At 45.6% G+C, this 57671-nt stretch carries 47 protein-coding genes, 1 tRNA gene and 2 rRNA genes (2 of these 50 cut by a window edge); 15 read left to right on the top strand and 35 right to left on the bottom strand.

All coding sequences use genetic code 11. The features are described 5' to 3' along the window. From lptA to mgtE, 8 genes are all read left to right on the top strand, one after another. A protein-coding gene (gene lptA / locus OCU35_RS01665; RefSeq protein WP_017028825.1) for a lipopolysaccharide transport periplasmic protein LptA crosses the window boundary here: on the top strand, positions 1–419 show its 3' portion. 79 nt of this gene lie to the left of the window's left edge; the window shows 419 of its 498 coding nt (coding positions 80–498); the start codon falls outside the window, past its left edge; it ends in the stop codon at positions 417–419. A 7-nt stretch (positions 420–426) separates the two neighbouring features. Continuing rightward, positions 427–1152 (top strand): LPS export ABC transporter ATP-binding protein, encoded by a 726-nt coding sequence (gene lptB / locus OCU35_RS01660; protein WP_017028826.1) that lies wholly within the window; start codon positions 427–429, stop codon positions 1150–1152. A gap of 27 nt (positions 1153–1179) precedes the next feature. Further along, positions 1180–2631, top strand: a complete 1452-nt coding sequence (locus OCU35_RS01655; protein WP_102322757.1) for an RNA polymerase factor sigma-54 — start codon at positions 1180–1182, stop codon at positions 2629–2631. A 21-nt stretch (positions 2632–2652) separates the two neighbouring features. Then, positions 2653–2940, top strand: a complete 288-nt coding sequence (hpf, locus tag OCU35_RS01650; protein ID WP_017028828.1) for a ribosome hibernation promoting factor — start codon at positions 2653–2655, stop codon at positions 2938–2940. A gap of 2 nt (positions 2941–2942) precedes the next feature. After that, positions 2943–3410 (top strand): PTS IIA-like nitrogen regulatory protein PtsN, encoded by a 468-nt coding sequence (gene ptsN / locus OCU35_RS01645; protein ID WP_017032861.1) that lies wholly within the window; start codon positions 2943–2945, stop codon positions 3408–3410. 4 nt (positions 3411–3414) lie between these two features. Beyond that, positions 3415–4284: an RNase adapter RapZ gene (gene rapZ / locus OCU35_RS01640; RefSeq protein WP_017243816.1), complete on the top strand. Its 870-nt coding sequence runs from the start codon at positions 3415–3417 to the stop codon at positions 4282–4284. Continuing rightward, complete coding sequence (locus OCU35_RS01635; protein WP_017028831.1) at positions 4281–4553, top strand: HPr family phosphocarrier protein; 273 nt, start codon at positions 4281–4283, stop codon at positions 4551–4553. The genes rapZ and OCU35_RS01635 overlap by 4 nt, the downstream gene beginning before the upstream one ends. Before the next feature lie 122 nt (positions 4554–4675). Continuing rightward, on the top strand, positions 4676–6034 hold the full coding sequence (gene mgtE / locus OCU35_RS01630; RefSeq protein ID WP_017032863.1) for a magnesium transporter: 1359 nt from the start codon (positions 4676–4678) through the stop codon (positions 6032–6034). An 83-nt stretch (positions 6035–6117) separates the two neighbouring features. Here mgtE and pmbA read toward each other — a convergent pair whose 3' ends face one another. Continuing rightward, positions 6118–7461: a metalloprotease PmbA gene (gene pmbA, locus OCU35_RS01625; protein WP_026012900.1), complete on the bottom strand. Its 1344-nt coding sequence runs from the start codon at positions 7459–7461 to the stop codon at positions 6118–6120. Between the two features lie 130 nt (positions 7462–7591). Here pmbA and yjgA point away from each other — a divergent pair, with 130 nt between their 5' ends. Further along, positions 7592–8116: a ribosome biogenesis factor YjgA gene (gene yjgA / locus OCU35_RS01620; protein ID WP_017032864.1), complete on the top strand. Its 525-nt coding sequence runs from the start codon at positions 7592–7594 to the stop codon at positions 8114–8116. Positions 8117–8414: 298 nt separating this feature from the next. On the opposite strand, the gene tldD is transcribed toward yjgA, so the two are convergent. From tldD to OCU35_RS01485, 27 genes are all read right to left on the bottom strand, one after another. Beyond that, positions 8415–9860 carry a metalloprotease TldD gene (tldD, locus tag OCU35_RS01615; protein WP_017028835.1) on the bottom strand — a complete coding sequence of 482 codons (1446 nt, stop codon included), beginning with the start codon at positions 9858–9860 and terminating at the stop codon, positions 8415–8417. A 3-nt stretch (positions 9861–9863) separates the two neighbouring features. After that, a complete protein-coding gene (locus OCU35_RS01610) occupies positions 9864–10706 on the bottom strand; it encodes a carbon-nitrogen hydrolase family protein (RefSeq protein ID WP_390209005.1) in 843 nt (280 codons plus the stop codon). 3 nt (positions 10707–10709) lie between these two features. Then, on the bottom strand, positions 10710–14597 hold the full coding sequence (locus OCU35_RS01605; protein ID WP_261825543.1) for a YhdP family protein: 3888 nt from the start codon (positions 14595–14597) through the stop codon (positions 10710–10712). Between the two features lie 12 nt (positions 14598–14609). Beyond that, positions 14610–16079 (bottom strand): ribonuclease G, encoded by a 1470-nt coding sequence (gene rng / locus OCU35_RS01600; protein ID WP_017032867.1) that lies wholly within the window; start codon positions 16077–16079, stop codon positions 14610–14612. 16 nt (positions 16080–16095) lie between these two features. Further along, positions 16096–16671, bottom strand: a complete 576-nt coding sequence (locus OCU35_RS01595; protein ID WP_261825542.1) for a Maf family protein — start codon at positions 16669–16671, stop codon at positions 16096–16098. Between the two features lie 3 nt (positions 16672–16674). Further along, positions 16675–17163, bottom strand: a complete 489-nt coding sequence (mreD, locus tag OCU35_RS01590; RefSeq protein ID WP_017032869.1) for a rod shape-determining protein MreD — start codon at positions 17161–17163, stop codon at positions 16675–16677. Beyond that, positions 17153–18049, bottom strand: a complete 897-nt coding sequence (mreC, locus tag OCU35_RS01585; RefSeq protein WP_017028841.1) for a rod shape-determining protein MreC — start codon at positions 18047–18049, stop codon at positions 17153–17155. The genes mreD and mreC overlap by 11 nt, the downstream gene beginning before the upstream one ends. 48 nt (positions 18050–18097) lie before the next feature. Continuing rightward, positions 18098–19141 carry a rod shape-determining protein gene (locus OCU35_RS01580; RefSeq protein ID WP_017028842.1) on the bottom strand — a complete coding sequence of 348 codons (1044 nt, stop codon included), beginning with the start codon at positions 19139–19141 and terminating at the stop codon, positions 18098–18100. A 150-nt stretch (positions 19142–19291) separates the two neighbouring features. Then, positions 19292–22753 carry a DUF6701 domain-containing protein gene (locus OCU35_RS01575; protein ID WP_261825541.1) on the bottom strand — a complete coding sequence of 1154 codons (3462 nt, stop codon included), beginning with the start codon at positions 22751–22753 and terminating at the stop codon, positions 19292–19294. Continuing rightward, positions 22746–23222, bottom strand: a complete 477-nt coding sequence (locus OCU35_RS01570) for a hypothetical protein (protein ID WP_261825540.1) — start codon at positions 23220–23222, stop codon at positions 22746–22748. Before OCU35_RS01570 ends, OCU35_RS01575 begins: the two co-directional genes overlap by 8 nt. Next, complete coding sequence (locus OCU35_RS01565) at positions 23212–23937, bottom strand: PilW family protein (protein ID WP_261825539.1); 726 nt, start codon at positions 23935–23937, stop codon at positions 23212–23214. Before OCU35_RS01565 ends, OCU35_RS01570 begins: the two co-directional genes overlap by 11 nt. Further along, the gene (locus OCU35_RS01560; protein WP_261825538.1) at positions 23937–24533 is read right to left on the bottom strand and encodes a type IV pilus modification PilV family protein; all 597 of its coding nucleotides are present in this window, start codon (positions 24531–24533) and stop codon (positions 23937–23939) included. The genes OCU35_RS01565 and OCU35_RS01560 overlap by 1 nt, the downstream gene beginning before the upstream one ends. Then, complete coding sequence (locus tag OCU35_RS01555) at positions 24523–25005, bottom strand: prepilin-type N-terminal cleavage/methylation domain-containing protein (RefSeq protein ID WP_261825537.1); 483 nt, start codon at positions 25003–25005, stop codon at positions 24523–24525. Before OCU35_RS01555 ends, OCU35_RS01560 begins: the two co-directional genes overlap by 11 nt. A 137-nt stretch (positions 25006–25142) precedes the next feature. Further along, positions 25143–25637: a type II secretion system protein gene (locus OCU35_RS01550; protein ID WP_261825536.1), complete on the bottom strand. Its 495-nt coding sequence runs from the start codon at positions 25635–25637 to the stop codon at positions 25143–25145. Between the two features lie 123 nt (positions 25638–25760). After that, positions 25761–26225 carry a prepilin-type N-terminal cleavage/methylation domain-containing protein gene (locus OCU35_RS01545; RefSeq protein ID WP_261825535.1) on the bottom strand — a complete coding sequence of 155 codons (465 nt, stop codon included), beginning with the start codon at positions 26223–26225 and terminating at the stop codon, positions 25761–25763. Positions 26226–26252: 27 nt separating this feature from the next. Next, positions 26253–26828, bottom strand: coding sequence for a prepilin-type N-terminal cleavage/methylation domain-containing protein (locus OCU35_RS01540; RefSeq protein ID WP_261825534.1), 576 nt, complete (start codon positions 26826–26828; stop codon positions 26253–26255). Between the two features lie 90 nt (positions 26829–26918). Next, on the bottom strand, positions 26919–27377 hold the full coding sequence (locus tag OCU35_RS01535; protein WP_102472222.1) for a hypothetical protein: 459 nt from the start codon (positions 27375–27377) through the stop codon (positions 26919–26921). A 2-nt stretch (positions 27378–27379) separates the two neighbouring features. Further along, the gene (locus OCU35_RS01530; protein WP_017028852.1) at positions 27380–28600 is read right to left on the bottom strand and encodes a type II secretion system F family protein; all 1221 of its coding nucleotides are present in this window, start codon (positions 28598–28600) and stop codon (positions 27380–27382) included. A gap of 6 nt (positions 28601–28606) precedes the next feature. After that, complete coding sequence (locus OCU35_RS01525; protein ID WP_017028853.1) at positions 28607–30334, bottom strand: GspE/PulE family protein; 1728 nt, start codon at positions 30332–30334, stop codon at positions 28607–28609. Further along, entirely contained in the window at positions 30324–31544 is a 1221-nt protein-coding gene (locus OCU35_RS01520) for a tetratricopeptide repeat protein (protein WP_102478082.1), read from the bottom strand. Before OCU35_RS01520 ends, OCU35_RS01525 begins: the two co-directional genes overlap by 11 nt. After that, entirely contained in the window at positions 31541–32386 is an 846-nt protein-coding gene (locus OCU35_RS01515; RefSeq protein WP_026026443.1) for an ExeA family protein, read from the bottom strand. The genes OCU35_RS01520 and OCU35_RS01515 overlap by 4 nt, the downstream gene beginning before the upstream one ends. Next, complete coding sequence (mshL, locus tag OCU35_RS01510; RefSeq protein WP_026012898.1) at positions 32386–34020, bottom strand: pilus (MSHA type) biogenesis protein MshL; 1635 nt, start codon at positions 34018–34020, stop codon at positions 32386–32388. The genes OCU35_RS01515 and mshL overlap by 1 nt, the downstream gene beginning before the upstream one ends. Positions 34021–34035: 15 nt before the next feature. Then, positions 34036–34344 (bottom strand): MSHA biogenesis protein MshK, encoded by a 309-nt coding sequence (locus OCU35_RS01505; protein WP_261825533.1) that lies wholly within the window; start codon positions 34342–34344, stop codon positions 34036–34038. Positions 34345–34354: 10 nt separating this feature from the next. Further along, positions 34355–34996 carry a type 4a pilus biogenesis protein PilO gene (gene pilO, locus OCU35_RS01500; protein ID WP_065210260.1) on the bottom strand — a complete coding sequence of 214 codons (642 nt, stop codon included), beginning with the start codon at positions 34994–34996 and terminating at the stop codon, positions 34355–34357. Continuing rightward, a complete protein-coding gene (locus OCU35_RS01495) occupies positions 34996–36435 on the bottom strand; it encodes a hypothetical protein (protein WP_261825532.1) in 1440 nt (479 codons plus the stop codon). Before OCU35_RS01495 ends, pilO begins: the two co-directional genes overlap by 1 nt. Positions 36436–36484: 49 nt before the next feature. Beyond that, positions 36485–38494 carry an RNase E specificity factor CsrD gene (gene csrD, locus OCU35_RS01490; RefSeq protein WP_261825531.1) on the bottom strand — a complete coding sequence of 670 codons (2010 nt, stop codon included), beginning with the start codon at positions 38492–38494 and terminating at the stop codon, positions 36485–36487. Between the two features lie 159 nt (positions 38495–38653). Next, positions 38654–39214 carry a single-stranded DNA-binding protein gene (locus tag OCU35_RS01485; protein WP_102484991.1) on the bottom strand — a complete coding sequence of 187 codons (561 nt, stop codon included), beginning with the start codon at positions 39212–39214 and terminating at the stop codon, positions 38654–38656. Positions 39215–39500: 286 nt separating this feature from the next. Here OCU35_RS01485 and OCU35_RS01480 point away from each other — a divergent pair, with 286 nt between their 5' ends. From OCU35_RS01480 to OCU35_RS01465, 4 genes are all read left to right on the top strand, one after another. Beyond that, the gene (locus tag OCU35_RS01480; RefSeq protein WP_065210264.1) at positions 39501–40136 is read left to right on the top strand and encodes a response regulator transcription factor; all 636 of its coding nucleotides are present in this window, start codon (positions 39501–39503) and stop codon (positions 40134–40136) included. A gap of 107 nt (positions 40137–40243) precedes the next feature. Continuing rightward, on the top strand, positions 40244–41122 hold the full coding sequence (gene galU, locus OCU35_RS01475; protein WP_017028864.1) for a UTP--glucose-1-phosphate uridylyltransferase GalU: 879 nt from the start codon (positions 40244–40246) through the stop codon (positions 41120–41122). 127 nt (positions 41123–41249) lie between these two features. Continuing rightward, positions 41250–44075 carry an excinuclease ABC subunit UvrA gene (gene uvrA, locus OCU35_RS01470; RefSeq protein WP_261825530.1) on the top strand — a complete coding sequence of 942 codons (2826 nt, stop codon included), beginning with the start codon at positions 41250–41252 and terminating at the stop codon, positions 44073–44075. 17 nt (positions 44076–44092) lie between these two features. Beyond that, positions 44093–45862 (top strand): PglL family O-oligosaccharyltransferase, encoded by a 1770-nt coding sequence (locus tag OCU35_RS01465; protein WP_290242190.1) that lies wholly within the window; start codon positions 44093–44095, stop codon positions 45860–45862. Positions 45863–45868: 6 nt separating this feature from the next. On the opposite strand, the gene OCU35_RS01460 is transcribed toward OCU35_RS01465, so the two are convergent. Then, positions 45869–46981: a pyridoxal-phosphate-dependent aminotransferase family protein gene (locus OCU35_RS01460; protein ID WP_102490014.1), complete on the bottom strand. Its 1113-nt coding sequence runs from the start codon at positions 46979–46981 to the stop codon at positions 45869–45871. Positions 46982–47270: 289 nt separating this feature from the next. Here OCU35_RS01460 and lysC point away from each other — a divergent pair, with 289 nt between their 5' ends. After that, entirely contained in the window at positions 47271–48623 is a 1353-nt protein-coding gene (gene lysC, locus OCU35_RS01455) for a lysine-sensitive aspartokinase 3 (RefSeq protein ID WP_261825529.1), read from the top strand. A gap of 62 nt (positions 48624–48685) precedes the next feature. Here the strand turns inward: lysC and metH are convergent, their stop codons facing one another. Beyond that, entirely contained in the window at positions 48686–52354 is a 3669-nt protein-coding gene (gene metH, locus OCU35_RS01450) for a methionine synthase (protein ID WP_065210268.1), read from the bottom strand. Positions 52355–52538: 184 nt separating this feature from the next. Here metH and OCU35_RS01445 point away from each other — a divergent pair, with 184 nt between their 5' ends. Further along, complete coding sequence (locus OCU35_RS01445) at positions 52539–53831, top strand: cation:proton antiporter (RefSeq protein WP_065210269.1); 1293 nt, start codon at positions 52539–52541, stop codon at positions 53829–53831. 62 nt (positions 53832–53893) lie between these two features. Here OCU35_RS01445 and metA read toward each other — a convergent pair whose 3' ends face one another. The 5 genes from metA to OCU35_RS01420 all read right to left on the bottom strand — a co-directional run. Beyond that, a complete protein-coding gene (gene metA / locus OCU35_RS01440) occupies positions 53894–54835 on the bottom strand; it encodes a homoserine O-acetyltransferase MetA (protein ID WP_017243803.1) in 942 nt (313 codons plus the stop codon). 97 nt (positions 54836–54932) lie between these two features. Continuing rightward, positions 54933–55427: a hypothetical protein gene (locus OCU35_RS01435; protein WP_065210270.1), complete on the bottom strand. Its 495-nt coding sequence runs from the start codon at positions 55425–55427 to the stop codon at positions 54933–54935. Between the two features lie 472 nt (positions 55428–55899). After that, positions 55900–55976 (bottom strand) — tRNA-Asp (locus tag OCU35_RS01430). Positions 55977–56035: 59 nt separating this feature from the next. Next, positions 56036–56151, bottom strand: a 5S ribosomal RNA gene (gene rrf / locus OCU35_RS01425). A gap of 90 nt (positions 56152–56241) precedes the next feature. Beyond that, positions 56242–57671: ribosomal RNA gene (locus OCU35_RS01420) — 23S ribosomal RNA — on the bottom strand (it continues 1460 nt past the right edge of the window).

The raw sequence follows: 57671 nt of genomic DNA, 5'->3' as shown, positions 1-57671 counted from the left end.
AACCGGTTTACATCGACTCAGACAGTCAGCACCTCGACATGAAGAGCAACAAAGTGACCTTTATTGGCGATGTAAAAATGCGCCAAGGAAGCATCAATGTTGAGGGCGATAAAGTCATTGTTTTCCGTAATCCAGAAGATGGCTCAATCAAAGAAATCGAAGCCTATGGAGAGCTAGCTAAGTTCTCTCAACTTACTGATGACGGTAAAACCATTCGCGGTCACGCAGAAGAGCTCTACTACAACATGTCTGAAGACCAGTTAACCATGGTCAAGCAGGCGATGCTGGCTCAGGATGACAGTACAATTAATGGTCAGCGCATCGTATACCATATTACTACCGAGAAAATGATCGCCGAAAGTGGCGAGGGCTCTCGAGTTTCAACGGTATTACAGCCACAGCCAAAAGAGAAGAAATAGTCAACCTATGGCAATACTCAAAGCTGAACACCTAGCGAAAAGCTACAAGAACCGCAAAGTGGTTGCTGACGTGAGTCTGCAAGTAGAATCAGGACAAATCGTGGGTCTATTAGGGCCTAACGGTGCGGGTAAAACGACATCGTTCTACATGATTGTAGGCCTAGTGGCTCGCGATGAAGGTCAGATCCTCATTGACGATCAGGACATTAGTATTCTTCCTATGCATAGCCGCTCAAGAATGGGTATCGGCTATTTGCCTCAAGAAGCTTCCATATTCAGAAAGCTTTCTGTTGAAGATAACATCTATGCCGTATTGCAAACTCGCAACGAGATATCCAAGCAAGAGCGAGACGAGAAGCTAGAAGAGTTGCTCGACGAGTTTAATATTCAGCACATTCGCAAGAGTAACGGTATGGCACTTTCTGGTGGCGAACGTCGCCGTGTAGAAATCGCTCGAGCGCTAGCTGCAAATCCACAGTTTATCTTGCTAGATGAACCCTTTGCTGGTGTTGATCCAATCTCCGTTATCGATATCAAAAAGATCATTGAACATTTACGAGACCGTGGCCTAGGTGTACTCATCACTGACCACAACGTTCGTGAAACATTAGACGTATGTGAACGCGCCTACATTGTTAGCCAAGGACACCTAATAGCAGAAGGAACCCCTGAGCAAGTCCTAAGCAACGACCAGGTTAAGAAAGTTTACCTTGGTGAACAGTTCCGTCTGTAGACGGTTCGTTTCGGGCGACTCATTATCATGAAAGCGGCATTACAACTCAAATTTGGTCAGCAGCTCGCTATGACCCCTCAGTTGCAGCAAGCGATTAGGCTGTTGCAATTGTCGAGCCTTGAGCTTCAGCAAGAGATTCAGGAAGCCCTAGATTCCAATCCACTTCTTCAAGTTGTAGAAGACAACAATCAAACCGAAGAAAAAACAGATTCCTCACAAGATACACCGGCAGAAAACGTCACTGAAGCGAGCGCTCAAGATAGTGCAGAACTGATGGCATCTAATTCCATTGGTGAAGACTTGGCGATGGACACTTCATGGGAAGATGTTTACAGCTCTAATTCAGGTAATACGGGTATCGCAGCGGATGATGAATTACCCATTTATCAAGGCGAGACCCAAACCAGCCTGTATGACCATCTGTTATGGCAATTGGAGCTCACTCCCTTTACCGAAACAGACCATGCCATTGCAATAGCCATCATCGACGCTATCGATGACAGAGGCTTTCTGACCCTCACTACAGCGGATATTACTGCGAGCTTGTCTCTTCCTGACGTCGAAGAAGATGAAACCGTCGCAGTACTTAAACGCGTTCAACAATTTGAACCTTTAGGGGTGGGATCGCGTAACCTACAAGAGTGTTTATTACTGCAACTTAATGCTCTTCCTGACGATACTCCGCGTAAGCAACAGGCTTGCGAGATCTTAGAAAACTATATCGAACATTTAGCCAATCGCGACTACAAAATGATCGTTAAAGAAACTAAGCTCAAAGAGAGTGATTTGATCGCGGTTTTACAGCTAATTCAACAACTCGATCCGCGACCAGGAAGCCAAATTGGTGAGAACGACATCGAGTACGTGATACCTGATGTTAATGTGATAAAAGTGAATGGTAAGTGGACGGTATTTCTCAATAACACGAGTACACCTAAACTAGAAGTTAATCAGCATTACGCGACCATTACCGGTGCAAATAGCGATGACAATCAATACATCAAAGACCAGCTTCAAGAAGCAAAGTGGCTCATTAAGAGTTTAGAGAGTCGTAATGATACTCTGCTCAAAGTGGCTAGATGTATAGTCGAGACTCAACAAGAGTTTTTCGATAAGGGCGAAGAAGCCATGCAACCGATGATATTGAACGACGTTGCGCAAGCTATTGATATGCACGAGTCGACTATTTCACGTGTCACAACTCAGAAATATATGCACACACCGCGCGGTATTTTTGAGCTAAAATACTTCTTCTCAAGTCACGTCAGCAATGATGAAGGTGAGGACAAATCCTCAACAGCTATCAGAGCATTAATCAAAAAATTGGTAGCCGAAGAGAACAGTGCTAAACCATTGAGCGATAACAAAATTGCCACCCTACTCGCTGAACAAGGGGTGAAGGTAGCGAGACGCACCGTGGCAAAATACCGTGAATCACTGGGTATTGCCCCGTCGAGTCAGCGAAAACGCCTAGTTTAGGCATCACTAGAAGGAACGCTTATGCAAATCAATATCAAAGGCCATCATGTAGAGCTTACAGAGTCACTTCAAGAGTACGTTGATACCAAGTTTCAAAAATTAGAGCGTTTCTTCGAGCACATCACCAATGTGCACGTGATCTTAAAACTCGAGAAAGTTAATCATATCGCAGAAGCCACATTACACGTTAGCCAAGGCGATATTCATGCAGCAGCAGAAGAAGACAACATGTACGCTGCTATCGATGCACTAGTTGATAAGCTAGTACGCCAGCTGACCAAGCATAAAGAAAAGTTAAGTAATCACTAACCATGCAAATTAATGAAGTATTGTCGTTGGACTGCACTAAAAGTGCAGTCCATTGTACGAGTAAGAAGCGCGCACTAGAACTCATCAGTCAAATCGCAGCCACACACACAGGTCATGATTCAACGGACCTGTTTGAATGCATGCTGGGCAGAGAAAAGCTAGGTAGTACCGGTATTGGCAATGGCATTGCTATCCCTCACGCACGTATGAGTAATTCAGACAAGGCGATTGCTGTGCTCCTGCAGTGTGATGAGGCCATTGAATTTGATGCCATCGATAATCGTCCGGTTGATCTGTTGTTTGCGCTACTTGTTCCTGAAGACCAGTGCAAAGAACACCTTAAAACCCTTTCTTGTATGGCTGAACGCCTTAACGACAAGAAAGTACTCAAACAGCTTCGTCATGCCAAGTCCGACGAAGAGCTATTCGAGATCATGATCTCTGAATCGATTGAGTGTCCAAAGGGATAAATAGATGTCCGAACCACGCCAGCTAGTTGTAGTCAGCGGTAACTCCGGTGGCGGCAAGAGTGTTGCCTTACGTGCTCTAGAAGATATTGGCTACTACTGTGTTGATAACCTTCCGGTAACGCTGCTTAGCGCTTTTGTTGATGGTCTGAGCCCACAGCAAAGAAAGGTTGCAGTCAGTATTGATATTCGCAACCTACCGACAAATCCAAGTCAAGTTGCTGCCGTACTGACAACCCTTGATGATTCGGTTCAGGTAACCGTCTTGTATCTCGAAGCCAATGAAGAAACGCTGGTTAAACGATACAGCGAAACTCGAAGGATTCACCCGCTCTCTCTCGTTGAAGATTCACGCTCATTGCAGCAAGCCATAGTAGAAGAGAAGCGACTGCTCTCCGCACTTAAAGAGCAAGCTGACCTGGTCATCGATAGCAGTAAGCTTTCTATTCATGAGCTGAGCGAGATGGTGCGTAAACGCATTCTAGGTCGCGATGGCCAAGAGTTGGTCATGGTGTTCCAATCCTTTGGTTTCAAGCACGGCCTGCCCTCAGATGTCGATTATGTGTTTGATGTACGATTCCTACCGAACCCTCACTGGAAACCAGAACTTCGCCCTCTTACGGGTTTAGATAAGCCCATTCAAGACTACTTGTTTGGCTTTGAGGATGTGGTTGAACTCAAGGGTCAGATACAGGCCTTCATCGAGCGTTGGCTACCCTCTTTAGAAAAGAATAATCGTAGTTATCTTACTGTGGCTATAGGCTGTACTGGCGGTAAACATCGTTCCGTTTTTCTAACTCAGCAAATCGGTGAATACTTCCTAAAACAAGGCCAACACGTACTGATTCGTCACAACGAATTGGAGAAAGGCCAATGACAGAATCTCGCACCCTGCTTATCGTCAATAAGCTAGGCTTGCATGCGCGCGCTGCCGTTAAACTGGTTGAATTGGCACAAAGTTTCGATGCTAAGGTCAGCGTTCATAACGAAGAAAGCAGCGCCGAAGCAGACAGTGTGATGGCCTTATTGATGCTTGAGTCTGCTCAAGGTGAGCACGTAACAGTCACGGCCGATGGTGCTGAGGCATCGCAAGCTCTGAACGCCATCTGCTCGCTTATCGAAGGAAAGTTTGAGGAAGACGAATAGTTTTCGCCCACTCAAGTTAATTTTCTCTTTTAGCCCTAATAACTTATTAACCCCTTGAATAAAATAAGCTAATATCCTTCTATTAAACTATTCAGTGAACAAAAATCTAACGGAGGCAAATAATGGCGGAACAGATCGAGTTTGATCAAGCCCACCAAACGCTCCAAGAAGTTAGTGATGCACTGGATAATGGTCGATTTGTCTTCGTACGACGCCAACTGCAAAGTATGGAGCCGGAGGATATTGCTCACCTCCTCGAAGCCTCTCCAAGAAAAAGTCGTGAAGTCTTATGGCAACTCACCGATCCTGAAGATTACGGTGAAATCCTTGATGAGCTAAGCGAAGATGTAAAAGATAACCTCGTCTCTAAAATGGCCCCTGGTAAGCTTGCAGAAGCAACCGAGGGTATGGATACCGATGATGTTGCCTACGTACTTCGAAGCCTACCTGATGACGTCTCACAGCAAGTTCTAGGTCAAATGGATGCGGCAGATCGACTTCGTGTCGAGAAAGCCCTCTCTTACCCAGAAGATACTGCTGGCGGTATCATGAATACCGACGTAACCACTATTCGTGATGATGTCGATATTGACGTAGTTCTTCGCTACATGAGAATGAAGGGCGAACTGCCAGAGGCAACAGATACCTTATATGTTATTGATAGTGATGACCGACTCATCGGTAACTTATCTCTAACAACACTACTGACCACTCAACCCGACATTCCTGTCATTGATGTAATGGAAGATGCCGATGAGGCTATCTCCGTAGACCTCAGTGATACCGATGTCGCTAGCCTGTTTGAACGTCGAAACTGGGTATCAGCCCCTGTTGTCGATGAGAATCAACATCTGGTCGGTCGTATCACCATCGATGACGTAGTTGATATCATTCGTGAAGATGCCGAGCACTCGATGATGAGTTTGGCGGGTCTCGATGACGACGAAGATACCTTTGCCCCGGTAGTAAAATCAGCGCGCCGTCGAAGCGTATGGCTAGGGGCGAATGTTCTAGCCGCATTGGCAGCAGCTTCTGTTTCGAACATGTTTGAGGCAACCCTCGAACAAATGGCCGCGATTGCTATCTTAATGACTATCGTGCCATCAATGGGCGGTGTTGCGGGCAACCAAACCGTGGCATTGGTTATTCGTGGCTTGGCATTGGGTCATATTGGTGACAGTAACCGAAAAGAACTATTGATGAAAGAGGCTGCCATAGGCTTCTTGAACGGCATTCTATGGGCGCTGATCATCGGTGCGATTGTGGTATTCTGGAAGGGTGATTGGGTGCTAGGCATGATCATCTCCGCCGCTATGCTAACCAACCTATTTATCGCTGGCGTCGCCGGTGTAACTGTACCTATTGTGCTGAAGAAGATGAATATCGACCCTGCGCTCGCGGGTGGTATGGCTTTGACTACCATTACGGATGTTATTGGACTATCGGTGTTTCTTGGATTGGCGACGGTGTTTTTGCTTTAGCAGAATTAAAGCTGACAGCTTTAAGCTATCAGCAATAAAAAAACGAGCCAAACGGCTCGTTTTTTTGTTTCTAATTAGCGGGTTTAAGCGCCTGCCACCTTCATCGATTCAATGAGCATCGAACCGGTTTGGATTTGAGAGCGGGTCTCCACATCGTTACCTACAGCAACAATTTTCTGGAACATATCTTTTAGGTTACCGGCGATAGTGACCTCGGATACAGGGTATTGAATCACGCCATTTTCTACCCAGAAGCCAGCTGCACCGCGAGAGTAGTCACCCGTTACGCCGTTAACACCTTGACCCATCAATTCAGTGACCAAGAAACCTGTGCCTAGCTCTTTAAGCATGGCTTGATAATCTTGACCTGTAGATTGAACAAACCAGTTGTGAATACCACCAGCATGTCCTGTGGTAGTCATGCCCAGTTTACGAGCGGAATAGCTGGTGAGTAGATAGGTCGCAAGCTTACCATCTGTGATGATATCGTAGTCTTTAGTCTGAACACCTTCGCTATCAAACGGCGTTGATGCCAATCCACGCAGCAGGTGTGGCTTCTCGTTAACATTGAACCATTCTGGCAATATTTGCTTGCCGAGGTGATCAAGTAGGAATGACGACTTACGATATAGACTACCACCGCTGATCGCACTGACTAGGTGGCCCATCAATCCAGTTGCTACTTCTGCAGCAAACATAATTGGGTATTCACCAGTTTCAATCTGGCGAGCATCGAGACGGTCTACGGTTCTTTGCGCGGCCTTCAAGCCCACTTCTTTCGCTGACCAAAGGTCTTCAGCACGACGAGCCACACTGTAGCTATAGTCACGCTCCATATCGCCCGTAGCACCCGCGCCAATCACACAGCAGCTCACACTATGACGACTCGATGGGTAGCTTGCTAATACGCCATGAGAGTTACCGTACACTCGAATACCATAGTGGGTATCGTAGCTTGCACCGTCACTTTGCTTGATCTTATCGCTGTAGCTAAGAGCAGCTTCTTCAGCCTCAATAGCGATTTGTGCAATTTGATCAGGGTTAGGTTCATAAGGATGGAAAAGATCTAGGTCTTGTACCTCTTTGACCATAAGCTCTGCAGGAGCGGGTCCTGCACACGGATCTTCAGAGGTATACTTGGCAATATCTAGGGCTGCAGCCACGGTTTGAGCGATGGCTTTCTCACTCAAATCAGAGGTAGAGGCACTTCCCTTCTTTTGACCTCGGTAAACTGTGATACCCAGAGCACCGTCGCTGTTAAACTCGACGTTCTCCACTTCACACATACGAGTGGATACACTGAGACCGGTAGATTTGTTGATCGCAACCTCAGCACCATCGGCTTGAGCAGAGGCTAAACTCAATGCTTTTGAGACAGCTTCTTCTAATTCTACTTTTTGTTGGGCAATTTGTTGTCTAGCGTCCATAGTTAAATCAAATATTTGCAGGCAATAAAGGTTAGAATAACAAGCTTTTCGCATTCTCCCCACTTTGTTTGGTAAAATAAACGACATAAAGCGAAATACGCATTAAGAATTGAGTAACTAAGAGCAGATTATGGCCAGAAAAAATCAGAAAGCCCCTTGGGAAGAAGAAGAGGAAATCATTTGGGTAAGTAAAACCGAAATGAAAGAGGACATGGAAGCCTTGCAGAAACTCGGTGAAGAACTAGTAGAATTGAAACCTTCTGTACTAGAGAAGTTTCCACTACCTGATTCCCTTGCCGACGCAATTAAAGATGCTCAACGCTTCAATAAAGAAGCAAAGCGTCGCCAATTGCAGTTCATTGGTAAGCTAATGAGACAAATTGACGTCGAGCCAATTCAAGCTGCGCTCGATAAGCACCACAACAAACACTCACAAGCATCAGCAGAGCTACACAAGCTAGAAGCGTTGCGTGACCGCGTTGTAGAAAATGGCGACTCAGCCATTGAAGAAGTGCTGAATCAGTTCCCATCAGCAGACAGACAGCGCCTGCGCCAGTTATCACGCCAAGCGAACAAAGAGAAAAAAGCGAGCAAGCCACCTAAGGCTTATCGTGAGATCTTTCAGTTGCTGAAAGAGTTGAACGAAGAAGCTTAATACGCCAACTGGCGCCCTGAACTTGATTCAGGATCTTCGGTATAACCTTGGGTAATGCTTATAAAGAAATGGTAAAGTTCTGCACTGCCCAAGATTCTGGATAGTCGCTAGGCGACTTCCAGAATGACGTGATTGTAGCTACAAAATGCCATTAAACGTCGTCATCCTAGAAAGTTCGGAGAACTTATCTAGGATCTTAGAGAGTGCCTAACCCAACCATGTGCACTCTAAGGTTCTGGATGAATGCTTTGCATTCTCCAGAATGACGTAATTTGGTTTATTAAGAGTATATACAACTCTACTCAGTACCACCCACAGTAATACTGTCTAGCTTCAATGTAGGCTGGCCAACACCAACAGGGACACTTTGTCCTGCCTTGCCGCACACTCCAACACCTTTATCGATCTGCAGGTCATTGCCGACCATAGAGACTTGTTGCATCGCTTCAATACCAGAGCCAACCAAAGTTGCACCTTTCACTGGTCGAGTGATTTTGCCATCTTCAATCAAATAGGCTTCCGAGGTTGAGAATACGAATTTACCCGACGTAATATCAACCTGGCCACCGGCAAAGCTTGGGGCATAAATCCCCTTCTTCACGGTAGAGATGATCTCTTCCGGAGTATGTTGACCCGGCAGCATGTAGGTATTGGTCATGCGAGGCATTGGAAGATGAGCAAACGACTCACGACGGCCGTTACCCGTAGGTGCTACTCCCATCAAACGAGCGTTAAGCTTATCTTGCATGTAGCCCTTCAGAACGCCGTTCTCAATCAAGGTATTGTATTGTCCTGCAACGCCTTCATCATCAATATTCAATGAGCCGCGGCGATCTGTCATGGTGCCATCATCAACGATAGTACAAAGATCTGAGGTTACCTTCTCTCCCACTTTTCCAGAGAAAACAGATGACTGCTTGCGGTTAAAGTCACCCTCTAGACCATGCCCAACCGCTTCGTGCAGTAGCACTCCTGGCCAGCCCGCACCCAGTACTACGGGCATAGCACCTGCAGGTGCCGCATCTGACTCTAGATTCACAAGAGCAAGACGGATTGCTTCATCAGCCATGTGTGTCGCTACTGTCTTGTCACCGTCCATGTCTAGGAATCGCTGATAATCGTAACGACCACCACCACCTGATGAGCCGCGCTCACGACGCTCTCCCCGCTGAGCAAGCACACTGATAGAGAGACGTACTAGTGGACGAATATCGGTGGCATACGTGCCATCAGTTGCTGCGACTAGCACCTGCTCGTATACACCACTAATGCTGATATTCACCTCAGAAACCAACGGCTCCTTAGTGCGGATATAAACGTCTAGCTCTTTGAGCAGATCGATCTTTTGTTGTTTCTCAAGACTTTGAAGCGGGTTTACTCCAGAGTAATGCTGGTTAGAGTGATGACGAGAAAATGCCTGCACTTTCGCTGTTTGGCCTTGCTTTGCAATACCACGAGCGGCAATTGCACTTTGTTTTAAGCTATCAGCCTGAATTTGGTCAGAATAAGCAAATCCAGTTTTCTCACCGCTCACTGCTCTAACGCCAACACCCCTATCAATATTAAACGAGCCGTCTTTGATAATGCTGTCTTCTAAGACAAGAGTTTCATGCCAACTGGATTGGAAATAGACATCCGCGTAATCGATATCTCGAGTAGCGATCATAGAAAGCGTATTGTTGACGTCCTGCTCAGTAAGGCCTGTAGGGGCCAGCAGTTCTTGTTCTACTTGTTCAATAGTCATAATCTACTCTTTATCCTCATTGTTTATGAGGTTAGAAATTTTCTGATGTGAAGCAACAGGCATCGCCTTGCGAACCTTCTCCACTTGATGTAATTCGATTTCGGCTACTAGGTTGCATGGGGTCGTAGCCCCTTGAGTGACGACTTTACCCCACGGGTCAATTACCATAGAGTGCCCCCACGTTTGTCTGTTGGCTGAGTGATAGCCACACTGCCCAACGCCAATGACCCAAGCTTGATTTTCTATGGCTCTAGCGCGAAGTAATATTTCCCAATGCGCCTCTCCAGTGACTGCTGTAAAAGCAGCAGGTACCAGAATAATATCGGCACCTTGCTCACGCAAAAGGTTGTAGAGATGAGGAAATCTTAGGTCATAACAAATAGAAAGCCCTAACCTTCCTACGGGAGTATCTATCACTTGGGGCTGTGTACCATGAGAAAAACAATCAGATTCTCTATAGCTACCATGCTCATCTTCAACTTCAACATCAAATAAATGCATCTTGTTGTAATGAGCCACTAGCGCTCCATTGTCATCAAACACTAAGCACGCAGAATAAAGATGAGTCGCGTTGCTTCGTATAGGAAAAGAACCAATCACCAGCCATGTTTGCAACTCTTTTGCTAGTTGCGCCAATTTGGATTGAATTGGGCCAGAGTTCAGCTCTTCTGCGACCACTTGATACGCTAGTGCATTATCAAACAGCAAACTATTCTCTGGTGTTACCACCAACTGACAGCCTTGTTTGGCTAAGTTTCTCAACTGTTGCTCAATGAATTGCAAATTCTCAGTGACATCGTTACCCGATGTCATCTGGATCAAACCTATCCTTGGTGCATCCATCATGGATTATTTCCCCTGTGATTCTGAGCGAAGCTGTTTGGGAATCTCGTAGTCAGCCTTACGTCGAGATTTCTCATTAACTTGCGGCGAGTTCATTGGGCCTTTTACCTCATAGGTAACCTGAGTAATAACTTCAATAACTGGCGCCACTACCGTACTTATCGCTAATACATAAAGCGCGGTTTGAGGCGCTACAGCGAAGGCAGTTAGCATAGGTATTCCGGAGGTAACATCCGGTTTAAATGTGACTTCCGCATCCACCATCTGAGTATTCAAATTGGCTAAACCGCGTATGGTCATATCCCCAGAGATAGAGTCCATCTTCAAGTCATTAGTAATAAAGATGCCCTTTTCGACCTTACCTGTACCCTTGATAGAGTCGAAGGCTAAACCTTCGTCAAACACATCACTGAAGTCTAATTGCATACGTCTAATAATAGAATCGAGGCTAAACATACCCAACAGCTTTGCTGCGCCGCCGACATCTGAGATAACACCTCGGCCAAGCTCTGCTTTAAGGGTACCGTTAACGGTATCCACTTGCATATTCCAAGGAGAACCCTTCCACTCTAATGATGAGTTCCCCTCGAAAGAGGCCTTCTGAATCCCTGAATCAATGCCAAAGCGCGCCATGATTTCAGAGTTATCGTCACCCTTCAGGTTAAGATCAAGATGCGTAGTACTATCATCATCGGTCAGCTCCCACCAACCACTGGCTAATACACTCGATGTACCGCTGGTAAAGTTGGCTTTATCCCAAACAATACGTTGGCCATCGTGGTTCATGACCACATCAACTTTACCTACCTTGTAGCCCTGCATCCAAAAATCATCGATCTTAAGATCAAGGTTAGGCATTTCCTCAAAGAACTTCCGATCAAAATCGGTAATAAGCGGTTGAGTCTCACCCTTACTATCTTTGACCTCTGTTTTAGCGACAGACTCTTCAACTAAACTCTTTGGCTCAGCAAGATACAGTTGTAGCAGCGACAGATTGATACCTAAATTAGAACCATCATATTCAGCCTTACCTTTAACCTGTGAGCTGTCTATGTTGTATTGCCATGTATTGGCTCTCTTGCGGGCGACAAAGTCCACTTCATTCCAATCCAAGCCACCCACTTTAATGCTGCTGCTTTGCACTTGAATACGCTGTGGCACGGGAATTTCAGGAGCATTAAGCTCGCTAAGGATCGGCTTAGGTCCAACACTTGGTCGCTCTAGCGCCGCTATCCATTCATCAAGATTAAACTCTGGCAAACGCAGCGAGGCGTGATGGCCCACTATAGGGCTTACCCTAAAACTACCCGCACCAATAACAGTATTGGTCGCCTCAAGTACAGGCCGACCCTGAGTAATATCAATTTCAGTCTGAAACTTAGCCGAAGGGAGCTGTAGCCTTGCGGAAATCGACTCCTGATTACCCGAGGCCTGCATTCGAGCTTGCCATACGTCCCCCACCTTTTTGTTCATGGGTGCAGGATAGGTACTCGCAATAGAAGTTAGATTGGCCTTGGCATCTATCTGATAGGTAAAGCCAACATCATTAATCTGCAGATCGATCCCCATATTCCAAGGGGCATGTCCCGATATTGGCTCTAGCCAAGTCTTGCCCAGATAAGGAACTAGCGGTTCAGTACGCCAATCGCCGATAAGGTCAATTCTGGTGTCGTAACTCGATTCGGCATTTTGTCCAAGGAAGTCCAAGGTAATAGGCTGTTCCAGTAGGTTAGCGCTTATCCCTGATGAGCGCACAACATCATTATCAAACTCAATTCGACCCGATGCCTTTTTCAGTAGCATAGGGGGGGCCGTAATATTGATGTCATTCTCGCTAAGATCAGCGTAACCCCAAGCTCTAGCTTCTTGCTCTTCATTAAACGGAATCTTAAGTTGGAACTGCGATTCTACCTGTCCCTTGATATCGACAGTCTTCAGCACCGCACCCACAGAGCCAACCAATGGAGAGGCGCTCATGTAATCTCGAACATCCTTACCTTCCGCTTTCGCAGCTGCAAAAATTTCGATATGTCCATTCCCATACATACGAGGGATCTTTCCAGAAATGCGGTCAGCCTGAATATTAAGAAGCTTGGCATCTTTCGAGTCTAAGAACATGGTCTCGTTTTGGAACAGCAAATCTAGCTGCATATCGGTCAAAGGCGGCCACGCGGTACTAAAGCTAAACTTGGTTTTGCGTAGCGGTACCCATGCCTGGAAAATGCCACTATTGTCGTTATATGGGAAGCTAGACAGTTCACCATACCAAAGCAATTTTGCCGTTTTTACTCGGCCGCCTTGAATACCGGCAGAGAGGTAATCGGTAAGGCCTCGCCCTAAAGCAAGAGTTGGTAAGTAACGCCAGGTTTGCCCTGCATTAGCTAGGTCGGCTTCTGCATAGAAAGACAAAAATGCGGGTGCATCCTTTGGAAAGTCGAGCTTGAACGCTCCCAATACTTGCAAGTCCGGAGTCGCTGCAGTGACTTTATCTGACCATAAACTCCAGCCGTTATCATCCGACTGCCAGACAATATCAACTTCTGCTTGGCGTATCTTAAGCGATGCCTGGAATACCTCACCATAAGGCAAGGTATCATCAAGCATAGTGACGGTTGCTTTGGCGAGATCTGAGCGACCAAATATACGCGCTTCTAAGGTATGAAAGCCAGGGATCAGCTCCCAGTAGTTCATACGACCATCTTTTACCTTAGCCGAGTAGCGAAGTGACTCTATGCCTTTACCCATAGATACACGAATATCTTGAACTGTACCTCCAAGACGAACGGTATCCACCCATTCTTCGCTCTTCTCCATATCAGGCAGTAGGTCGAGAATTGGGGTAATACTTTCTAGCTTTATTTGATTGGCATTCAATCGCCACTTTTCTGGAGACCACTCGAATGCCACATTCAGATCTGGCCAAGAGGTGCCATTTGAACTAAATGCCAAGTCTTGCGCGTTTAACTGCCAGCCTTTCTCAGTTGGATCAAGTTTAACGACACCACCCTCAATAGAGATGGCATTAGGGATATCATCTTTATCACGCCATTCCAGTTCTGATGGCGATATTTCCAGATAGGCATCAACGGGCTGGTTATGTTGCAGGGAAATCCAAGTGTTTAGACTGACTCGGCCCTTATCAATAATCACACCATCAGCAAGATACGGCGATACCCAAGGGGTGACATCAAAGTTATTACCTTGTAGATAAAAGTCACCGCTGATATCCGATAAACCGTTATGGTCATAAAAATCGGCAATGACACTGACGCTATTAAGCTGGACATCTTTGATGCTCACCACACCATCGGCACGGTGGCGGTTGCCATCGTTAAGCCAACTTAGCCTCTCGATATCCACCTCACGTACATCACCAGAAATATCTCTAAATACTATGGTTGAGTTTGTAAGTGCAAACTCACTTAGCTGACGAAGTACTAGGTTTTCGAGGATCTTAAGTAACTGCTGATCGCTCTTTTCAGGTGGCTCTGATGACTCAGGGTTCGCCTTAAACAGGTCGATATCGCTGATATCAATATGCAAACCATCAACGGTCAACTCACTGAGCTTAGGTTGAAGATTTAACAATGAGTCGATTAGGTCAAATTCTGCGCGAACCTCACCAACCGAAAACGCTTTAACACCTTTAGGTATGTCTGCTTCTAAGCCAGAAAGAGAGAGTGATGGGTGGGTATTTTTCCAATAGCCATGAACCTCACCTATGGTGAAGTTCAGCCCAGAGACTTGGTTAAACCAATTTTGAACATCGTCTTGGTAATGATCTAAGCGAGGTAAAGCAACGCGTAAAGCGGTGACCAGCACCGCTAACGAAACAAAGATAAAGACCAGTAGCGATAAAACTAATCGCTCTAGTCGAACTGCGAATGACGCCAATGGAACACTATCCTACATCATAACTACGTCGAACTGCTCTTGAACATAGAGCGGCTCAGCGGTGATTTTAACTTCTTTGCCAATAAACAGCTCCAGCTCAGCTAACGCATGAGACTCGTCACCATGCAGTGCATCTGCCACCGCTATCGAGGCATAAACTAGAAACTTATCCGCGTCGTACGCTCGGTTAACTCGAGTGATTTCTCGCAGCACTTCATAACACACCGTTTCCACGGTTTTTACTGAGCCACGACCTTCACAACTAGGGCAATCAGAACACAATACATGCTCAATGCTTTCTCTTGTGCGCTTACGCGTCATCTCAACCAAACCTAACTGAGTAAAGCCATTAATATTGGTTTTCACACGATCATGACTAAGTGCAGTTTCTAACGATGCGAGCACTCGCTTACGGTGTTCATCGCTGGCCATATCAATAAAGTCGATAATGATAATACCGCCAAGATTACGCAGTCTTAGTTGACGAGCAATGGCTTCTGTAGCTTCTAGGTTGGTATTGAAGATGGTCTCTTCGAGATTGCGTCGACCTACGAATGCACCGGTATTGATATCCACCGTCGTCATAGCTTCGGTCTGATCAATAATCAGGTACCCACCCGATTTCAGTGTAACCTTACGATCTAGTGAGCGTTGGATTTCACTCTCTGCATCGTACAAATCAAAGATAGGTTTATCGCCTTCGTACAGCTCTAATTTTTCCATCAACTCAGGTACAAACTCTTCAGTGAACTCAAGTAAAGAGTCATACACCATACGCGAATCAACCTGAATCAAGGAAAGCTCGGTGCCGACGAAGTCACGCAAGATGCGTGGAGCAAGACCTAATTCACCATAGAGAGTCGAGCGTGTTATGTACTTAGAGCGACGTTCCATAACCTTAACCCACAAGCGCTCAAGAAAGGCTGCATCTTGCGCCAGTTCTTTCTCGTCTGCGCCTTCGGCTGCGGTACGAATGATAAAACCACCCGACTCACTGCAGTAAGGAGCAACGATTTTCTTTAAACGGTTGCGTTCTTGCTCAGATTCAATGCGTTGCGATACGCCAACATGGCTAGCGCCAGGCATGAATACAAGGTAGCGAGATGGAAGAGTGATGTCTGTGGTTAGGCGTGCGCCTTTCGTCCCAAGTGGGTCTTTAACCACTTGAACCACAATGTCTTGCCCTTGGCGAACTAGCTCAGAGATATCTCGAACTTTAAACTGCTGCTTTTCATTTTCAGCAACACATTCGGTATGAGGAACAATATCTGAGGCGTGTAAAAAGGCAGCCTTATCCAGACCAATATCAACAAAAGCCGCTTGCATACCCGGCAGAACGCGACTCACACGTCCTTTGTAGATATTACCTACAATGCCTCGTCTAGCTTCTCTTTCAATATGGACTTCTTGAAGGACACCGCCTTCGATCATTGCAACTCGAGTCTCACTCGGCGTTGAGTTGATCAATAACTCTGCACTCATAGCGCACCTCTAAATCTTATAAAAATTGGTGCAAGAGCTGTTCGGTTTCAAATAAAGGTAGACCTACAACTGAGTGGTAACTGCCCTCAATACGGGTAACAAACTTACCGCCTATCCCCTGAATTCCGTAGCTTCCTGCTTTGTCGCACGGTTCGCCAGTCAGCCAATAATCTTCTATTTCTTGGCGGCTGAGGGGCTTAAACCATACGTCTGTAATACAAATAATGGTTTCTGATTTTTCGGCACTGCAGACACAAACAGCCGTCATCACTTGGTGCTTAGCATTAGACAGTTGACCCAACATATCCATGCTTTCTTGCAGCGAGTTTGGTTTTTCGAATACTTGCTCGCCTTGCGTAACTATAGTGTCGGCACCAATCACAATAGGTTTTGCACTACTCTCTGAGCGAGCCTGTTGCAGAACCGTTTTCGCCTTACTTTCAGCTAATCGCTGTACATACTGATCAGGGGTTTCTCCCTCATCACGCACTTCTTCTATATCACTGATTAGTATAGTGAATTCATAGCCAAGCTGAGATAAAAGTTCGCGCCTTCTTGGAGAAGCAGACGCGAGAATTAGAGATTTATGCATGGCTTATCGTACTCTCCAAATGCGACGCACCCGGCGCAACAATAAAAATAGCCATGGCCATAGAATACCGTTAATTAAACCTACCCACAGTGACGCAGGATTAAATACCACATCTTGGATGACAAATTCGCCAAAGAACTCGATTAGGACACCCAACATCGTCAGTAGTGCCATAATCATAGCCTGTTGCCACAACGCCATGTTACGCAGTACCAAGAAATTGATCGCAACGAGATAGGTAATAATTGCCATCATCATGCCGCGAACGCCCAGCGTCGAGCCGAGCAATAGGTCCCATATCAGGCCTAGAATTAAACCGGTTCCTACATTGACTCTGTGTGGCGCTGCCATCACCCAATAACAGGTCACGAGTACCAACCAAGATGGGCGGAATACGTCCATCGTGCCGGGCCACGGGATAGTTTGCAGAACCAAGGCGACAAAAAACGTCACCCAAATAACGAGTTTGCTACTCAGAATACTATTCGCCATCTTCGACCTCGATAACGGGTTGCTCAGGCTGAACTGGCGCTTGTTCTAAAGTAATATCTTGCCCATCTTGCTGTGGCCACACCAACAACAAGTAGCGTAAGCGACCAAAATCTACTGCAGGTGCTGCGGTAATCGTTGAGAACTCACGATGGTTATCAATCTGTACTTTGCTTACCGTAGCGACAGGATAGCCCTCAGGGTAAATACCCCCTAAGCCAGAAGACACCAGCACATCGCCTTCTTGAATATCAAAATTACTCGGTATGTGCTGAAGATGGATATTGGTTTGATCACCACTGCCTGCCGCAATCACTCGAATATCATTACGAATTACTTGAACAGGAATAGCGGAGTTAGCATCGGTCAACAGTAATACTCGGCTATTGTGAGCGCCCACTTCGGTAATTTGCCCTACGATACCGTTTTCATTGATGACAGGCTGACCTTGATAAACCCCATCGATATGACCCTTATCAATCACAATCTGCTGATGATAAGACGAGGAATCCACCGCCATTACTTCAGTAACTACCTTCTTTTCATCACGCACAAACGTTGAGCCTAGTAGCTTTCTGAATCTTTGGTTTTCTTCTTTATATTGAGAGAGCAAAGACAGGTCGCTCTTCATTTTCAGAAGTTCTTCACGTAGCACTTGGTTTGTAGTCAGTAATTGCTGTCGGCTACTGAAACGCTCATAGACGTTACCAAACATGCTGCGCGGTAAGTCCGCGAGATACTGAATGGGCGCTACCGTACTATTCAACACGTAACGTACATTTGAGAAGGCATCTAAACGACTATCAGCCAACATTAAGCTGGCTGATAGTAATACGGCAAAAAAGAGTCTCAATTGCAGAGATGGACCTCTGCCAAAGATTGGATTCATTCTTTGTTACCCGTTCTTATTGCTAATAGGGAAAATCCAATGAAAGAATTATTCTTCACTGAATAGATCACCGCCGTGCACATCAATCATTTCTAAAGCTTTACCGCCGCCACGAGCAACACAAGTGAGTGGCTCATCAGCAACTACAACTGGGATACCGGTTTCTTCAGTTAGTAGGCGATCTAGGTCTTTCAATAGCGCGCCGCCACCGGTTAATACCATGCCGTTTTCTGAGATATCTGATGCAAGCTCTGGTGGACACTGTTCTAGTGCAACCATTACCGCAGAAACGATACCGGATAGAGGCTCCTGAAGTGCTTCTAGGATCTCGTTTGAGTTTAGACTAAAGCTACGAGGCACACCTTCTGCAAGGTTACGACCACGAACTTCCAGTTCTTCAACTTCATCACCAGGGTATGCTGAGCCGATCATGTGTTTGATCTTCTCTGCTGTAGCTTCACCAATCAAGCTGCCGTAGTTACGACGAACGTAGTTGATGATCGCTTCATCAAAGCGGTCGCCACCGATGCGTACAGACGAAGAGTAAACCACACCGTTTAGTGAGATAACTGCAACCTCAGTAGTACCACCACCGATATCAACAACCATAGAACCTGTTGGTTCAGAAACACGCAGGCCAGCACCGATTGCAGCAGCCATTGGCTCGTCAATCAGGTAAACCTCACGGGCACCTGCACCCAGCGCAGATTCGCGGATAGCACGACGTTCAACTTGTGTAGAACCACAAGGAACACAAACGAGTACACGAGGGCTTGGCTTAAGGAAGCTATTGTCATGAACTTGCTTGATGAAGTGCTGAAGCATTTTTTCAGTCACGAAAAAGTCAGCGATTACGCCGTCTTTCATTGGACGGATAGCTGAAATGTTTCCTGGAGTACGCCCAAGCATTTGCTTCGCATCATGACCTACAGCCGCTACGCTTTTCGCAGAGCCTGCACGATCTTGACGGATAGCCACTACTGATGGCTCATCAAGGACAATACCTTGTCCTTTAACATAAATTAGTGTGTTCGCTGTACCCAAATCGATAGACAGGTCGTTTGAGAACATTCCGCGAATTTTTTTAAACATATCTAAGCGCTCTTCTCACAATCTTTGGAAGACAAAATTGTACTAAATGTACCAATGCCACACTTATTCAGCAAGGCATTGGATTACAAAGATTGATATAAAGTGCCTTTTTCTGACGTTGTCCTGACTTAGGCGCTAAAAATGCCAGTTTTAATTGCCAATTAAGCCCCTTTCACCTTTGAATATGATTCTATCGTTACCTCGGAAGGTACCAAAAGTGACGACGGTTGATGGGTCTTCATCGCCTTTACTCCTCCAGTTGTAGTGCAACCATGGTTGGTTAGTGAAGCTACCACCATTGCTCGTGCAATCTACACCGGTTTCTGTGCGTTGCGGTGAGTCACTACCTTGCCTTAACCACAAACGCACCTGCGCTCTTTCATTGCTCGAGCCTGCCGCAGGGTTGTGCGTAGCCGATAATTCATCTGAAGCTCCGTCTGATACTTGGCGCTCTCCATCAGAGACTAACCCTGCTGATGTATCCGCTCCATTCGGTAGGTTGTTCCAGATAGTTTGCACGCAATAACTTTGCGTGGCATCAAACAGGCTTCCACTATCCTCTTGATTGGTCACAAACGAGCTACCATCCCAATGCTCAACCCTAAGTGGAACCCTCAAGGTTTGCGCTGTGTTCCCGCCGACATCATCGAGATTCATTCGCCCATATCTAAATTCAGGCTGATTGGGGAATGACTTTCCAGTATTCGTATCTTCATTCAACTCAGGTATGTCTAATGTGTCAAAATCAACACCATCCACAATAGTAGAGACCTCGATACCGAACACGGAATTATCACTATCGAAGGGGCCATCAGGGTCAGTCACTTCATTGCCACCAATGGAATCTCCTGCTTTTTTCGCAAAGGCGAAGTCATCAATAGTTACGACTAGAGTTGATGGATCACTCAATAGTGATTTTGGCCAGTCTTCGCCACTCCAAGAGAACGTCAGTACTGATAGTCGGTCTAGTAAACTGACGTCGACAGTTTGATCTTTTGTGTTTGCCACATAATCTAGATTGGAAACGAATGTGTTATTAAACAAGCCATAGTTAAGCGTTGGAGTATTATCATTGGCTTGAGCTTGAACCTTAAAAATGTGCGGAAACTCTTGTTTCATATAGGCAAACCCACCATGCCCATCTGCATAATCCCATTGAGTCCATAGTTCTTCTGGATCGCTATCTTCATCCAGCATTGCTAGGTGATTTGGCGAAAAGCGTCCTACTGAGCGATAGCCGGGATTAATAGGCTCAAACAGATAGTCAGCTTGGTCCTTTAGGCTAGCCGTAACCTTTATGCTCCCCGCTTCTCGCCACTTCAAAGATGAAAACTGCACAGGACCAGACGTGTTTGTATTATTCGGTATTCCGTCAACAGGCACACCTTCTAAACCGCTGCCTATTGTTCCTGTATCTGCACTTCCTAAATCTACATGGGGACTATGGAGCTCTGCCTCTAAACTCACATTTACAGCAGGCGCAAGATCAGGATAAAAGTTTTTCGTCTCAAGGCTATCGATCTGATTGCAGAATGCGCTCACTTCTATCGGTGTAGCGGGAGCTATATCCCCGTCACTCACCCAACGAATCGGCACAGCATCTAACCCAAACAGCTCGCCGGAACGCTTGAAGAAATCACCAGACTCTGATGTACCAGAAATATCAGCATTATTGGGCTCACACAAAACAAATGTCCAAGGTCGAGACTGGATTAACTGCTCACCAATTATTTCCTCACACTCTTCTTCACCATCATCGTTGGTGATACACACTTCATCTTTCAATTCATAACTAACGCTACCCGCTTCTGGGTATATTACTTCGGTAGTTGCTTTTGCTGGTTCGCTATCACTTCCTGCAGAAAATGTTAGCTGAAGCTGATTATTTGGAGCATCAACCCAATTCCCATCCTTGTCTTTGATGGATATGACTTCACTGGCATTGCGGTCTGCATTAGGCTGAACATAAGTTGTGCTAGAAAGCATCAGTGTTTTGGTGCCACTGTATTCATCAGATGGTATGGGGGCCGGATCGCCTTGCTCATTGCATTGCATGGGCCAAATATCTATTGAGCTCGGTTTAGCAGCAACAACCCCTTTCGGAGACTCTAAAGCAAATTTCTGCGGTACAAACTCATAACTCCCGGTGATAGAGGTGCCAGAGCAATCCGTACTCAAACATCCAGTAACACTTACTGTACTAACTTCTTGCTGGCTAAGTGTAAGGCCTAATGTACCAGAACCATTTGGGGTATATGAGCCACCGCTAGGTTGTAGTAGACCACCACTATTTGTTACTTCAATAGTCCCAGGGTAATCCGTTGCATTACTTCCATCTTTCTTTACTTGGAATGTAAGTGATTGGTCTTCGCAAGTTAAGTTAATACCTGTCAATGGCGATAATTCTAAGGTGTAATTACCCGGGGTAGTACCCTCACAATTGTTCGATGTCCTTTGTATTTTGGCACTACCCTGCACAGTCAAATTATCCGCAGTGACAGAACCATAGATGAATGCCCCCCACCCATTAAGCAATACTGAACCTCGACTAAATATATTAGCTTCCAGCGGAACAGAAAGCTGCCCGATTTCAACATAAGCCGGTGACTGCGCTAAATTTTCAGCCCAAATAACTAGGCTTTCACTGCCGCTACTTGCAAGAACGTTAATCGTAGCTTGATTAGAAAAAACCACTCGATTAACTCTTAGAAATGTGTCAGCCTGAATATTCAACGTTGAACTACCCTCAACGACAAGAGTGCCTATCTCATAATCTGTGCCCGTAAACGTAGCTTCATTATTATTGTTTATTGTAATACTGCTATACGAACCACTAGGCAAAGGGTCTGTTGGGTTTGTTAAATCTAATCCGTAAGGTGAAAAACCGATTAAAGCTGGTTCTGAAATAAGCAACGTATCATCAGCCAAACACTCGTTACCATCACACAAGTAAACACCTTGGCCTGTCGTAACCTGGTTGAAACCAATTCTTCCCGCCTGATTATAAGTACCAATTACTTGACCATTATTATCGATAGTTGCTGATGAATAGGGTTGCCCATCTCTATTCCAAGATTGCGCTGCATTAGGGAAAGTCTCGCATTGGTCTGGAATTTCAGGAATTGGTGGTGGTACTACTACAACGTTGTCCTCAGAGCAATCCGTAATTTCAATTTCAATCCCACTACCGGTTAAGTTACCTTGCTTTATCTCCTCAACCTTTGATGTAATGAACTGAAAATCGGCATCAGATGCTAACCTTCGATAATAGTAGCTTGTATGCGTATCCTCATCGTGTTCAATTCGAATAACGTAATCAACGTTATTATCTAAACTCGCCTCCTCAAAAATATATGCGCCATCCCCATCGCCAGGAGCACCATCAGGAAGTGGCGGTGTATACCATAATGTTTCCCTACGGGTTCCCCCTTGGGTAAAGTACATGTCTTGATATTCGCCATCTAGGCCCGTTACTTCAAAGACGACATAAAAGTCTTTGTTGCCTTTGATATTACACTGGTAATCAGCCACCTTCTTGGCAAGTGCTGAGTTCGAAAAGGCAACAAGAAAAAAAAGTAGCATGTTCCGGATAAGCTTAAGTAACCTACTCATCTTTAATCCCTCTCACCCAAACCGTTTCTTCACGCTCCACCTCAAACACATTACTTTCATTGCATGTCGCTCGGGTCGTAACCTTCAGGTATTTCAAATCATCAGGGATATTTTCAGGTGAAGCGTCACAAGAAATAGTGGGGGATGAACATGGGATATCGCTGTTCGCCACTAGCGCGTTAGCGGCTGCTATTGCGCTAGTACCTAACGAATTACAGCGAGCGGTTAATGAATTAAAATCATCAGCTTCGTCTAAAGGAAACAAATGTGTAAGAGCCCACTCATTGCCTGATTGAGCCAATAGGGAAGCCTGAGAACCAAGAGCTTCTCTCGTCAATGTATCTTGGTTTGACCAACTAATGCGTGTGAGATTGAGTGCTAACATGCCCATTACTACAATTACGAAGATAGCAATGATGTAAACATTGCCGCGTTGAGATGAAATAGACGTGGATTGATTACGGTACATTGCTCACCTGCACATCATGTTTGTATTGGCTTTGCTCGTCACCATTTTGAAACAGCAAACTAAGGTGTATAAGCCCACCTCGTTGAAGCGAAGTTTGTTCATAGTTAAAACTGCTTTGGTTGTACATAACCTCAGATGCTACCTGTACGCCATTGCGTCTCAGTTCATTTGCTTGAGTAATGCAGTAGGTCACAGATTGATCTTGGTAAATGAAATGTCGGTTAGCACTCGACTGGCTATCCGGGTTCATGGTGACGGAGAAGTACTCGCCATCTGTTGCTGTAGTTATTCCCCCAATATCTACTGACTGAGAACTCCCCGTTTCCAAATCATCCATGCGGCTTGGGTTGATAACCAATTTTGTCCTAGCTGTAAACGTATGTGGGTGCTTGTAGTCCTCATTACCCACTACAAACTCCACTGTATTTGTCGCCTCTCGCTCAACATAGAAGCCAGCATATTGAATGGGATAGAATTCAATACATTTACCTGAAGTGCCACTGCTCATTGCAAAGCTATTGGGCACTGCGTGCTGAATTTCTCGGCTCATCTTCTCAATAGCAAAACGAGCTTGATTTTGTATACGCTGCCTATCTATCGAGATGGTATAACCTTTGGTGCCAAACTCTACAAAGCCTGCAATGCCAAGAAAGATGATCGCTACAACCACGATAGTGACAATCATTTCAATAAGGGTGAAACCACGTTGTTTCATTAGTAATTCCCTCTATAAGCGGAAAACTTGAAATCACCGTACTGGCTTGCGGTAATAGTTACCGTCACTCTTTTGAACAGATCCTTATCGGTTACCCCTAAGCGACTATCACTATCATAGACAACTTCAACCTCGGCTCGAAAACCAAGGTAATCCTCGGCGATATCATTACCAAAGATATCCGTTAGGCTACCCGCTTCATCAAGTCGACACGCCGTTTGAGACTGAGGAGTGGTATACCAGCAGCCCACATAGTCATCAACATCGTTGAATAACTCAGGTGGTTCATCATCATCAGGACCAAATTTATTAGCAGGGGTGCAAAGAATCGGGTCATCGTCAGTATCTAAATACTCATCTTCACCACAACGAAATAGGCCACCATTGTGGTCACTATTTTCATCAAAATTTCTAGATAGGATCTCTGTCATCAAACTATTGGCAAGAGCTGATGCTCTTACTTCATAAAAGGGCTTGGCTGATTGGGCTATCTGTGGGAATAAGAAACTGGTAAGCGTAATCAATGCGATGCCAAGAATGACAATCGCAATGATGCTTTCTATAAGAGTAAAGCCTGCGCTCTTTTTAACAGCCATACACGTACCCCTGACTATTGATGCAGATACTTTCTTGTTCTTGAGTACTTGCGATTTGGATACGAATAGGTTCAGGGCATGCGGAACTGCAAATAGGATTGCCGAGTAGATCAAAGTCGATACTCATAGCAGGAGTAAAGCTTAAATCCTGCTCTTCAATCACGACTTTATGGCTAAAGGGTTCTGTGGTGCTTGAAGTACATGCTTGCTGTGAGCCCAAACATTTTGCGGTTACTAGTAAACTGTACCTATCGTGCAGCGCATCCGTATCTTGAATATTGGACTGCATTCGACCTAGCTGAATCTGACGAATAACAGCAATGCCTTGCTGCTGAGCGGCCTGTGCGGAAAACTGAGAGACACCAATAAATTTGCTGGAAGCATACAAAGACATAATAGCCACCACGATGATCACTACGATCAACTCGACTAAAGTGAAACCTTTAATGTGCTTTGTACGAGGGTGATTCACTGCTTGTCCCTAACCAATGAAAACGTAAGTATCTAATATTATATGGAATTAAGAGTGATCTTGCTGAGAAATAGTGCGATTGTTAGAACTAAAAAAAGCCAGCGATGCTGGCCTTTTTTACTTATCTGTGTAGCTAATTAGCACTTATCATCAACAACTGCAATCAAAGGCGTTGCTGTAGAGGTAGCAGGTTCAATATAAGAAACATAACACTCTGTATTTTCGATCTCACTACCAACAGTCAAACTATCGTTAGCAAAAGTAGCTACAAGAGGAGTTCCAGCAGAAACAGCTGTACCTGTACCATAAACCCACTCAGTGTCATCTTCTAGGCCTTGTACCACTTTAACAATTCCATCTTCATCCGCAGTAGGGTAACCAAATGCAAGGGTAGTTTCGTCATCAAGTTGCGCATCAGTACCTTTAGGTAGCGTTTCAACCCCCTCAATCGCCGCCTTACCGTAAACGATAGAGCCTGCACCAGCCATTGCGCCTTTCAAGCCTTGTAGAGAAGACTCACGAGCGTCAGATTGTAGATTCAAGAAGCGAGGTGCAGCAGTTACAGCTAGGATACCTAGGATAACGATCACTACTACAAGCTCAATCAGTGTAAAACCGCCTTGCTTTTTCATACTTTAATACCTTTTTATGTGGGTAATCATATTGTTACTAAATATAATAACCAGTAAATATTTATAAACAAGATGTATGCAATAATTTTTATAGCACATCATCTTTTATAGTACTTTTTTAACCTAACAGCCTGTTTCTACGACTGTTATTTGAGGAGTTGAGAACTGATCTTCAGCATTTTTATAAACAACAGAACAGTCTGAGCCATCAGGTGCAGCTCTGTCAGCAAAAGTGACATAAGCTTCGTTACCATTTTCAGCTAGTTGCCACTCAGTCCCATCTTCTAGACCTTGCACTGCATTACCAATACCAGCTGAACTTGCTTCAGGGTAACCATAAACAATTGAAATTGACTGATTGCCATTATCAATTGCACCTGAAATCGCTGTCTCAACACCATTAATTGCAGCCTTACCGTACACAATCGATCCCGCTCCGGCCATTGCGCCCTTCATACCTTGCAGTGCGGAAACACGCGCGTCAGATTGAAGATTTAAAAAACGAGGTGCAGCTGTGACGGCCAAAATACCCAAGATCACGATCACAACTACCAATTCGATTAATGTAAAACCACGTTGCTTATTCATAGTACTTCTTACTCTATGTCAGAAGGATTAATTTAGTGTTACTTGAACACTGCCATTAGATGCATCGTAGTCGAAGTAGTGAGCTGATGTGCTTTGGTTACTTCCTCGCTGTGTATAACGACAGTTATCGCCACTAAGCTGAGCAGAATATTTGATAGTAGTGTCACTATCTGCTTCTGTTTCTGTGCCCACTTTAGGCGGGTTTTGAAGAAGATTTTCAAAAAGCTGAACACACTCAGCCTCAGTTAATACTGTTGGAGAAGCTCCCGTAGGTGCACTGTCATCACCAAAGTAAGCGATAGGATATCCGTCACGAAGACCTGAATCATTTTCAGAAGAAGTTAGTTGGAAGTAGCTACCATCATAATCAACATAGTTACTGTTCTTATTATTAGGCAAAGCGCGTGGACGCTGTTCTGCTTCCCACTGTGCACGAGCAGACAATACTGCGGTAGCAAAACCACCCGCTACACCTTCAACACTTGCTTCTTTTGCTTTGTCTGTCACATCCAAAAATCTTGGTAGTGCAGCTACGGCTAAAAGACCTAAAACAACGATAACAATCACTAGTTCAACTAGAGAAAAACCTGCATTGCGTTTCATAAAAATTCCTCTTGGGTACGACTTTGGACGGCAGATTATATATGGATTGATTAAATAATCTACTGAAATTGTAAAATTAAGTTACGGAAATCATTGAATGTGTTTTGATATTGATAGGTTCCCTCCAATCATATTTACAATCAATAATTCGCTATTCCTAAAGGTAAAGGTGCATGAATAGACGTCACTTTCCTGCAACAAACTGGTTGCGACAGGAGAGTAGTCTAGCTTTGGTACTGGCAACAATAATTGCTCCCATGCATCGCAGCTTTTCACCCCATCGAGTTCTGGGGTCACCCATCCTTTATTGTTGAAGCGAACTATTGCTCCCTTTATTTCTGCATACTCTGGTTTACCATTAAGCTCCCAGTATTGACGCAGATAATTTGCTTTATCCAGTGCCTTTGCACTAATCAAAGTCACAGAGGTACTCTCTGCTTCTAATGTGATTCGGTTTAACGAAGCAATCAAAATACCAATGAGTATCAACACTACTGCTGCCCAAGCAGCCAAGTGACCTATCTTGGTATTACGATACGTCGTCTCCACGCTTAGCCCTGCATTGCATCCAGCATTCCCCACATAGGTAAGAAAATACCCAGTGCAAGAATCAGTACCATGCCCGCCACGACAACCAACAAAATCGGTTCAATTCGGGCAGTCAACGTTTTCAGGTCGTAGTCCACTTCTCGGTCGTAAAAATCAGCAACCTCGATTAACAGTTCATCAATGCGACCCGTTTCTTCACCGACAGAGATCATCTGCTCTACTAATGGCGTGAAGATACCCGTGCTTTTTGCTGCGCTTGAAATAGCGGTACCCGCTTCAATGGCGGACTTCATTTCCAATAGGCGAGCCTCAAGGTATTTGTTGTCCATCGATTCAGCAGAAAGCGCCAAAGCGTTGTTCAGGGGTACGCCCGACTGCAGCATCAGTGAAAAGGTTCGAGAAAAACGAGCCAATTGAGCTCGATTGACTATGTCACCGACGATCGGAAACCTCAGGCGCATTTTGTCCCATTTCTCACGCCCTTCTGCTCGGCTAATCCAAGCTTGAAAAGCAAAAAAAGCCCCTGCCATCACCGCAATAATCAGGGTCCAATACTCAACAAAGAAGTTGGATGTGCCGATTAATATCCGTGTTGGAAGAGGAAGATCCACCCCAAAGCGGCTGAACATGCTGGCGAATTGAGGGATTACCTTGATGTTGAGTACAAACATAGCGAGGGTAATAAACCCCAATACCAAAATTGGATAACGCATTGCAGTTTTAATGCGCTTACGAGTTTCCAGTTCTTGCTCGTAGTAATTACTTAGTTGCAACAACGCTTTATCAAGACGACCCGTGCTCTCGCCCACAGAGATCATTGAAACAAACAAGGGGCTAAATACGTTTGAGTGAAGCTGCATCGAAGCAGATAGGCTACGACCATTAGTCAGCTCATTACCTACTTCCTCTAAGGCATGCTTGAGCTGTTTATTTGTGGCATCAGTGGTCAAGCCGCGGATAGCGCGCAACAGCGGAATACCCGCTTTGGTTAGGCTGTACATTTGACGACAGAAGATAACGTACACTTCTAGTGGCACCGCAGGGGTAAACATAGCCTTCCAATCAAAATTGCTTTTGTCAGAGGATTTACCCGTGCGCAGAGAGATTGGAATAATCCCTTTCTCGATCAAGGCTTCCGCAGCCAACTCTTGAGTTGCCGCATCCACTAGGCCATTCACTTTCTGGCCTTCTAGGTTTCGTCCTTGATATCTAAACGTCGCCATATCGCCCTACAACATATACGCTTCAATCAAGCCAGAACTGTCACCCTCACCAAGGGTCATCACTTCTTCCAGACTGACTGTGCCATTCAATGCCAACTCCATTGCTGATACCAGCAATGGTTTATATCCTTCCGTGTGACGTGCTTGCTTGGTAAAGCCCACAGCATCATTGGAGCGCAAGGCATCCATCAATGGCTGGTCGAGCTCTAGTAGCTCAAATACACCGACACGTCCTTTATAACCCGTTAAATTACAGCTTTGACAACCTCGCCCTTTGGTAAAGGTCACGGCCACTTGATTTGGGAATCGGGCTTGTAGCCAGGTTTGTTGGTGCTCACTAACAGAATGCGTTTCACCGCAATCGCTGCATACTCGGCGGATCAGGCGCTGTGCCAATACCGCACGAACCGAACTCGCCACCAGATAACCCGGCGCACCCATATCCATCATACGAAGCGCGCTATCTACTGCATCGTTGGTGTGCAGCGTACTCAATACAAGGTGACCGGTAAGCGCGGCACGCAGGCCAATCTCTACGGTTTCTTGGTCACGCATCTCACCCACCAAGATAATGTCGGGATCTTGTCGTAAGAAGGTTCTGAGTACCGTTGAGAAGTCGAGATTGATTTTGGTATTCACCTGAACCTGATTCACTCGCGGCAGTCGATACTCCACCGGATCCTCCACGGTAATAATCTTCTTACCCGGAGAGTTAAGCTCGGACAATGCGCCGTATAAGGTGGTGGTTTTACCGGAACCGGTAGGCCCAGTTACCAAAATCATGCCGTGTGGACGCTTTAGCTGGTAACGCACTCGCTCAAGCAGTTCTTTTGGCAAGCCTGTCTCGTCTAACTGACGCACGCCTGCGGTTTGGTTAAGCAGACGCATTACTACCGATTCGCCGTATTCAACCGGCATGGTCGACATACGAATATCAATAGATTGGCCCTTCACCTTGATATGAAAGCGACCATCTTGAGGTAAGCGCTTTTCAGAGATATCAAGATCAGCCATCAGCTTGAGGCGAAGTACTAGTGCTGAGGCAATATTAACCTCATTAAGAATGGTCTCATGCAAGATACCGTCAACACGCTGTCGCAAGCGCAGTACATTTTCATCCGGTTCGATATGAATATCCGAGGCGCCAACCTGCACCGCATCCTCAAACAGAGAGTTAATCAGCTTAACTACCGTAACTTCATCGCTATCCGCCTCACTGCTCACGTTGATATCAAAGCTGGCTGTCGGTTGATGCTCGGCATGCAATTGCTCAGCAAACGAGGCGATTTCTTTGGTTCGACGATAATAGCGATCAAAGCCTGAGACTAACTGGCGCTCAGCGGCAATCACCAACTCCACATCGTAGTTGGATAACAAGCGCATCACTGACTCTTGGGCGAACAAGTCCGCAGGGTCGCTCATTGCCACACGCACGGTATGGCCGTTGCGGTCAATCACCAAGGCTCGCAAGCGACGTGCATGTACTTCAGGTAACAGCTGTACGGCTTCTATATCAACTTGCGCAAGGTTTAGGTCGATAAGCGGAAGGCTTAATTGCTGAGACAAAAACTCAAGTAACTGCTTTTCCGTTATAAAGCCAAGCTGAATAAGCGAATCACCCAGCTTACGCCCAGTTTGTCTTTGTGCTTCAAGAGCCTGCTGAACTTGCTCTTCTGAAACAATGTTTTCTTCGACCAGTAGGTCACCCAAACGCTTTAATAGTTTAATCGCCATTAGAGTCACCCTCTAATGATTCGAGAAGCTGTAAGCGGTCTCGAATAAAGGACTGGGTTTTTCTCGATACGCCAACAAGGCCAAGAGCTTTGGTGTAAGAAGCGTGAGCCTCTGGGTATTCAAGGCGACGCTCTTGCTGGATAGCTAAACCAAGCCACCAGCGAGCATTGTTTGGGTCTCTCTCAGCCAAGCTTTGGTAGCTTTCTAATGCTACATCGGTATTTTTTAACTGCTGTGCGACACCAGCGCGCAGCGCTAGATAATCTTCACTGGCATTTTCAGGCACATACATCAGCGGGCTCAGTGCTGCCTCTGGTTGCTGTTCTTTAATCAACAACTTAGCCAATGCAAAACGAAGCTCTTCGCTTTTGTCATTCAAACGAATGCCATCTTGTAGCAAGGTTGCTGCTCTTCTCGCATCTTTACGGCCATAGTAAAGCGCCGCAAGTTTTTGTCGTACGTTCTCGTCACTGGGTACTAAGCGAAGAGCTCGGCTGTATTCTGTGAATGCTGTTTTTACATCATTAGAATCCAATGCTTTTTCTGCGCGAGCGATAGATTTATTCGCTAACTCTCTTGGTGTTAGCTCAACCTGTTCAACCGTCATGCTCTCTTTAGCAGGGGTATCAACCTTAGCGATTAATACAGGCTCTTTTTTTACCACCGCAGATGGTGGAGCAGCAGGAGCCGAAACTGGCTCAACCTTAGCTACCTTCACTGGCACTGTCTTTACGGGCACAGGCGTGGTGGTTACCACAGATTGCACCGTTTTTGTGGTGCTGGTTGGCTTAGCTGTAACGGCTACTGACTTTTGTGTTGAGGCAGGTTTAACTTCAGGTAGCTCTTCAAATGATGCAACTGAAGGCTGAACCGTCTGCGTGGTGTGTATCACAACAGACTCTTCAACCTTACTATGGGTTGGAGAAGGCAAGCTTGCTTTAGGTGTTTCAACCACAGCCTCGGCTTGAGAAGCTTGCTGCTGAGCTTGAGTCACAGTCAGGATCTCATTGGAGGATTCTAAGCTTGTTACTGTCGTCTGCTGCTGGGAAACTGCCCAACCACCAATAGCCATACTGATCGCAAAGCCGCCCACCAACCATACAACAGGTTTAGAGCGTTTAATTTCAGGTATTTCAGCCTTGGTAATGGCTTGTCCTTGTGGCTTCTCTTTTTCAGCCAGCTTTGATAGAGCGTTGTTAACTACACTCATACTTGTTGCCACCCCCATAAACATGGCGTTTTGTATTTCGGCTTTTGCATAACGTATGTATCTTTCATTGCGTCAAATAGATGCCGATTTGCGACGGTTTGTTTGTCTGAAGTAAATGCCAGCAGCAAAGCCTTATGACACAACTGATTAATAATTCTTGGTATTCCTGAGGCTGCTCGCCAAATTGACTTTTTCTGGCTCAGATTAAATAAGTCTTTGCTCCCCCCGCATGAGGTAATGCGATGGTCGATATAGGCAGAAGCTTCGGCTAATGTCAGTGGTCGCAACTGAGCACTGAATGTGATTCTCTGGCGAAACTGACGCAAATGATGCTGCGCTAAACGCTCTTCGAGTTCAGGCTGACCAATCAATACTATTTGCAGCAGCTTACTGTTTATGGTTTCAAGGTTGCCAAATAGGCGTATGGTCTCTAATGCTTCGTCACTCAAGGCCTGCGCTTCATCAATCAAGGCAACAACAGGTTTCCCTGCTTCTCTTAGTTCCACCAACTTACGCTGAACATTGTCAACAATGGCTCTAGAGTCACTAGTGTCCACTTGCAACTCATTAGCGATCGCAAAACGAATGCCATCACCGTCTAGTACTGGGTTGGGTAAATAAACCAATGAATAGTCATGCTCAAGTTGCTCTATGAGCATTCGACAAACCATAGTCTTACCCGTCCCCACCTCGCCGGTAAGCTTGATAACACCTTCGCCCATGGTTACCGCAGACATAACGGTATGGATGGCCTCATAATGCGGAGCCAAACCATGGAAAAGTTCTGTATTAGGCGTCAACCCGAACGGGGGCTGACTAAAGCCAAATCGCGAAAAATACATTATTGCCCTTCAGGGAACCACTCATTCAATAAGTTGCGCGAACGCTCAATCTCTTGCTGCCAGGTATTCACACCGACAACCGTCGGCTTAAGCAAGATGACGAGCTCAGTTTTCTCTGTTGTATTCACTGTATTTCGGAATAAATGTCCGATAGCGGGAATGTCACCAAAGAAAGGAACCTTAGAGACAATTTCTTTACTGCCAGACTTCATTAGTCCACCAATCACAACCACATCACCGTCAGTGGCGCGAATAATGGTGTCGGATTCTCGAATAGAGCTTTTTGCCAGTGGCAACTGAATCACACCCGCAGTATCACCTAGATCAATCGCTTTAATTTCTGTGGTCACTTCGATAACCGCAGGGTGAACATGCAGTAGCACATTGCCTTTGTCATCGATTTGTGGAGTCACATCCAAAGAGATACCAGAGAAGAAGGGAGTTAACTCGACGTCGGGAGCGACGTTGGCGTTGTCGCCACTGCCTACTGTGCTTGAGACATCAGTAACGAAATACTCATCTTCACCCACTTTAATCAGTGCTTTTTGGTTATTGGCGGCTGTCACTCTTGGACTGGATAGAACGTTTAGGTCACCCTGCGTCGCCATGAAGCTTAATACGGCTTCAAAGTTACCATCGGAAACCGTAACGCTGGTTGAGCCCCCTAACAGATCAGCAATGGGATCTAAGCCCGCCAAACTAGCAGCAGCACGGTTCACTATCACATCAGCACCACCAATGGAGGCACTCATGTTTGACCATTCGATACCTTGTTGATAGCCATCATTTAGGGTTACTTCTAGGATCTTGGTTTCGAGGATAACCTGACGCTGCAGGCGCTCTTGCGAAACGCCAAGAAAGCGACGAATTTCACGAATTTCATCTGGGTAAGCACGAACAGTAATCACACTAGCTTGTGGAGAAACCACAACACTGCGCCCATCACTTGAGCCAATCAAGGTCGCAACAGCGGTTTCTAGTTGAGTCCAGAAATCACTTTCACTGAGTGTTTCAATATCGGTACCGCCGGTTTTTTCCGTTGAGCTCGAGCTTGATGAAGAATTTGAACTTGAACTCGAGCTTGAATCAGATGAACTGCTACCTGAGCTGTCATCTTTTGACGTTACTGAACCGTTAGTAATAGACGTTAAAGAACGTCCCATTCTCTTCATTTGTAAGTAGTCTACAGGGAGGGTTTCTGTACGAAGACCTGCAGGGTAAACCTGAATCACCTTGCCAGATTTAATCACATCGTAGCCGTACATATCACGAACGACATTAAGCACCTCGTCCATAGTGACGTCAGTAAGGTTAACCGTGATGCGCCCTTCTACATTAGGATGAATCGCCGCACTAAATTCAGTGCCTTTTACTAAACTGGCAAAGAAAGCCTTAGCTTGCACGCCATTGGCTTGCACTCTAAAACGCTTAATCGTTGGCTGGTCAGACGGAGACAATCCTTCAAGATCCGGCATCAGATCCGCTTGTACCGACTCTGGCAGTTCATCCAAACTTTTACTGTTGGCTTGATTAGCAGCTTCATTCAAGGCTTGTTTTATCTCAACTGGATCCTTGTGCCCCATTGAGCACCCAGATAAAACCGCTATAACCATCCCTAGGAATATAATACGCATCAAATTACTAAAGCCTTATTGTCTAACGTCTGAATTAAAAAGTTCTAAGTGCCAAATTTTTCCGGCGCGAGCTACAACGACTCGTTCTGAGTTGATATGTCTGATTTCATAACCTGCCACAGACTGCCCATCAGACAAGATCTTATCGTTGAGCATAGCAAAGCACTTTGAGCCTTCATCGCATACTATGCTTTGCAGGGTAGGCAAAGGGTATGTTTTTGCCTTAGCCACCCCAGTGGATTTCTTCTTGTACCAACCTAAAGGTGCAGTAGGGTCTTGAGCAGCATAAGCAGCTTGTCCACCCACCAGCAAAACAAGAGCCATTATTATCACTTTAACCACTGATAAACTCCTGTCTTGTGCCTAAGGTGTATACCTCTAAAACCAACTCAGCCTTTGGATATTCTTGAACCTTGTAGTCGAAGCTGCGCCAAAAATACTTAACAGGCATATCTTCAAGGGTTGCTAAGTAATCTTTGATATCAAAATAGCGACCAGAGATGGTAATTCGCACTGGATGTAAGAAATAACCAGAGCTATCGCTTGTTTTAGTGATGGACTCAGCAGGTAGCGACTGTAGTGATTCCAACTTAAGCTTACCGCTACTGCCCAAAACCGTTTCTAAAAGCTGAGCCATCTGGCTTGGCGCTATCAAGCTATCCACAACCTCAGACAATTCCTCAGAGAGTTGCTGGTTCTGTACAGTTAACTCAGTAAGCTTTTGATCGATCTCTGCATCTGGGTCTCGCTTCAACTTGGCAATCAATACATCAATATCCGCTTGCGTCATCTGAACCGCGCTCATTTCTCGCTCAAGGTTTCGTTGTGCTTTACCTTTCTCTTCGGAAGCGGGATCCAACATAAAGGTTAACGAGATCAGAAGAATACCGACCCAACCGCCAATAGAAACCAACCACTTTTCACGGTCACTGAGATCGGCGAAACGGTCACAGAATAAAAGCCACTGTTCTTTCATTATTTCACCCCAGCCTTAGCTTTAAGCTCAAATGTCACAACGTTGTCTTTATCTCTACCTATGTTCAGTGATTCGAAGGTTCTTCCTACCAAAGCTAACTCATCTTTAAATTGATTGACCCAACTCGGTACCGCCGCCGGCTCGCTGGCTATGCCAGAAAGGTCTAAACGAGTACTTGTAATCACAATGTGTTGCAGAGAGATATCGTTTCGAGCTTGTTCAGATAGCGCAACCATGATCCCTGAGTAGCCCACCTTTTGAGAGTCGTCAAACTGCCCAACAGCCTTTAATGAGCTTCTTTTTGCTTCGATATCTTGCTCTATACGCTTGGCAGCATTGACCTTTGATTGCGTCGGAGTATGGCTTGCGAGACGCTGTTGCAAGCTCGACTTCTCTCGATTAAGTAGTTCGGACTGGCTTTTAACGCTGACCAGCTTTTGTTGAAGATCTGCGGTTTGTGTTTTTTCTAAATAAGTAAGGCCACCAATAGCCACAACCGTGATAACCCATAAGGCAACAACCTTATTCAGGCTCAGTAGCTCTTGTTTTGGTCTCAGATGTTCTGGGTAAAGATTAATGCTAAATGAAGTTAGCCCTGCCGCTGTTTTGCACAGCGCTATACCACAAGGCAGATGAGGATCAGATAAGGCACTTATCTTAGGATTCACTGAGTCCTGCAGACGAGCCATCAACTCTTCGATGTTGTCTTCGTCACAACATACTAAAAGCTGTCTAAATGACGATTGAGGCATAGAAGCAGCCAAGTAATCGGCACTGCGCTGAATATCCAGAGCAAGTGAGTCATACATTAGTGGCGTGCCATTCTCCCCCGTGATGGGTGCAACAATACCGCGTAAGCTGCGGTTAAATACTGGAGATCCATCAACATAGGCAGCCAACTTGTAGCCATCATTGGCGCCACGTCTTAGTAATAGGAAGCTTTGTTGCTCGGTGGTCGAATGTCCCCATACTTCATCTTCAGTGATGACTCGAGTGACAACAACATCGTTAGCTGAGCTGACTTCTAGAAGGGTTTGTAAGGTGCGTTTAGCCATGACATAGGCTTGCACCTTTTGTCCGTCAGGCATCAAGCTACCATCAGCAACAATTTCCGTGAACTTTTCAGTAATCAGGTCTTTGAGTAAAAATGGTAGGGCAACTGGCCACTCTTCTTTTGGAAGTTGTGGTTTGTCTAGCTGATAGCTTTGATAGTGCTGTGCACCAAGCACAACACAGGCCTTGCCCTTGATTGATTTACTAGACAGAGACTCTTTAAGAGCGCTCTCCCAGTTTCCATGAGCAATAGGAAAGAGTTCAGGAGCTTTTTCTGGGTGTGACAATTCAGACAAATACACAGCATCGGTCTGAATCACTATGATTAATTGAAAGTCATCATCCTTTGATGAGGCTAGTCTTTTTAAGCTCGACAACCATGTCATTTTTATTATCTACCACTACCTATTCACAGGATCTATTAAATACTAGTATTTAACGGGGCACTTTATTCTTCCATCTATTCCTTCTACTAGGAATAGTCGATATTATTTTTTTGCTTTGTGACGTTGGGGATGAAATAAAGTCGCTTTCTTTTGCAAAAAATCGCCCTTGACCACCATCTACACCCAGAGCAACTAATTGATTCCACTCTCGTTTGGTTTCTACACCCACCGCTATAACCTTAGTTTTTGTATTGGTGCAGGCACCAATCAAACTTCTAATATAGAGTTGGTTCTCAGAGCGGTTCTCGATATTACGTACTAGGCTTCTATGCAACTTGAGGTAGTCGATCGCAGAGTCTTTGAGATAATGGGAGCTGATAATTGTGCGCCCAGCTTGATTGACAATGACCTTACATCCCAACCCAGATAGCATCTTTAATACAGGACGCATAGCATCTAAGTAAGTCACCATCGGACCTTCCATAAACTCAAACGCTAATCTTTTGCGTTGTGAGGGAGTCAGCTGCAACAATTCATCTCTCAACCAATTGAAGTGCGAACGATATCTGAAAGGTTGTGCATAGAAGTTAATAGAATAACATAAATCTTGAGCATCTTTCTTCAGAAATTTTACGATGTTTAACAAAACGTTTCTATCAAGTTGCCTCTCATAACCCACCTGTCTAATGGCTGGGCTAAATTTCGAAGCCTTCAATATCTTGCCTTGCTCATCGAGTATTCGACTAAAGATCTCTTGGTGAATCAGGTCAACCTCGCCTGATTCATTTAATAAAAAGCATGGCTGCTTAATCAGTATTAGTTTATCTGCATTCAACTGTTTATCGAATAGCGTGCGCCACCTAACACTGCCACGCTCTGAAGATGCCGTGTTAACCTTATTAAAGCGACTCCAATTATTGGAACCTTCTAGTTGAGCACTTTTAAGCGCCGTCTCAACCTCATTCAAAATATCGGTTTTGCGTTCACCTTGTTGATATACCGTCATACCCGCATGTAGCCAGTTTTCAGGATCCAACCCTTCTAACGGCTCAAGCTTTGCTACTTGCTTTAATACTTGAGAGGCCAGGTTAGAAAGATCTGCAGGAGATTGATTGGGAACAAGTGCGGCAAAAGTGGCTTCAAAGTAGCGGGCAAACACTACATCGGGAAAGCGATTAACACAGTTGGCTACTGCCTCCCCTAAGTTAACGATAAATCTGTCTTTCTGCTCTTTAGTTAAACTATCTCGGATCTCTACCCAGTCATTCACCTGCACAACGAACACACCACCAGCTGCGCCACTTTCGGTAAGCGTCGACTCCAGTTTGTTGTCAAATGAAAGGCGGTTGGCAGCACCCGTCAATTGATCAAGGAAGGTTTGTGAGCGAATGAAGGTATCGAATCTACTACGCTCTTGTCTTGCATCTTGCAGTTCAGCAATCATCTTATCTAGTGCTTCACTGGCGGTGTATGGCCACTCTAAGTGATCACCAACCGCATACTGCTCCACTCTACCGGCTAAGATCATTCGCCCGCGTTCTTCTAGCAGTTCCGAGCCTTGCAGCTGCTCACGCAACCAGCGCACACCTTGTATCAAGCAAATAGCAATTAAACCGAACGCTAATGTCAAAGACCATAAAGCACCTACCGAATAGCTATATCCGATATAGGGTGGTAACACCTTCACATTGACAGTATATGAGGGGTTCAAAACAAGGGGGTTGGAGATAGAAATCAACCGGGTTTGATCAAACTGAGCTTCAGTATCGTGATAATGAAAGATGACAGAGTTTGGCGTCGAGACTTCTAGTTCAATAACGTTACTGGCTTTGATTATTTTTGGGATCCAGCGACGTAGCTCTCCAGTTTCAACATGCTCAAGCAGTTGTTGGTCTATGACCTTAACAATGCCTTGCACAGAATGCTTGGTGTATTCCTGACCAAGCTGCTTAATAGAAAGTGCACCCCCAACGAAGAGGATGAATACCGCACTAATCACAATCATGGTCACAAAGGCAACCAAGCGAGTGCTGAGTTTTAGAGAAGGGGTTGAGCGCATGAAGATTCAATCCTTGAATTTCATCAGTAATCTATAGGATATACAGGTCGGGGGTGAATGGTACTATTTTTGCCATAAAAGCAGAGGGCGGTTAAAAAAATGGCCCCTTTTAGGGACCATCTTGTTATTTTTCAATAAGTTTTGAGTTCAAGGCCGGTTTTAGAACGGAATGTCGTCGTCAAAATCCATTGGCGGCTCATTGTACTGCTGAGGAGCCTGTTGTGGCTTCTGCTGCTGTTGCTGTTGAGCTGGCTGATGAACTTGAGGTTGTTGAGGTTGACCCCAACCGCCTTGTTGCTGTTGACCACCTTGAGGAGCGCCACCGTACTGCTGGCCACCTTGGTTTTGTGAAGGAGCTTGACCACCTTGACGAGAGCCTAGCAGTTGCATCTGACCAGTAGGCCACTGAACAACAACTTCAGTTGTATAGCGATCTTGGCCTGATTGATCCTGCCACTTACGAGTTTGCAATTGGCCTTCGATGTATACTTGTGAACCCTTTTTAAGGTACTCACCTGCAATCTCAGCAGTCTTACCAAACAGAACAACACGGTGCCATTCTGTTTTCTCGCGTTGCTCGCCATTGGCTTTGTCTCGCCAAGTTTCAGAGGTAGCAATTGTAATGTTTGCAATTGCATTGCCATTTGCGGCGAAACGAACCTCAGGATCTTGTCCTAAGTTACCCATAATAATTACTTTGTTGACGCCACGGCTAGCCATGTATCGCTCCATTTGTTTCTTTATTTCGCTAATACGCCAAGCATAACATGCCTAACGGACTACTTAAATCACTAGAAAGTGTATTCGAGAACCTCAACCACTGCGCAGGTACTGAGCACAAACCGACACACTTGGTTGCATTTTTTTCGGATTATTACGCAAAATTATGCAACAAAAAGCATAATATAGGCATTCTTATTGAATAAACACGCAAAAACTAGTGCCTAGTTTCGCAAACTAAAGGAATGCAAAAGAGACTAGATGTAGGCAACAGGGAGAAAGATGTATGTATTTTGATGGAATAAATTCTCAGCTTTTTTTGCATGAGAACTGTGGTTTTGATAACAAGACGGTCGAACAACTAATAAAGGCTTCTGAGATTCAACTTCACTCGCTCGAAGATTGGCATCAGAAATACAAGCCGAGTATGACACCGGTGATCTTGGTGGATTATAACGATCCTACGTTTGACCCTACCGATTTCGAGAATCCCAGCTTTCCCGGGCAAAACATCAACATGGTGATCACTCAGGCGCCCTTGCACCTCAAAACCACTGACCTACTCAAATATGGCCGTCTTCGTGGCATCTTCTATAAGCAACAATCCATTGAAGAGATCGCAGCGGGTTTACGCACCCTTAGTGAAGGAAACTCTTGGTTGAGCCGTGGGGTTACCGATCAATTGCTGTCCTATTATCAGTCGGTGCTGATTCGCTATGCCCCTCCACACACGATTAATTTAACTCGTCGCGAAATGGAAGTGCTTGAAGCATTGCGAATTGGCAAATCAAACTATGGCTTAGCTGAGCAGTTGTTTATCAGTGAGCACACCATAAAGTCCCATCTATATAAAATATTTCGCAAGATTAAGGTCAAGAACAGAGAAGAAGCGGTTGTCTGGGCCCATCATTTCTTACCATAAAGTGACAATACTGGGTAATTTAACCAAAGTGTATTTTATATCGACGAATTGTAATGATAGAGTTAGGCGCAACAACTTTATAATAATGATTCAGTTAGGTTACCCCCATGATTAAAAAATGTCTTTTCCCTGCCGCAGGCTACGGCACCCGCTTTCTTCCTGCGACTAAATCAATGCCAAAAGAAATGATGCCAGTGGTCAACAAACCACTGATCGAATACGGCGTTGAAGAAGCGATCGACGCAGGTATGGATGCAATGTGCATCGTAACCGGTCGTGGTAAGCATTCCATCATGGATCACTTTGATAAGAACTATGAACTGGAGCACCAGATTCAGGGCACCAACAAAGAAGAGTTGCTGGTTGATATTCGCGATATCATCGAATCGGCTAACTTTACCTATATCCGTCAACGTGAGATGAAGGGTTTGGGTCACGCTATCTTGACTGGCCGTGAACTAGTGGGTGATGAACCTTTCGCAGTAGTTCTTGCTGATGATTTATGCGTCAATGAAGAGCAAGGCGTTCTAGCTCAAATGGTTGCACTGTATAAGCAGTTCCGCTGCTCTATCGTTGCCGTTCAAGAAGTACCAGAAGACGAAACCCATAAATACGGTGTTATCAAAGGCGAGATGATCAAAGACGACATCGTGCGCGTTGATGATATGGTAGAGAAACCAGAACCTGGTACAGCGCCAAGTAACCTAGCGATTATCGGTCGCTACATCCTAACTCCTGATATCTTCGATCTTATTGAAGCAACAGAGCCAGGCAAAGGCGGCGAAATCCAAATCACTGATGCGCTACTTAAGCAAGCTAAAGCTGGCTGTGTTCTCGCATACAAATTCAAGGGCACGCGTTTCGACTGTGGTAGCGTTGAAGGCTACATTGAAGCAACCAACTACTGCTTCGAGAATGTGTATCTAAAAGACCAAAAAGCCACTGAGCTTGGCAAACAGTCAACACATAAAGAACCAACGACTTAATCGTTAGGCTTTACCCAATACATAAAAACAGTGACCTAGTGTCACTGTTTTTTTATCCAGTATTTATTTGCAGGCGTATAAAGCTATGCAATACTTGGACAACGATTATGTAATTGAGCGGAATTAGATGGACACTATCGACGTTCGTGGCGCCCGAACCCACAACTTAAAAAACATCAACCTCACCATTCCAAGAGACAAGCTGACTGTCATTACTGGTCTTTCTGGATCAGGTAAGTCTTCTTTAGCTTTCGATACCTTATATGCTGAAGGGCAACGTCGATATGTAGAGTCTCTATCTGCTTATGCCCGCCAATTCCTGTCATTGATGGAAAAGCCCGATGTGGACCACATTGAGGGTCTATCACCTGCCATCTCAATTGAACAGAAATCGACATCCCATAACCCTCGCTCTACCGTGGGCACAATTACCGAGGTCTATGATTACCTTCGTCTATTGTACGCGCGAGTGGGTGAACCTCGTTGCCCTGAACACAAAGTGCCGCTGTCTGCACAAACCATCAGCCAGATGGTAGATAAAGTCTTAGAAATGCCAGAAGGCTCTAAGATGATGCTAATGGCTCCGATTGTAAAAGAGCGCAAGGGTGAGCATGTTAAAACCTTTGAAAACCTAGCTGCACAGGGCTTTATTCGAGCTCGCGTAGATGGCGATATCTGCGATCTTTCTGATCCACCGACCCTAGAGCTTCATAAGAAGCATACCATTGAGGTTATTGTTGACCGATTTAAGGTGCGTAGCGATCTTAAGCAGCGACTCGCCGAATCTTTTGAAACCACACTAGAGCTATCAGGTGGCATTGCCGTAGTGGCTTCAATGGATAAATCGGATGATGAAGAGATCATTTTCTCTGCCAACTTTGCGTGTCCGTATTGTGGTTACAGCATGCAAGAGCTTGAGCCAAGACTCTTCTCTTTCAATAATCCCGCAGGTGCCTGTCACACCTGTGACGGCCTTGGTGTGCAGCAATACTTTGATGAGACGCGCGTCGTTCTAGATCAGAACCTAAGTATTGCCGAAGGAGCAATCAAAGGCTGGGATCAAAAGAACTACTATTACTTTCAGATGCTTAGCGCTCTAGCTGATCACTATGATTTCGATTTATATGCGCCTTTTAAGTCTTTATCAAAAAGGATCCGCGAGATCATATTGAAGGGCTCGGGCCGAACAGAGGTCGAGTTTAAGTACATTAATGATCGTGGCGATATTCGAGTTAAGACTCATCCCTTTGAAGGGATCCTTAACACCCTAGAACGTCGCTATCGTGACACTGAATCCAACTCAGTGCGTGAAGATCTGGCCAAGTACATCTCTACTCGCTCTTGTACAAGTTGTGATGGAACACGCCTTCGAGAAGAAGCACGAAATGTCTTTGTTCAAGATACTCCTCTACCCAACATCGTTGAGATGAGTATTAGTGAGGCATTGGAGTTTTTCGAAACCATGAGTCTTGAGGGTCAAAAAGCTCAGATCGCCGAAAAGATCATGAAAGAGATTAATGATCGCCTGAGCTTCTTGGTCAATGTTGGTCTCAACTACTTAAATCTGTCGCGCAGTGCGGAAACTCTTTCTGGTGGCGAGGCGCAGCGTATTCGTCTTGCCAGCCAAATCGGTGCTGGTCTGGTTGGCGTTATGTATGTGCTCGATGAGCCCTCTATTGGATTGCATCAACGAGACAATGAACGCCTGCTTGGAACTCTGACTCACCTGCGAGATCTCGGCAATACAGTGCTCGTCGTAGAACATGATGAAGATGCCATCCGTACTGCGGATCATATTATTGATATTGGTCCTGGCGCAGGGGTTCATGGCGGTAATGTAGTTGCAGAGGGGACCTATGAAGATATCATCAATAACCCTGAATCTTTAACCGGGCAGTACTTAAAGGGCACCAAGGAAATCGCGATTCCCAAAAAACGTACCCCTGTTGATAAAGATAAGCAACTGATACTCAGTGGCGCTTCGGGCAACAACCTCAAAACGGTCGATCTTACCATCCCATGTGGTTTGTTTACTTGTGTGACCGGCGTATCAGGATCAGGCAAGTCAACACTTATCAATGACACCTTCTTTAAGATCGCGCACCGTGAACTTAACGGAGCAACCACCAGCAACCCTAGCCCTTACGACTCCATCAATGGCTTAGAGCACTTTGATAAGGTCATCGATATCGATCAAAGCCCAATCGGACGTACGCCAAGATCAAACCCTGCTACTTACACAGGTATCTTCACGCCAATACGAGAGCTATTTGCCGGTACGCAAGAGTCACGCTCTCGCGGCTATAAACCGGGTCGCTTTAGTTTTAACGTGAGAGGCGGTCGCTGTGAAGCGTGTCAGGGTGATGGCGTTATTAAGGTAGAGATGCACTTCCTACCGGATGTGTATGTGCCATGTGATTCTTGTAAAGGCAAGCGATACAACCGTGAGACCCTTGAGGTGAAATACAAGGGTAAATCTATCGATGAAGTATTGAACATGACCGTTGAAGACGCTCATGCCTTCTTTGAACCCGTGCCTGTTATTGCGCGCAAGCTAAAGACCTTGATTGATGTTGGCCTTTCGTATATCCGCCTAGGTCAAGCAGCTACCACTCTATCTGGTGGTGAGGCACAGCGCGTTAAGTTAGCGAGAGAGCTGTCGAAACGCGATACCGGTAAAACCCTGTATATTCTTGATGAGCCTACCACTGGCCTTCATTTTCATGATATACAACAGTTACTTACTGTATTGCATCGCCTTCGCGATCACGGCAACACCGTTGTAGTGATAGAGCATAACCTTGATGTGATTAAAACTGCAGATTGGATCGTCGATCTTGGCCCAGAGGGTGGACAAGGTGGTGGTGAGATTGTCGCTACCGGAACACCAGAGCAAGTTGCTAAAGTAAAAGGCTCGCATACCGCTCACTTCTTAAAGCCGATGCTTAAATAGAACAAAGGATACAATTCATGGCAACCCTGTTAACCACAGGTACACAACTTGAAGTAAAGGCTCCCAAAGTACCGTTTAACAGGCGTTTTCTACTGTTTATCGGGATAACCTTCCTGATAGCCACTCACTTCTTCTCCCCCAACCCTGGGGGAGCAGGACTTGCGCTTTCATTTAACCCTCCAGTGTGGGGATTTTTGAGCATAGCGCTAGGTATTGCCGTATATCAAATGGCGAGCAACCGTGTCATAAAATACTCAAAGATGACGGTTGTGTTGTTTATCAGCTGCCTGTTGATGACACTGCCCATCGTATTACCCAATGCCAGTGTTGCCATTGCTCTACCAAGGCTCACCGGCTTATGGGCAGGCTTTGTTCTTTTCTTAGCTTTTCAGCAGTTTCGATTTAGTAATGAAGAAAAGCAGCGATTGTTGTGGTTTATTTTATTCTCCGTCGCTATTGAAGCCGTATTTGGCTGGGTTCAGTACACTCTATTATCTGAGGGAAACCCCTTTGGTTACAATACGGTAAACAACCGACCTTACGGCATTTTCCAGCAGCCCAATGTAATGGCGAGCTTTCTAGCGACAGGTCTAGCTTTGTCTGGCTATCTTCTCGCACGGCAGCCTCACGATAAGTATCTAAGCTGGCGACAAAAAATCGTCTTTCTTTATGCGATTCCCCTAATCACCATTCCATTACTGGTTGTTCTTGCGTCCAGAACAGGATGGCTAGGAGCGGTAATTGCAACGGCAATGGTGGCTCCTTATCTGTATCGCTTTGCGTTAAAGTCACGGGCCATTATCTGGTCTGCCTGCCTAGTTGCAGGTCTCGCCATTGGCGTAGGCATGACCTTTATCGGCGACAATCAATCATTAGTGGGTGATAAAGCCGACTTGGAGAGTCCTCGAGCCTATACCTTCCCGCAAGGGCTAGACATGATGATAGAGCGACCATTGTCAGGTTATGGCTATGGTAACTTTGAGTCAGCCTATATGCTGTATACGGCTAGACAGCACCAGCTTAATCCTGATTATCCTGCTGGACTTCCATCAATGGATCATCCTCACAATGAGTTACTCATGTGGGGAATTGAAGGAGGAATGATTCCACTGGTTGGGATATTTCTTGCGATGGGATTTGTACTGTATCGCTTGTATATGGCGAGAAAAGGCACGCGCATTGGCATATTGTCATTGTTTATCCCCATCGTATTGCACACCCAATTGGAATACCCCTTTTATCATTCAGCTATCCACTGGGTTTCTTTTATTGTGCTTTTATATTGGGTTGATCAGCGCACCGCGCGCTACAGACAATTCAACTTTGGGAAGCTAAGCAAGGTTGGGTTGCGCCTTTCTAGCCTGCTATTACCGATACTCACTTGTGTCTACATGCTCACAGCACTGCACACCAATCAAGTATTAACGGATTTCGAGCGCTCTAAGCCAAAGAACCCAGGTATCTTAGATAGGGTGACTAACCCAATCGCATGGAAGGATCGCTATGAATGGGACATTCACAGCACACTACTGAATATTGGTATAGCCACCAACGAAAAGGCGCATGTTCAAGCTTACGTGGATTGGTCTCTACCTTTCATACAGGACAAGCCTCGCCCAGCCTTGTATAAGAATTTGATACTCGCGTATCAAGCGCTAGACCAACAGCAGATGGCTAGCGCTATTCGAAGTGAAGCGGTGTTTTTATTTCCGAAGGTCGACTTTAGCTCTGTGTCCTTGAAGCGAGTTAAAGTCAGCCAAGCCAATCAAAGCAACACTAATGGCTAGGTAGATTTAAGCTAGAACCTCTTTCAGTGCCTGCAAGCAAAGTGCGACATTTTCCTTGCGGGCACCGTATCCCATCAAACCAATACGCCACGCTTTTCCAGCGAGATCCCCGAGCCCTGCACCTATCTCTAGATTGTATTCATTGAGCAAGCGCTGGCGCACTAACGCCTCATCAATTCCAGTGGGTACATACACGGCATTCAACTGTGGCAATCGATATTCCTCGTCCACAACAAAGCTCATACCCAAGTCAGTTAAGCCCTCTTTCAAACGTTGATGGGTATCGGCGTGACGTTTCCAAGCCTGCTCAAGCCCTTCTTCTTTGAGTATTAATAGTGACTCATGCAGGGCATAAAGACTGTTTACTGGCGCGGTATGATGATAAGCACGTTTGCCTTCACCACTCCAGTAGCCAAGCACCAAGCTTTGGTCCAAGAACCAACTTTGAACGGGGTGTTGTCTAGCTTCAATCTTGGCAATGGCTCGACTAGAGAAAGTCAGTGGCGATAATCCAGGGGTACAGGATAGGCATTTTTGACTCCCTGAATACACCGCATCCAGTTGCCATTCATCCACCATTAGTGGCACGCCACCTAGCGAGGTCACCGCATCGACAATCACCAGCATGTCTTTACTTCGTGCAATCGTAGACAAAGCCTCTGCATCACTTAGGGCACCTGTCGAGGTTTCGGCATGCACAAAGGCAACCGCGATTGCATCTGAGTGTTCTTCTACCGCGCTTTGTAGCTTTTGTGCTGATACAGGGCTTCCCCACTCATCATCAACCACAATCGCAACGCCTCCGCAGCGCTCTACATTCTGTCGCATACGCTCGCCGAACACGCCATTACGACACACAATCACTTTTTCTCCAGGCTCTATAAGGTTTACAAAGCAGGCTTCCATTCCAGCACTACCCGGTGCGGACAAGGCAATAGTGAATTCATTTTCTGTTTGAAATGCGTATTTTAGCAGTGATTTTAGCTCATCCATCATCTGAATAAACAGTGGATCTAAATGCCCTATGGTTGGGCGGGAAAGCGCTTGTAAAACCTGCGGGGAAATATCAGAAGGACCAGGGCCCATCAGTGTACGATGCGGGGGAATGAAGCTGCGCATAGTTAAACCTTATTCAAGGGAAAGTGCGTATAGCTTATTGCATCACTAAAAGAGCCTCAACGAGCAATGCGTAGAAGTATGCGGTAGGTAAAAAAGTGACGATTTGTATTCAAGCCATTGACATAATTTCGCCAAACCAGTTCAATGAAGACAAAGAGTGGATGACCAATGCAATGCGATAAGGACAAGCTCTTCTCATTTTATGCGGGGTAACTGCTTCGCATTTTATACTCACCTCTATTAGCGAGAGTGAGTATTTGCACATTTAAAGGATTAATGGAGAGACGCTGTGAGCGCAATCAACGTCGCCAAATTTGGCGGCACAAGTGTAGCAAATTTTGAGGCGATGAGCCGATGTGCGGCCATCGTAGAGAACAACCCAAAAACCAAGCTCGTTGTCATCAGTGCCTGCTCAGGCGTGACCAACGTATTGGTCGAGCTTGCCAATGGCATCGCCGATAAAGGTAAACGTGAGCAACTTCTGCAGCAATTGGTTGATATTCACTTCAGTATCATCAATCAGTTAAAGCACCCCGAAGTCATCAATGATGCGATCAACGAGATTCTAACAAAGGTTTCTCAGTGTGCCGAGAAAGCCGCCAGCGAGACTAGCGAGCAATTGACTGACCAATTAGTCTCTTGTGGAGAGCTAATGTCGACACACATCCTTTGCCAGCTAATGAGTGAGCGCGGACATAAAACCGAGCGCTTCGATATTCGCACTGTGATGAAAACAACATCAGTATTTGGAAATGCAGAGCCGTTACTGGACGAGATCGGCATTGCTGCACAAGCTCACCTAGTGCCATTGTTTAAAGACTCTATTGTCATTACCCAAGGATTTATCGGCTCAGATCTTAATAACAAAACAACAACACTAGGTCGTGGTGGTAGTGATTATAGCGCCGCCTTAATTGCCGAGGCGATCTCAGCGTCTGGCCTAGAAATTTGGACGGATGTACCGGGCATTTACACCACAGACCCGCGCATCGCGCCACCAGCACAACCCATCAAAGAGATCAGCTTCAGTGAAGCCTCTGAGATGGCAAACTTTGGTGCTAAGATCCTGCACCCTTCAACGTTAGTACCTGCATTGCGACACAAAATTCCCGTATTTGTTGGGTCCTCTAAGGAACCAGAACGTGGCGGTACTTGGGTAAAACAAGAAGTTGAAAGTGCACCTTTATTTAGAGCCGTCACCCTGAGAGGCAATCAAACACTGATTACTCTTAAGAGCCTTAATATGTTCCAAGCCAGTGGATTTTTGGCAAAGGTATTTACCATCTTGGCTCGTCATAAGGTATCGGTAGATCTGATTACCACCTCAGAGATCAGCGTATCACTGACGTTAGATCGCACGAATACTCAAGGTGGCGCTCCGCAACTGCCTGTTGCTGCTCAACAAGAACTGGAAGAACTCTGCTCAGTTGTCGTAGAGCAGAACCTAAGCTTGGTTGCGCTTATCGGCAACAACATGGGACAAGCTAAGGGCACAGCAAAGCAGATATTTGGTACCCTTGAAGACCACAATCTACGAATGATTTGCTATGGTGCAAGTAACCATAATCTGTGTTTCTTATTGCATGAATCATCAGCAAGACACGCCGTGCAGCAGCTTCATCGACAGCTCTTTGAAAGCTAAAATTAGCTAACAAATATCGATAAAAAAGAAGGGGCTAAATAGCCCCTTCTTTATTTTTGTTGTTAACCGTTCAAGTTAGGCCCTAGCCACTTTTCAGCCTCAGTCCAATCCCAACCTTTACGCTCTGCGTAGTCTTTAGCTTGGTCTTCTTGGATCTGTGCAATAGCGAAATAACGGCAATCAGGGTGAGAGAAATACCAACCAGAGACCGACGCACCAGGCCACATTGCGTAGCTCGTAGTAAGCGACATTCCAATGGTTTCCTCAACTTGCATCAAGTCCCATATAGCCTGTTTTTCAGTATGCTCAGGACACGCAGGGTAGCCTGGCGCTGGGCGTATACCTTGATACTTCTCGCGGATGAGGTCATCGTTACCCAATTGCTCATCAGGGGCATATCCCCAGATATCCTTACGCACTTGCTGATGAAGGTACTCGGCAAAGGCTTCAGCCAAGCGATCGGCTACCGCCTGGATCATAATCGCGTTGTAATCATCACCTTCCGCTTTGTAGTTGTCAGCAATCTCACGCTCACCAATACCACCCGTTACGGCAAATCCGCCAACCCAATCTTTAACACCGCTATCTTTAGGTGCAATGTAATCGCTCAAGCAGTAATTGAAGCCTTTCGGCTTTTTGGTTTGCTGACGAAGGTTGAATAACGTCTTAGCCACAACCGTACGTGACTCGTCGGTATACACCTCGATATCATCACCCACACTGTTGGCTGGGAACATCTGGCACATACCGTTTGCCTTGATGATACCGTCCGCTTCTATCATATCGAGCAAATCGTTGGCATCCTTATACAAACGCTTCGCTTCCTCGCCCACTTCTTCATGCTTTAGGATAGCGGGGTATTTACCCATTAGGCTCCAAGTCATAAAGAATGGGGTCCAGTCAATATAATCACGCAGTACCGATACGCTCATATCTTTGACCACCACTGGTTCAAGCTGCTTTGGTTGTGGCGGAGTGTAAGACTCCCAATCAATAGCCACTTTATTCTCACGTGCCTTCTCTAGAGTCACTGGTGCTGTCTTTGGTCGCTTTCTAGCGTGCTGGTCACGAACGCGTTCATAGTCGAGATCTAGCTTCTCAATAAAGCCTGGTTTTTGCTCATTAGAGAGCAGTGCCGAACATACGCCTACCGCACGAGAGGCGTTGTTTACATATACGACTGGCTCTGAGTAGTTTTGCTCTATCTTCACCGCTGTATGAGCTTTAGAGGTGGTTGCACCGCCAATCAGTAGTGGAAGATCAAACCCTTGACGCTCCATTTCTTTCGCAACGTGTACCATTTCATCCAAAGATGGGGTTATCAATCCTGACAAGCCAATGATATCGACGTTCTCTTCTTTTGCGACTTTGAGGATCTTCTCACAAGGCACCATCACACCCAGATCGATGATTTCGTAGTTATTACACTGCAGAACCACACCCACGATATTCTTACCGATATCGTGCACATCGCCTTTTACTGTCGCCAACAATATCTTACCGTTGGTTTGACCCACTTCTTTTAGAGCGTCAATGTAAGGTTCAAGGTGACCGACTGCTTGTTTCATGACTCGAGCAGATTTTACTACCTGAGGTAAGAACATCTTACCCTCACCAAACAAGTCGCCCACTACGTTCATACCATCCATCAACGGCCCTTCAATGACCTCCAGAGGTTTAGACGCATTCAAACGAGCTTCTTCAGTATCTTCGATAATAAACTCAGTAATACCTTTCACAAGGGCATGTTCCAAGCGTTTTTCTACTGGCCAACCGCGCCATTCAAGCGCAGCTCCATCATCTTGGGCACCTACACCGTTTTCACGATATTCACCAGCAATGTCCAGCAAACGTTCAGTGGCATCATCTCTGCGGTTCAGAACCACATCTTCCACCGCTTCTCGCAGTTTGTCAGGTACGTTGTCATAAACTTCTAGTTGACCCGCATTCACGATGCCCATATCCATACCATTTTTAAAGCAGTGGTATAGGAATACAGCATGTATAGCTTCACGAACGTAGTTGTTGCCGCGGAATGAGAAAGAAACGTTAGATACACCACCCGACACCATTGCATGTGGTAGGTCGCGTTTGATATCCGCTACTGCATTGATGAAGTCGACGGCGTAGTTATTGTGTTCATCAATACCCGTCGCGACGGCAAAGATGTTTGGATCAAAAATGATATCTTCAGCAGGGAAGCCAACCTCATCGACAAGGATGTTGTAGGCATTGGTACAGATCTCAATCTTGCGCTCACGAGTGTCTGCCTGGCCCTGTTCATCAAACGCCATAACAATCACAGCCGCACCATAACGACGAATTAGCTTAGCTTGCTCGATAAACTTCTCTTTCCCCTCTTTCAAAGAGATTGAGTTAACGATGCCTTTGCCTTGAATGCACTTAAGACCCGCTTCAATGACTTCCCATTTAGAGGAGTCCACCATAACCGGCACTTTCGATATATCAGGCTCGGAGGCACAAAGATTGAGGAAACGAACCATACATGCCTCAGCATCTAGCATCCCTTCATCCATGTTAATATCGATGATTTGAGCGCCGTTTTCTACTTGCTGACGTGCAACGTCCAGAGCTTCTTCATAGAGCTCTTCTTTGATTAATCGTTTAAAGCGAGCAGACCCAGTGACGTTAGTACGCTCGCCCACATTCAAAAATAGAGTTTCTTTAGAAATAGCGAGAGGTTCTAAGCCAGATAAGCGACACGCCGCTTTTATTTCTGGTCGTTGACGTGGTCGAGCATTTGCAACAGCTTCAGCCATCGCCTTAATATGTTCCGGTGTCGTACCACAACACCCCCCCACCAAGTTCAAGAAACCTGACTCTGCCCACTCTTTAATATGCTCAGCCATGTCTTCTGGAGATAGGTCATACTCACCAAACGCATTGGGTAGACCGGCATTTGGGTGAACAGAGACGAAGGTTTCAGAAATACGCGATAACTCATCCACATAAGGGCGTAATTCGTCAGGACCCAAAGCACAGTTCAGACCGAAAGAGATGGGGTTCACGTGTCTTAAAGAGTTATAGAAAGCTTCTGTCGTTTGACCAGACAAGGTACGGCCTGATGCATCGGTAATGGTTCCCGAGATCATGACGGGCAGCGTGTAGCCTAGCTCATCAAAAACAGTATCAACAGCAAATGCACATGCCTTCGCATTCAAGGTATCAAAGATGGTTTCAATGAGAATAAGGTCTGAACCACCTTTTATAAGGGCAAGGGTGGATTCTTTGTATGCCTCGACTAACTCATCAAAGCTAACGTTTCGAAACCCAGGGTCATTAACGTCAGGAGAAATAGAACAGGTACGGTTTGTTGGGCCGAGAACGCCAGCAACATAACGTGGTCTATCGGGAGTCTTTGCTGTCCATTCATCTGCCGCTTCTCTGGCAAGCTTTGCCGCAGCAAAGTTAATCTCTTCGCTAAGATCCTCCATCTCATAATCCGCCATCGCTATGGTGGTTGAGTTAAAGGTATTGGTTTCTAGGATGTCAGCACCAGCTTCCAAATAATCACTATGAAGCTTTTTGATGAGTTGAGGCTGGGTAAGGACAAGAAGGTCATTATTCCCTTTCAGGTCACAATGCCAATCGGCAAAACGACCACCTCGATAATCCGCTTCTTCTAGTTTTTGATTTTGAATCATGGTGCCCATACCACCATCTATCAAAAGAATGCGGTTCTTTAATTGGGCTTCTAATTGTGCTCTCATTCTGCGTCCTGCTCAGGTGTGGCATTTCCAACTTATACCCAACATCCTATCACAGTAAAATTAGATTTCTAGACGTCTAAACCATGGTAATTTTCGCTATGATGCTATCTAAGGTATAACTATATTTGATCTAGTTAACATTTTGTCTCACAGTGTTGAGGCTATTCAAACTTAGGAGAAAGGAATGGAAGCCTACCATACGCTGTGCTTTCTAGCTGCCGGGGCAGCGCTCATCGCATTAATCAACAGTAAAATCGGCAAAATGCAGACCACCATTGCGATTACAGCCGGTGCCATGTTGCTATCGTTAGCGATTATTATCGCAGGTCAAGCAGGCTGGTTTAAGCTATCTCATGTCGCCAGCGAGACCATCGCATCGATTAACTTTGAAGATTTTTTGCTTAAGGGAATCTTAGGGTTTCTATTATTTGCAGGTGGACTTGGCATCAAGCTGGATCACCTTAAAGACCAGAAATGGGAGATTACAGCGCTAGCATTAGGTGCAACCCTGTTCTCTACTTTCTTCATCGGTTTTGTGCTATTTGGCATCTGTTCGTTAATCGGCTTCAATCTAGACCTGATTTATTGCCTATTATTTGGCGCATTAATATCACCTACCGATCCCATTGCAGTATTAGCTATTGTAAAGAAATTAGATGCTCCACCACGCATTTCTACTCAAATTGAAGGGGAATCCCTGTTCAATGACGGCTTTGGTTTGGTTATCTTTGTAACCCTATTTACCATCGCCTTTGGTACTGAAGCCCCTACCGTTGGTTCAGTGTCAGCACTGTTCTTCCAAGAAGCTATTGGTGGTATCGCCTACGGCTTTGTTCTCGGTCTAATCTTTCACTGGTTAATATGCACCACTGAAGATCATTCCATGGAGATGTTGCTGACCATTCTGATCCCTTCAACAGGCTATGCCGTTGCAGAGCTGCTAGAGGTATCAGGGCCACTCTCGATGGTGGTATCGGGCATCATTATTGGTAACTGGACACGCAAGACTGGATTTTCAGAATCAGGATTTAAGAATTTAGACCATTTCTGGGAATTGATTGACGAGTTCCTGAATGCGGTATTGTTCCTGCTCATTGGTATGTCGATGCTGTTGTTCGAGTTCCATCACGAAGACTGGATCATGATGGTGATAGCAGTACCGCTAGTACTTCTGTCTCGCTACCTTAGCATCAGAATCAATTATGTTGGTTTCAATCGATTTAGATACTACAACCCTATGTCTGTGAAAATACTCACATGGGGCGGGCTCCGAGGAGGCCTAGCATTAGCTATGGCTCTGTCTATCCCGGCTGGGATCATGGTGATTCCTGAAAAGAATATCGATGTGAAAGAGATCATCATGGTCATGACCTATTCTGTGGTCATGTTCTCTATCTTGGTACAGGGGATGACTATCACTCCAATGATAGAAAAAGCGAAGCAACTAGAACCCTCAAGTGAATCAGAGCAAGAGTAACCTTCTATAAACAGAAAAGGCATGCCAATGGCATGCCTTTTTTATATCAAGCGAATGACAAACTACTCTTCTGTAGTGAAGTTAGCTTCAGAAAACTTATCCAAATCGTATGGGGTTTGTTGGTAAACACAGTAATTAAGCCAGTTACTAAACAATAGGTGACCATGACTACGCCATGTTGCCCTAGGGGCATTATCTGGGTTGTTGTCAGGGTAATAGTTAACAGGTATTGCAGGCTCCATCCCTTCAGCTAAATCTCGCACGTACTCAGTATGAAGAGTCTTTGACTCGTACTCAGGGTGTCCAGTCACGAATACATTTCGCTTATCTTTGGTAGAAGCAAGATAAACCCCAGCGGTATCTGATGTTGCTAAGATATCAAGATCCGTATGCTCAGATAAATACTCTGGAGAAAAATCCGCATAACGTGAATGAGGAGCTAGGAAGGTATCATCAAATCCACGAAGAATCGGATGATGCTGATCCTGTGTAAAATGCTCATAGACACCCGATAGCTTTTCTTTACGAGTACGCTTAGGAAGGTCGTAGAGCAACTTTAAACCAGCTTGAGCGGCCCAACAAACGTAAAGCGTTGACGTCACATGCTCTTTTGCCCAATTCATGATGGACTGCAGGTGCTCCCAATAGATGACATCTTCAAACTGAACTAGGCCGAGTGGCGCACCGGTAATAATGAGTCCATCAAAATTGCGTCCTTTCACCCCTTCAAATTGGCGATAGAAGGTATCTAAATGCTCAGTAGGAGTGTTCTTACTTGGTCGATTATCAATACGAAGCAGTTCAACGTCTACTTGCAACGGACTATTAGAAAGCAAGCGTAGAAATTGCGTTTCAGTCTCAATCTTCTTTGGCATCAGGTTGAGCAATAGGACTCTTAGAGGACGAATCTCTTGCGATGAGGCGCGAGATTCAGACATAACGAAAATCTTCTCTCCTCTTAATACATCAGTCGCAGGTAATTGATCAGGGACTCGAATTGGCACAACTTTTCTCCTTTAAGCATCTAGACGTCCATACGTATGTTGATTCAGACTACTGTATTCACTCGTTTATGTCGAGACTGATATTGTAAACCCATCTTTAATCACGAGACCATTGGAACTCTGGACTCTCTCCTAGTCGTTCGAAGTACGCTGGATGTAATTGTTTAAACTGATCTTTTTTCAACTCAGCTATGTTCCACGGGGTAAAGTCTATCTTGATTGATCTGCCATTAATCTCAATATTCGCTTGTTCTAATGTGTGTTCAGTAGATAAATATCTAAGCTCATTAGAGTCAGTACACGTCAACGTAATCGTTCTTTCTATATCATGATTAACTGCCAATTGAGCTTCAACATCATTATCGCACGAGGTGAAAATGGTCAACTGCAGCACCATGTTGTTATCCATAGTGGTATAGGCTGAGACTTCCATGGCGTGTAAAGGATAGAGCTTACGCAGCAGTAGTTGATGGGTATCTTTGGTACGCGCTATCTGTATACCACTATCTAGTAGAGGAAAGCCTAACCACTGCCAATCATAGCCCCGGTCTTTAACTATCAGCAGTCCGTACAAGCTTCCAAGAGCGCTCATTAGCACTATAGAAATTATGCAGCAAAGTAGTATGAGTAGCTTTTTCATTAACTCAGATCGTCGTTAGCCTTAATATAAAGGTATCACCGATACGGGATAAAAGCAGGAAAGAGAAATTAGGTTAGAAATATAGCTAAAGGAAAAATTATTTTCTACAGGTAAGAAAAAACCTTAGGACGGCTAGCCTGATGCTTGCTTCAATTAATGCTAAAGCTATAGACGAAAAAAAGCCCTAGTCTTTCGGCGCGGACGGCCAGTCTAGGGCTTCTTATTAGTGGCGGAGTGGCCCGGCTTGGGCTTAATCGAACTCGCGCACGAGCGGGGCTCGTTTGCTCGGAGAGCAAAAATCTAATCCAGATAGCAAAAAACCTCAGCCTTTCGTCGCGGACGACGAGTCTGAGGTTTGCTTCAGTTAATGCTAAAGTTATAGACGAAAAAAAGCCCTAGTCTTTCGACTAGGGCTTCTTATTAGTGGCGGAGTGGACGGGACTCGAACCCGCGACCCCCGGCGTGACAGGCCGGTATTCTAACCAACTGAACTACCACTCCGCACCTAATTCTTATCTATTTAAAGTCTTACTAACTGCTTTAAAGCGATGTAATTTAAAGCCTGGCGATGTCCTACTCTCACATGGGGAAACCCCACACTACCATCGGCGCTATTATGTTTCACTTCTGAGTTCGGCATGGAATCAGGTGGGTCCACAATGCTATGGTCGCCAAGCAAATTTTAAAATTCGGAAAGCTATTATTTAAAAGTTATATCACACATTCAAAGTTCTACTTTGAGTCCACAAAACCCCTTGGGTGTTGTATGGTTAAGCCTCACGGGCAATTAGTACAGGTTAGCTCAATGCCTCGCAGCACTTACACACCCTGCCTATCAACGTTCTAGTCTCGAACAACCCTTTAGGACACTTAAAGTGCCAGGGAAGACTCATCTCAGGGCTCGCTTCCCGCTTAGATGCTTTCAGCGGTTATCGATTCCGAACTTAGCTACCGGGCAATGCCATTGGCATGACAACCCGAACACCAGAGGTTCGTCCACTCCGGTCCTCTCGTACTAGGAGCAGCCCCCTTCAATCTTCCAACGCCCACGGCAGATAGGGACCGAACTGTCTCACGACGTTCTAAACCCAGCTCGCGTACCACTTTAAATGGCGAACAGCCATACCCTTGGGACCGACTTCAGCCCCAGGATGTGATGAGCCGACATCGAGGTGCCAAACACCGCCGTCGATATGAACTCTTGGGCGGTATCAGCCTGTTATCCCCGGAGTACCTTTTATCCGTTGAGCGATGGCCCTTCCATTCAGAACCACCGGATCACTATGACCTGCTTTCGCACCTGCTCGAATTGTCATTCTCGCAGTCAAGCGGGCTTATGCCATTGCACTAACCACACGATGTCCAACCGTGTTTAGCCCACCTTCGTGCTCCTCCGTTACTCTTTGGGAGGAGACCGCCCCAGTCAAACTACCCACCAGGCACTGTCCTCATCCCCGATAAGGGGACTAAGTTAGAACATCAACACTACAAGGGTGGTATTTCAAGGACGGCTCCAACGATACTGGCGTACCGTCTTCAAAGCCTCCCACCTATCCTACACATGTAGGGTCAATGTTCAGTGCCAAGCTGTAGTAAAGGTTCACGGGGTCTTTCCGTCTAGCCGCGGGTACACTGCATCTTCACAGCGATTTCAATTTCACTGAGTCTCGGGTGGAGACAGCGTGGCCATCATTACGCCATTCGTGCAGGTCGGAACTTACCCGACAAGGAATTTCGCTACCTTAGGACCGTTATAGTTACGGCCGCCGTTTACCGGGGCTTCGATCAAGAGCTTCGACCGAAGTCTAACCCCATCAATTAACCTTCCGGCACCGGGCAGGCGTCACACCGTATACGTCATCTTACGATTTTGCACAGTGCTGTGTTTTTAATAAACAGTTGCAGCCACCTGGTATCTGCGACTCCTAGTAGCTCCATCCGCAAGGGACTTCACCGCCAAGAGCGTACCTTCTCCCGAAGTTACGGTACCATTTTGCCTAGTTCCTTCACCCGAGTTCTCTCAAGCGCCTTGGTATTCTCTACCCGACCACCTGTGTCGGTTTGGGGTACGATTTCTTATAATCTGAAGCTTAGAGGCTTTTCCTGGAAGCATGGCATCAATGACTTCACTGCACGTAGCAGCTCGACATCGTATCTCAGCGTTAAGAAAGTCCGGATTTACCTAAACTTTCCGCC

This window comes from Vibrio breoganii, from assembly GCF_024346795.1.
In the GTDB taxonomy this organism is placed as follows: Bacteria; Pseudomonadota; Gammaproteobacteria; order Enterobacterales; family Vibrionaceae; genus Vibrio; species Vibrio breoganii.
The sequence above is the reverse complement of the archived record's forward strand: the minus strand, read 5'-3'. Positions and strand labels throughout refer to the sequence as shown.

Bases quoted from the DNA above. Each gene is read 5' to 3' on its own strand.
- lptB (WP_017028826.1), top strand. From the start codon at position 427: ATGGCAATACTCAAAGCTGAACACCTAGCGAAAAGCTACAAGAACCGC.
- OCU35_RS01655 (WP_102322757.1), top strand. From the start codon at position 1,180: ATGAAAGCGGCATTACAACTCAAATTTGGTCAGCAGCTCGCTATGACC.
- hpf (WP_017028828.1), top strand. From the start codon at position 2,653: ATGCAAATCAATATCAAAGGCCATCATGTAGAGCTTACAGAGTCACTT.
- ptsN (WP_017032861.1), top strand. From the start codon at position 2,943: ATGCAAATTAATGAAGTATTGTCGTTGGACTGCACTAAAAGTGCAGTC.
- rapZ (WP_017243816.1), top strand. From the start codon at position 3,415: ATGTCCGAACCACGCCAGCTAGTTGTAGTCAGCGGTAACTCCGGTGGC.
- OCU35_RS01635 (WP_017028831.1), top strand. From the start codon at position 4,281: ATGACAGAATCTCGCACCCTGCTTATCGTCAATAAGCTAGGCTTGCAT.
- mgtE (WP_017032863.1), top strand. From the start codon at position 4,676: ATGGCGGAACAGATCGAGTTTGATCAAGCCCACCAAACGCTCCAAGAA.
- pmbA (WP_026012900.1), bottom strand. From the start codon at position 7,461: ATGGACGCTAGACAACAAATTGCCCAACAAAAAGTAGAATTAGAAGAA.
- yjgA (WP_017032864.1), top strand. From the start codon at position 7,592: ATGGCCAGAAAAAATCAGAAAGCCCCTTGGGAAGAAGAAGAGGAAATC.
- tldD (WP_017028835.1), bottom strand. From the start codon at position 9,860: ATGACTATTGAACAAGTAGAACAAGAACTGCTGGCCCCTACAGGCCTT.
- OCU35_RS01610 (WP_390209005.1), bottom strand. From the start codon at position 10,706: ATGATGGATGCACCAAGGATAGGTTTGATCCAGATGACATCGGGTAAC.
- rng (WP_017032867.1), bottom strand. From the start codon at position 16,079: ATGAGTGCAGAGTTATTGATCAACTCAACGCCGAGTGAGACTCGAGTT.
- OCU35_RS01595 (WP_261825542.1), bottom strand. From the start codon at position 16,671: ATGCATAAATCTCTAATTCTCGCGTCTGCTTCTCCAAGAAGGCGCGAA.
- mreD (WP_017032869.1), bottom strand. From the start codon at position 17,163: ATGGCGAATAGTATTCTGAGTAGCAAACTCGTTATTTGGGTGACGTTT.
- mreC (WP_017028841.1), bottom strand. From the start codon at position 18,049: ATGAATCCAATCTTTGGCAGAGGTCCATCTCTGCAATTGAGACTCTTT.
- OCU35_RS01580 (WP_017028842.1), bottom strand. From the start codon at position 19,141: ATGTTTAAAAAAATTCGCGGAATGTTCTCAAACGACCTGTCTATCGAT.
- OCU35_RS01575 (WP_261825541.1), bottom strand. From the start codon at position 22,753: ATGAGTAGGTTACTTAAGCTTATCCGGAACATGCTACTTTTTTTTCTT.
- OCU35_RS01570 (WP_261825540.1), bottom strand. From the start codon at position 23,222: ATGTACCGTAATCAATCCACGTCTATTTCATCTCAACGCGGCAATGTT.
- OCU35_RS01565 (WP_261825539.1), bottom strand. From the start codon at position 23,937: ATGAAACAACGTGGTTTCACCCTTATTGAAATGATTGTCACTATCGTG.
- OCU35_RS01560 (WP_261825538.1), bottom strand. From the start codon at position 24,533: ATGGCTGTTAAAAAGAGCGCAGGCTTTACTCTTATAGAAAGCATCATT.
- OCU35_RS01550 (WP_261825536.1), bottom strand. From the start codon at position 25,637: ATGAAAAAGCAAGGCGGTTTTACACTGATTGAGCTTGTAGTAGTGATC.
- OCU35_RS01545 (WP_261825535.1), bottom strand. From the start codon at position 26,225: ATGAATAAGCAACGTGGTTTTACATTAATCGAATTGGTAGTTGTGATC.
- OCU35_RS01540 (WP_261825534.1), bottom strand. From the start codon at position 26,828: ATGAAACGCAATGCAGGTTTTTCTCTAGTTGAACTAGTGATTGTTATC.
- OCU35_RS01530 (WP_017028852.1), bottom strand. From the start codon at position 28,600: ATGGCGACGTTTAGATATCAAGGACGAAACCTAGAAGGCCAGAAAGTG.
- OCU35_RS01525 (WP_017028853.1), bottom strand. From the start codon at position 30,334: ATGGCGATTAAACTATTAAAGCGTTTGGGTGACCTACTGGTCGAAGAA.
- OCU35_RS01520 (WP_102478082.1), bottom strand. From the start codon at position 31,544: ATGAGTGTAGTTAACAACGCTCTATCAAAGCTGGCTGAAAAAGAGAAG.
- OCU35_RS01515 (WP_026026443.1), bottom strand. From the start codon at position 32,386: ATGTATTTTTCGCGATTTGGCTTTAGTCAGCCCCCGTTCGGGTTGACG.
- mshL (WP_026012898.1), bottom strand. From the start codon at position 34,020: ATGCGTATTATATTCCTAGGGATGGTTATAGCGGTTTTATCTGGGTGC.
- OCU35_RS01505 (WP_261825533.1), bottom strand. From the start codon at position 34,344: ATGGCTCTTGTTTTGCTGGTGGGTGGACAAGCTGCTTATGCTGCTCAA.
- pilO (WP_065210260.1), bottom strand. From the start codon at position 34,996: ATGAAAGAACAGTGGCTTTTATTCTGTGACCGTTTCGCCGATCTCAGT.
- OCU35_RS01495 (WP_261825532.1), bottom strand. From the start codon at position 36,435: ATGACATGGTTGTCGAGCTTAAAAAGACTAGCCTCATCAAAGGATGAT.
- csrD (WP_261825531.1), bottom strand. From the start codon at position 38,494: ATGCGCTCAACCCCTTCTCTAAAACTCAGCACTCGCTTGGTTGCCTTT.
- OCU35_RS01485 (WP_102484991.1), bottom strand. From the start codon at position 39,214: ATGGCTAGCCGTGGCGTCAACAAAGTAATTATTATGGGTAACTTAGGA.
- OCU35_RS01480 (WP_065210264.1), top strand. From the start codon at position 39,501: ATGTATTTTGATGGAATAAATTCTCAGCTTTTTTTGCATGAGAACTGT.
- galU (WP_017028864.1), top strand. From the start codon at position 40,244: ATGATTAAAAAATGTCTTTTCCCTGCCGCAGGCTACGGCACCCGCTTT.
- uvrA (WP_261825530.1), top strand. From the start codon at position 41,250: ATGGACACTATCGACGTTCGTGGCGCCCGAACCCACAACTTAAAAAAC.
- OCU35_RS01465 (WP_290242190.1), top strand. From the start codon at position 44,093: ATGGCAACCCTGTTAACCACAGGTACACAACTTGAAGTAAAGGCTCCC.
- OCU35_RS01460 (WP_102490014.1), bottom strand. From the start codon at position 46,981: ATGCGCAGCTTCATTCCCCCGCATCGTACACTGATGGGCCCTGGTCCT.
- metH (WP_065210268.1), bottom strand. From the start codon at position 52,354: ATGAGAGCACAATTAGAAGCCCAATTAAAGAACCGCATTCTTTTGATA.
- OCU35_RS01445 (WP_065210269.1), top strand. From the start codon at position 52,539: ATGGAAGCCTACCATACGCTGTGCTTTCTAGCTGCCGGGGCAGCGCTC.
- OCU35_RS01435 (WP_065210270.1), bottom strand. From the start codon at position 55,427: ATGAGCGCTCTTGGAAGCTTGTACGGACTGCTGATAGTTAAAGACCGG.